This is a genomic window from Kitasatospora sp. NPDC008115 (genome assembly GCF_042957205.1).
Taxonomy (GTDB): Bacteria; Actinomycetota; Actinomycetes; order Streptomycetales; family Streptomycetaceae; genus Kitasatospora.
Genome location: NZ_JBIBHU010000001.1, coordinates 471,165 through 527,058 on the forward strand (window position 1 = coordinate 471,165; position 55,894 = coordinate 527,058).

Consider the following 55,894-nt stretch of genomic DNA (forward strand, 5'->3'; position numbering starts at 1 on the left):
GGTGGTGACCTGCGGGCGCTCGGCCGACAGCAGCTCGTCGAGCGGCCGGGGCGCGCCGCCGTCGGCAGCCGTCCGGCTGATCTCCTGGTGCGAGGAGACCCTGTCCTCGAAGCGGCCGAGCTGCCAGGAGCCGAGCCAGACGCACACCGCGACGGCCGCCACGGCCAGTGCGGTGCCGCTCAGCCAGCGCGGGGTGAGGAGGAACCGGTACACACCCCCCACGGTAACCACTCCTCACACCTCGCCCATCCCCAGGGCCCCCGTGCACCCCTCCGCGCCCTGCTCCCGGCCACGGGAAATATGCAGACCGGTCTACATGCCAAGCTCACCGGCGGGGCAGGAAGTCGGACCCGCCGACTTTCCACTCCCGTGCACCAGCCCACGCCCCGCCTAACCAGCGAATATGCAGACCGGTCTACATACCCAGCCCACCCGCGGAGCAGGAAGTCGGACCCGCCGACCTCCCACTCCCGTGCACCAGCCCACGCCCCGCCTAACCAGCGAATATGCAGACCGGTCTACATACCCAGCCCACCCCCGGAGCAGGAAGTCGGACCCGCCGACTTCCCACTCCCCGCGCAGGGCTGCCGCCGACCCACCGGCGGCCCAAATATGCTGACCGGTCTACATACTCCGCCCACCCTGGAGCAGGAAGTCGGACCCGCCGACTTCCCATTCCCCGCGCAGGGCTGCCGCCTCTGCGGCGGGTCAGCCGGCCGAGGGGGAGGTGCCAGGGGCGGGGGTGAGGAGCTGCGGGGATGTCCGGTAGACCGTGCCGGCGCAGGCGCCGGGCAGGACGGCGGTCGCGGCGGCCGGGTTGCCCGGGGCCGGGGTGTACGCCAGGGTGACGTTCGCCGCGGGCTTGCTCGGGCCGGACGTGGTCGTGGCCGACGGGCTCGGCGCACCTGTGGGCGCGCCCGTCGTCGTGGTCGGCCGGGGCGGTGTGGTCGGCTCCACGGTGGGGTCGGACGCCGGGACCACCCCGGGCACCCCACTGGTACCGCCCGCCGACGTCCCCGGCCCGCCGCTCACGGCGCCCGGACCGGCCGCGCCACCGCCCGTGCCCGCCGAGCCCCCGCCGGAGGCCCCGCCCGTCCCCGAGCCGGCCACCTCACCGCCGGACGCGGGCCCGGTGCCCGCCCCGGACACGGAACCCGATCCGGACCCGGCGCCGCCCTCGCCCTCGCCGGCGCCCGGCAGCGAGCCCGAGCCCCCCGTACCTCCGCTCGCGCCGGAACCGGAGCCCGTCCCCGGCCCTGTCCCCGGCCCCGTCCCCGTCCCCGGGCCGCCGCTCGCCGTGCCGGTACCGCCCGCGCCGCCGCCCGTCGTACCGCCGCCCGTCGTACCGCCCCCCGTCGTTCCGCCGCCGGACGTGCCCGGCTGGCCGGTGCCGGTGGACGCGCTCGGCGAGGCCGACCCGCCGCCGGACACGTCGGGGCAGCCGGCCGGGTCCGGAATCCAGGCGAAGTCCACCCGGTACCCGGCCCGAGGCGCGAGGACGGGCCCGTCGCTCCCCGCGTCCTTCCCCGTCGCGGGGCCGGACGAGGGCCCGGGCGCGGGCAGTTCGGTCGCCGGGTCGCCGGCCGTGTGGAAGGCGACCCGGATCCGGCCGGTGTCCGCCGCCGCACCGGTGACGGTGACCGACCCGGGCCCGCCCAGCCGGCAACTGCGCCCGGAGACGTTGGTCACCGTGAACGAGCCGTAGATCCGGCCCTCGGCGTCCGCGGCCCCGAGGTTCGAGGTGCCCTGCCCGAGGTCGGAGCGCGTGCACAGTGCCGGCACCGCGGCGTTGGCCCCGCCGCTGCTGGTGGCCGTGGAGGGCGCGGAGGTGCCGGGCGCGGGGCGGCTGGTGCTCGGCCCGGCGCTCGGCGAGCCGCCGACGGTGCCGGACGGACTGCCCGGCACGGACGGCAGCCCGGCGCCGGGGGCCGACGGCAGGTCGGGCGTGCCGGTGGCACCGCCGGGGACGGTGCCCGCGACGGTCGCGGAGGCGCTCCCGCCCGCGGCGCCGGGCGAGCCGGGGCCGCCGGACAGGCCGAGGTGGTCCGCCGTGTGCAGGGCCGGCAGCAGCAGGGAGGCCGCGGCGGCCACGGCGGCGGCGCCCGTCCAGGCTCCGCGCCGAACCGCCCGCCGGCGCGGGATCGCCCGCCGGATGTGCTGGAGGCTGCCGGGCGCGGGCTGCACGTCGGCCACCGCCCGCTCCATCAACTCCCGGACGAACCGCTCCTCGTGCTCCGCGCCCGGCGGGGCATGGTCCCCGCCGGTGTCCGTGCGATCGTTCTCAGCCATGCCCGGCCTCCGCCTCCATCTGGACCCGCAGCGCGGCGAGACCTCGTGAGCCGTACGCCTTCACCGAACCGAGCGAGATGCCCAAGGTCTCCGCCACCTGCGCCTCCGTCATGTCCACGAAGTAGCGCAGCACCAGAACCTCCCGCTGACGGCGTTGCAGACCCCGCAGCGCGACCTTCAACTGGTCGCGTTCCAGCGCATCGTAGGCGCCTTCCTCTGCACTGGCCATGTCAGGCATCGGCTTCTGCAGCAACCGCAGCCCGAGGATCCTGCGCCGCAGTGTCGAGCGGGACAGGTTGACCACGGTCTGCCGCAGATAGGCCAGCGTCTTCTCGGGTTCGCGCACCCGCCGCCGGGCCGCGTGCACCCGGATGAAGGCCTCCTGGACGACGTCCTCACAGCTCGACAGGTCGTCGAGCAGCAGCGCCGCCAGTCTCAGGAGGGATCGGTAGTGTGCCTGATAGGTCTCGGTGAGCAGATCTTCGCTGGTCCCGGCGGCGGTACCGGCGGTACCGGCACCGGAATCCGCGGCGCCGGGTGCGACTGCCGTCATCTGGTCGTCTTCCGGCCTATCCGCAGGCCGCTGGGCACGCGACGGGAACGACACCGCGGCTGTCGCCGAGATCCCCGTTCCTGCCCCCACCATCACGTTCGCCACGCCCGTTGGACACTCGATCCCCTGTCATGGTTGCCCCGCCCGGCGGACATTCTTCCGCATGGACGGAACGCCCCTCCAGGGGATTCGGCGAGGATTCCTCGCGCAGTCGGCGAACATACCGCGCAGAGCCGGGCCGGCGCCCTCACACCTCGTCCGAAACGGGGCCGCGCGCATCGTCGGCCTCAACGTCGTCGCCCTGAACGCCGTCGGGCTGAACACCGTCGCTCTGAAACGCCGTCGGCCTAAACCTCGTCGGCAGCGCCCGCAGCGCCTTCGGCGGCCACCAGCTCGGCGATCTGAAGCGCGTTCAGTGCCGCGCCCCGCCGCAGGTTGTCCCCGCAGAGGAAGAGGTCCAGCGCGTTCGGGTCGTCCAGCGCCCGCCGCAGCCGGCCCACCCACACCGGGTCCGTCCCCACCACGTCGTTCGGCGTGGGGAACTCGCCCGCCGCCGGGTCGTCGTACAGCACCACCCCGGGGGCCTCCGCCAGGAGCTCGCGGGCGTGCTCCTGGGTGACCTCGCGCTCGAACACGGCGTGCACGGCCAGCGCGTGGGTGCGCACCACCGGGATCCGCACGCAGGTGGCGGAGACCTTCAGCCGCGGCAGGCCGAGGATCTTGCGGGACTCGTCGCGCACCGTGCGCTCCTCGGACGACCAGCCGCCGTCCGTCAGCACGCCGGCCCAGGGCACCGCGTTGAGTGCGAGCGGGGCGGCGAAGGGTCCGTGGTCGGCGATCACCGCACGCAGGTCGCCGGTCTGTTCGCCGACGTCGGTGCCGGCCACCTGGGCGAGCTGCGCGCGCAGCGTGTCCGTGCCGGCCCGGCCGAGCCCGGAGGCGGCCTGGTAGGAGGCGACGACCAGCGATTCGAGGCCGTACTCGGCGTGCAGCGCGCCGATCGCCGCGATCATGGTCAGCGTGGTGGAGTCGGGGCTCGCCACGATGCCGCGCGAGCGCATCCGGACGGCCGCCGCGTTCACCTCGGGCACCACGAGCGGAACGGCGTCGTCCAGACGGAACGCGCCGGAATTGTCGACCACCACGACACCCTTGGCGGCCGCGATCGGCGCCCAGCGGGCGGCGATCTCCTCGGGGACGTCGAACAGCGCGACGTCGATCCCCTCGAAGGCCTCCTCGGTGAGCGGGACCACCTCGACGGGCTCCCCGCGCACGACCGCCTTGCGGCCGGCCGAGCGCGGGGAGGCGACGAGTCGGATCTCGCCCCAGATGTCCTGGCGGAGGGAGAGCAGGCCGAGGAGCACCTCGCCGACCGCGCCGGTGGCGCCGACGACGGCGAGGTTCGGCCGCCGGGTCATCGCCCGGTGCCTCCGTAGACGACGGCCTCGTCCGACTCGCTGTCCAGCCCGAAGGCGGAGTGGACGGCCTGGACGGCCGCGTTGACGTCCTCGGCGCGGGTGACCACCGAGATGCGGATCTCCGAGGTGGAGATCAGCTCGATGTTGACGCCGGCCGCCGAGAGCGCCTCGAAGAACGTCGCCGTGACGCCCGGGTTGGAGCGCATGCCCGCGCCGACCAGCGAGATCTTGCCGATCGCGTCGTCGTAGCGGAGCGACTCGTAGCCGATGCCCTCCTTGACCCGGTCGAGCGCCTCGATGGCCCGCTGGCCCTCGGTCTTCGGCAGGGTGAAGGAGATGTCCGTCAGGCCGGTCGAGGCCGCCGAGACGTTCTGCACGACCATGTCGATGTTGATCTCGGCGTCGGCGATCGCACGGAAGATGCGGGCCGCCTCGCCCGGCTTGTCGGGGACGCCGACGACCGTGACCTTCGCCTCGGACGTGTCGTGGGCGACTCCGGAGATGATGGCCTGCTCCATCTCGCCCCCTTCGGGCTTGTTCGGGTTGTCGTTGCTGACGATCGTCCCGGGAAGGCCCGAGAACGACGAGCGTACGTGAATCGGGATGTTGTAGCGGCGCGCGTACTCCACGCAGCGGTCGAGCAGCACCTTGGACCCGGACGAGGCCAGCTCCAGCATGTCCTCGTAGGCGATCCAGTCGATCTTGCGGGCCTTCTTCACCACGCGCGGGTCGGCGGTGAACACGCCGTCCACGTCGGTGTAGATCTCGCAGACCTCCGCCTTGAGGGCGGCGGCGAGGGCGACGGCGGTGGTGTCCGAGCCGCCCCGGCCGAGCGTGGTGATGTCCTTGCTCGTCTGCGAGACGCCCTGGAAACCGGCCACGATCGCGATGTTGCCCTCGTCCAGGGCGGTGCGGATGCGGCCCGGCGTCACGTCGATGATGCGCGCCTTGTTGTGGACGGAGTCGGTGATGACGCCGGCCTGGCTGCCTGTGAAGGACTGCGCCTCGTGGCCCAGGGATTTGATCGCCATGGCCAGCAGCGCCATGGAGATGCGCTCTCCAGCGGTCAGCAGCATGTCGAACTCGCGGCCGGCGGGGAGAGGTGACACCTGCTCCGCGAGTTCGATGAGCTCGTCCGTCGTGTCGCCCATCGCGGACACCACGACGACGACCTCATGGCCGGCCTTCTTGGCGTCAACGATTCGACGGGCCACGCGCTTGATGCCCTCGGCATCCGCAACGGATGAGCCGCCGTACTTCTGCACGACAAGGCCCACGTGCGCTCCTCGACTTGTGTCGTCTTCGGGGGCGATCGGCCCCCGCACCCCCGGGTGGCGGGGGTAGTGCGGTCGGCGCCAGTCTACCGAGCGGGGGTGCCCCGACCTCCGCTTTCCATATGATGAGACACACGTTTCGGCAGGTGAGCGGGGGTGCGGGCGGCCCGACCGGCAGGTCTGCTGGCGGGCCCCCGCCGCTCCGAAGAATCGGCGGACGAACGGACGGACGCCCCGGGGTTTTCCTCCCGGCGGGGGAGAGTGAGGCTTCCGTCACAGTCCACGCGGCGCAACTCCGCGGCGCACGCCGTGGCCGCACCTCGTGGCCGCATCCCGCAGCCGAATCCCGCAGCCGAATCCCGCGGCCTACCGTCCCAGGCCGAGCTCCGCCGCCATCAGGTCACCGGCCTGCTGCTCCAGCTGCTCGTCGGTGAGCCCGTCGTTGTCGGTGTCCGCCCCGTCCGGCGCCGCCCCGATCGGACTGTCCAGCCGGACGTGCGCGATCAGCGACTGCAGCGCCCGCAGGACGGCCGTGCAGGTGGTGCCCCAGTTGGACAGGTACGAGAACTGCCACCACCAGAGCGCCTCGCTGACCCGGCCCTCGCGGTAGTGGGTGAGCCCGTGCTGGAGCTCGCCCACCACCCCGGCCAGGTCGTCCGAGATCCGGAAGGCGTTCGGCTTCTCCGGCGGCCCGTACGGGTCGAAGACCTCGTGGTAGACGTCGATCGGCGCGAGCAGCTCGGCCAGCCGCTCGCGCAGCTGCTCGCCGTCCGGCTCAGGACCGGTGTCGGGCTCGAAACGGTCGTCCGGGACGACGTCCTCGATGGCACCCAGCCGGCCGCCGGCCAGCAGCAGCTGCGAGACCTCCAGCAGGAGGAGCGAGACGGCGCTGCCGGGCTCGTCGCCCTTGGCGACCTCGGTCACCGAGAGCACGAAGCTCTCCACCGAGTCCGCGATCTGCACCGCGAAGTCGTCCGGCTCGGAGCCGTGCCCGTGCGTGTGCGGGGTGTGCGGGGCGTCCTGGGTGGTGCGCCGGTCCTGCTCCGGTCCGGCCTGGTGGGGCGTGTGGGGCTGCTGGTTGATCGTCCGGTCAGACATCGAGCAGTCGTCTCCCTTCGAAGGCGCGGCCGAGCGTGACCTCGTCCGCGTACTCCAGATCCCCGCCGACGGGCAGGCCGCTCGCCAGGCGGGTCACCTTCAGGCCCATCGGCTTGCAGAGCCGGGCCAGGTAGGTGGCGGTCGCCTCCCCCTCCAGATTGGGGTCGGTGGCCAGGATCAGCTCGGTGACCGTGCCGTCGGCGAGCCGTGCCAGCAGCTCGCGGATCCGCAGATCGTCCGGGCCGACGCCCTCGATCGGGCTGATCGCGCCGCCCAGCACGTGGTAGCGGCCGCGGAACTCCCGGGTGCGCTCGATGGCGACGACGTCCTTGGGCTCCTCGACGACGCAGATGACAGCGAGGTCACGGCGCGGGTCGAGGCAGACCCGGCACTGCTCGGCCTCCGCGACATTGCCGCAGACGGCGCAGAACCGGACCTTGTCCTTGACCTCCAGCAGCGCGTGCGCCAGCCGGCGGACGTCGACGGGGTCGGCCTGAAGGACGTGGAAGGCGATCCGCTGCGCGCTCTTGGGCCCGACGCCGGGCAGCCTGCCCAGCTCGTCGATCAGGTCCTGAACCACGCCCTCGTACAACGTCGTGCCTTCCCTCGGGTCGGACCGGGTGGCACCCGCACGGGGGTGCTCCGGTGCCATCATCCAACGAATCGGACGCCGGGCACACCGCCCGACGCCCGACTCCCGCATAAATCACACAGGTCCACCGTCTGAACTCCGGACCGTTACGGCCCGGCGTCCCCCGGTCCGGTGTCCACCGGTCCGGCGTTCTTCGGCCCGGCGTCCCCCGGGCCGTCCCGCCCGGCTCAGAACGGCAGGCCGGGGATCCCGCCGCCGAGGCCCTGGGTCAGCGGGCCCATCCGCTCGGCCTGCATCTTCTGCGCGGCCTGGTTGGCGTCCCGGACGGCCGCCAGCACCAGGTCCGCCAGCGTCTCGGTGTCCTCCGGGTCCACGGCGGCCGGGGCGATGGTCAGCGCCACCAGCTCCCCGGAACCGGACACCGTCGCCTCGACGAGGCCGCCGCCCGCCGAGCCGGTCACCTTCGCCTCGGCCAGCTCCTGCTGCGCCTGGGCGAGGTCCTGCTGCATCTTCTGCGCCTGCTTGAGCAGCGCCTGCATGTTGGGCTGGCCACCACCGGGAAACACGGCTCACTCCTTGCGTTCGGTCTGTACCTGGGGCGTCGTCCTCGACGAGCCTACGTGCTGGTCAGTTCCCACCGTGCCGGATCTCCTCCAGCACCGTGGCGCCCAGCTCGCGGATGATCAGCTCCTGGCCGGAGAACGCCTCCTCGTTGAGATCGGGGTCGTCCTCCTCCGGGATGTCGTCCTCCGGGGCCACCGCCCGCGCCGGGTGCGCCGGACGAGCCGGGGCCGCCGGGGGCGGAGCCTGGACGGGCGGGGGCACCGGCGCGGCCGGCGCCGCCTGCGGCTGCGGCACGGGCGCGGCCACGGGTGCGGGCGCCGGAGCGACGGGCTGCACCGGGGGCGCGGACGCCACCGGACGCGCCGGCGGGGCACCCCAACCGCCCCCGCCGCCCGTGGTCGCGGTCGCGGTGCTGGCGGCGGCGCCGCCCGCCCCGCCCGACGGGTCCACGATGCACTCGATCCGCCAGTCCACGCCCAGCGCGTCCGCCAGCGCGGACCGCAGCACGTCGTCGCTGTTACTGCTGACGAAGCTGTCGCGGGCGCCCGCGTTGATGAACGAGACCTGGAGCACGCTGCCGTCGAAACCGGCCACCTGGCCGTTCTGGCTGAGCAGGATCCAGGTGAACCGGCGGCGGTTCTTCACCGCCTCCAGGATCTGCGGCCACAGCTGGCGCACCTGCGCCGCGCCCTGCTGCGCCGCCGCCGACGGCTGCCCGCCGGGCACGGCGGCCGGGGCCGGGGCGGGGGCCGGGGCAGCGGCGGGTGGCGCGGGCGGCTGCACGGCCGCGGGGGCCGCCGCCGGAGCGGGTGCGGCTGCGGGCGCGGGTGCGTCCCCGGCCGGCGGGAAGCTGCGCTTGATCGGCCACGCCCCGGGCGCCGGCCCGGCCGGCTGCGCGGGCGGCGCGGGGGCCTGCTGCACCGAAGCCGCCTGCGGGGCCGGCTGCGGCATCGCCTGCGGAACCGGCTGCTGCACCACCTCCGGCATCACCACCGGAGCGACCGCCGCCATGGCCCCGGCCATTCCGCCGGCCGTTCCCCCAGGCATTCCGCCGGCCAGCCCCCCGGCCGCGGCCCTGCGCTCCAGCTTGTCCAACCGCGCCTGCAACGACAGCTCGTCGCTGTACGCGCCCGGCAGCATCACCCGGGCACAGATCAGCTCCAGTTGCAGCCTGGGCGCCGCGTTGCCGCGCATCTCGGTCAGCCCGGTGTTGACGATGTCCGCCGCCCGGCTCAGCTCGGCCGCCCCGAACGCGTCCGCCTGCGCCTGCATCACCGCGACCCGGTCCGCCGGGGCGTCGATCAGACCCTTCTCCCCCGCGTCCGGCACTGTGGCGAGGATCACCAGGTCGCGCAGCCGCTCCAGCAGGTCCGTGACGAACCGCCGCGGGTCGTGCCCGCCCTCGACCACCCGGTCGATCACCTGGAACACCGTCGCCCCGTCGTGCGCGGCGAACGCATCCACCACCTCGTCCAGCAGTGCCGAGTCCGTGTACCCGAGCAGCGCGGTGGCCATCTGGTACGTGACCCCGCCCTCGGTCGCGCCGGCCAGCAGCTGGTCCATCACCGACATCGAGTCACGCACCGACCCGGCACCCGCCCGCACCACCAGCGGGAACACCGAGTCCTCGACCTGGATCCCCTCCCGGCCGCACACCTCCGCCAGGTAGTCGCGCAGCGTGCCGGGCGGCACCAGCCGGAACGGGTAGTGGTGCGTCCGGGACCGGATCGTCCCGATCACCTTCTCCGGCTCGGTGGTCGCGAAGATGAACTTGAGGTGCTCCGGCGGCTCCTCCACCACCTTCAGCAGCGCGTTGAAGCCGGCCGAGGTCACCATGTGCGCCTCGTCCAGGATGAAGATCTTGTACCGGCTGTGCACCGGCGCGAAGAACGCCCGCTCACGCAGCTCACGCGCGTCGTCCACACCACCGTGCGAGGCGGCGTCGATCTCGATCACGTCGATCGACCCGGGCCCGCCCGTGGCGAGGTCCTGGCAGGACTGGCACTCACCGCACGGCGTGGGCGTCGGCCCCTGCTCGCAGTTCAGGCAGCGGGCCAGGATGCGCGCACTCGTCGTCTTGCCGCAGCCGCGCGGGCCGCTGAACAGGTACGCGTGGTTGACCCTGTTGTTGCGCAGGGCCTGCTGGAGCGGAGCGGTCACGTGCTCCTGCCCGATGACCTCCGCGAAGGTCTCGGGGCGGTAGCGGCGGTACAGGGCTAGGGACACACCACCGACGATATCGGGACGGACCGACAAACGCGTCGTCCCCCGACCGCCCCCGCGCTCCCGGGAACGCAAAGACCCCCCGCGCACCCGCCAGAGCTCTCCTACCCTTGCTGCCTTCCGGCCCTGGGGGGATTCAGAAAGATGACGCCACACGAGGGGCTGCCCCCAACAGTACCGGATCCGGGCCCCTCCCCTCCACCACCACCCCCACCCCCGCATCCGCAGGCCGCCCCGACCCCTCACCTGCGACATACGTGGTCGCGACCACCCCGAAACATGTACTAAGCTCTCCCTCGGAGGATTCGCCTAGAGGCCTAGGGCGCACGCTTGGAAAGCGTGTTGGGGGCAACCCCTCACGAGTTCGAATCTCGTATCCTCCGCCTCTGCCCGCCAGGGCAGCCGAAGGCCCCGACCGCTCAGCGGCCGGGGCCTTCGTCGTTCCCGTCTCTCGGCCGCCGGGCCGTTTCAGCCGCCGTTTCAGCCGCCGGTCCCGCCGCCGGGGGCGGCGCCGGTGATGGCCTGTGTCTCCCTGCCGGTGATCTCCTGCAGTGGCAGGCCGTCGCAGTTGCCGAGGACCACGCCGACCCAGCCGGTGTGGGGGTAGACGTTCCAGTTGGCGCTGACGCCGGGGTTGCCGCCGGCGCGGCCGAACACCCACTGGCCGTCGACGATGCGGACCGGCATGTCGTAGGCCCCGAACGAGGAACCGCTGTGGGGGATCTTGGCCCCGGTGAGCAGCTCGGCCCAGGGACGGTGCAGCACGGTGCCGTCGCACAGCGCGCGGGCGAAGCGGACCAGGTCCGGTGCGGTGGCGAAGCCGCCGTCCCCGGGGGTGTCGATGAAGGTGCGGCCCGGGTTCTTGCCGAGTACCTCCGGGGACGGGCTGCCCTTGTCGAGGTTGCGGACCGCGTCCACCTGGCTTCCGTCGGCCAGCGTCATGTACGGGTGCGCGATGTGCTCGTCGGTGAGCCACTGCGGCCTGGTGCAGAACGCCGATCCGGTCATGCCGCAGCGCCCGAAGACGTTCTCCTGCACGTAGTCCCAGTACGACGTGCCGCTCACGGCCTCCACGATCAACGCGGGGATGCCGACATCGGCGCCGGAATGGCTGGTGCGAGTACCGGGGGCGGCCACCGGCGCGGACTGCCGGACCCACCGCTCGTGGTACTCGTGCACCTCCTCCCGGCTCCGGAAGACGCGCTGGACGTCCTCGTCCGGGGTGTTCAGTCCGGAGGTGCCGGTGAGCAGGTGGTGGATGGTCACCCGCTCGGCGATGTCCTCGGCGAAGCCCTCCAGGTGGGTGCCGACCGTGTCCGACAGGCTCAGCCTGCCCTGCTGCGCCAGTTGCAGGACGGCCACCGCGCCGAACGGCTTGCCCGCCGAGCCGAGGCTGAACGCGGTGCCTTCGTGGTTGCGGATCCCCCTCTCCCTGTCGGCCATGCCGTAGCTGCGGGACAGCACCGTCCGGCCCCGGTACGACAGCAGCACCACGCCGGAGAACCTCCCCTCGGCGGCCAGTTTCGCCACGTACTGGTCGTAGGCTCCGCCGGGACGGGTGGCCGGCGGGATGTCGGAGTCGGCCGGGGCCGGGTCGCCCTGACGGGGCCGGGCTCCCGCCGGCGACGCGGCGGCCGTCACCACGCCGGCGGCCGCCGACCCGCCCCACCCGAGCAGCCGCCGCCGATTGATGCCACGTGCGGAATCCGAATCCATGGTCATGGTCCTTTGCTGATCGCCGAATCGACCGGTGCAGGACTCCACTGAAGACGGCGGACTGTTGCGGTGGCGTACGCGATTCCCGATACGCCGGCGACACGGGTCCGCCGCCAAAAGCTCTAGGAGCCGCTCGGAAGCCGGATCGTGACGAGGAGACCGCCGGTGGGGCCGGGTGCGAGGTCGATGGTCCCGTCGTGTGCCCGGACGATGCTGTGCACGATGGCCAGCCCGAGGCCGACCCCGGCGTGCTCGTCGGTGCGGGTGCGTTCCGTCCCGCGCCGGAAGGGTTCAGTGAGGGTCGGCAGGACCTCCGCCGGGACGACCCGGGGGCCGGTGTTCTCCACCCGCAGCACGCTCGCGCCGTGCTGCGATCCGGTGCGGACCGTCACGGTGCCGCCGGCGGGGAGGTTGTGGACGATGGCGTTCTGGACGAGGTTGGTCGCCATCCGCAGGATGAGTTCCGCGGAACCGAGGGCCTGTGCCTGCTCGCCGGTGACGTCGAGCGTGATCCGACGCCGCTCGGCGAGGGGGAGCAGCGTTTCGACGGCTTCCTCCGCGACGAGGGACAGGTCGACGGGCTCGCGGGAGAAGCCCTTGCGGTCGGCGCGGCCGAGCAGCAGGAGGGCCTCGGTGAGGTCGATCGCCCGCGCGTTGACGGCGTGGAGGCGTTCGATCAGTTCCTCCCGGTCCCGCGTGGGGTCGGTGCGGGCGAGGTCGAGGAGCGTCTTCGAGATCGCCAGCGGGGTGCGCAGTTCGTGGGAGGCGTTCGCGGCGAACCGTTGCTGCTCGGTGACGTGGGCTTCGAGTTGTTCGAGCATGATGTCGAACGCGTCGGCGAGTTCGCGGAACTCGTCCCGGGGGCCCGGCATGCGGACCCGGTGGGACAGTGACCCGTTCGCGGCCGTCCGTGCCGCGTCCGCGATCCGGGTGAGCGGTGCGAGCATCCGGCCGGCGAGGATCCATCCGCCCAACAGGCCGAACAGCAGCAGGAAGGCCAGTGCCACGGCCGCGGCGGGGGCGAACGTGCGCACGAGGAGGTAGCGGTTGGGTGCGACCCCGAGCAGGCCCTGGGAGCTGTCGGGTACGTAGCGCAGCAGGAAGACCCACACCACGGCCAGCAGGAGAGTGCCGGCGACGAGGAGGAATCCGGCGTAGCTGGCGGTGAGCTTCACGCGGGCGCTGAGCCCTGGGCGCCTGTTCACCGGGCGCCTGTTCACCGGGGCCTGCTCGCCGGGTGCCTGCTCACCGGGTGCCTAGGCATGAGTGCCGCCGGTGTCGATCCGGTAGCCGACGCCGGGCACCGTGGCGATGAGCCATGGTTCTCCGAGTCGTTTGCGCAGGCCGGAGACGGTGATGCGGACGGCGTTGGTGAGGGGGTCGGCGTTCGCGTCCCAGGCCCGTTCCAGGAGTTCCTCGGCGCTGACGACACCGCCCTCGGCGGCGACCAGGACTTCGAGCACGGCGAACTGCTTCCGGGTGAGCGCGACGTGGCGTCCGTCGCGGAAGACCTCCCGGCGGAAGGGGTCCAGCCGCAGGCCCGCGATCTCGCGGACCGGGGGCCGGGCGTACCCGCGTCTGCGGTCCAGCGCCCGCAGCCGCATGACGAGTTCCCGGAGCTCGAACGGCTTGGTGAGGTAGTCGTCGGCGCCGAGTTCGAACCCGGACGCCTTGTCGTCGATCCGGTCGGCGGCGGTGAGCATGAGGATCGGGATGCCGCTGCCGGAGGCGACGATCCGTCGGGCGATCTCGTCGCCGGAGGGGCCGGGGACGTCACGGTCGAGGACCGCGAGGTCGTAGGAGTTGACGTCGAGCAGTTCCAGGGCGCAGTCGCCGTCGCCGGCGATGTCGGCGGCGATCGCTTCCAGCCGGAGACCGTCCCGGACGGCTTCGGCCAGATAGGGCTCGTCCTCGACGATCAGCACGCGCATGCACAGGAGCCTAGGCAGCACGGCATATCGCCGGCATATGTTTCCTCGACGACGCCCCGTCGGCCGGTCGCGCGGGGGTTTCGCACCGGTCGCGCGGCGGCCGCGGCCGGCACTCCCGCCCGGAAAGGGTGGAGGCCCGGCCCCTTCGGGGTGGGGCCGGGCCTCCGGAGCGCCCTGGGCAGGCGGGCGCCGATCAGGGGGTGGGGGCGTAGTGGGTGGGAGCGGGGGTGGGGGCCGGGGCGGGGTGGGCCGGGGCGGGGCGGAGGGGCCACCAGAGGGAGCGGCCGAGGAGGGTCGCGAGGGCGGGGACCAGGGCGAGGGAGAGGACGATGGCGGAGAGCAGGATGCCGAGCGTCAGGGCGAAGGCGATCTGCTCGCTGCCGGGCGTGGTGGCCAGGGTGGCGAAGGAGCCGGCGAGGACCAGGCCGGCGGTGGCGATGGCCGGCGTGGTGTGGCGGACGGCGCGGGCGACGGCGGCGCGGGCCGGGCCGGGGTGGTGCATCTCCTCGCGGATCCGGTCGGTGATGAGGATGTTGTAGTCGGTGCCCAGGGCGACGACGAACAGGAACAGCACCAGGGGGAGGGTGAAGCTGACGCCGGGGTCGTCCAGCACGTGCTGGAACAGCAGGGTGGCGGCGCCGAGGGTGGCGGCGAAGCCGAGGCCGACGGAGAGCATCAGCACCAACGGGGCGAGCAGGCTGCGCAGCAGGAGCAGCAGGATCAGGCCGATGAGGGCGGCGGCGACCGGGAAGACGATCGTCAGGTCGTGGTCGACGGCGGCGGAGACGTCGGCGAAGACCGCCGCCGTGCCGCCGACGTGGGCGCTCGTCCCGGCCGGCTTGTGGGCGGCGACGGCGTCGCGGACCGGGCCGGAGGCCAGGTCGCGGGCCCGCTGGCTCTGCGGGTCGGCGGTCAGGTAGAGGTCGATCCGGGCGGCGCGGTGGTCCGCGTTGAGGACGGTGGCGCCCACCTGGCCGACGCCGTCGACACCGGCGAGGCCGCGGGAGAGGCCGTCGAGCCGGCCGGGGGTGAGGGTGCCGCCGTCGTCCGCGGTGACGTAGACGGTCGTCGGGTCGGACACGCCGGCCGGCAGGGCACGGGAGATCTCCGCGGCGGTGGCCGCCGCCGCGGTCGTGGAGCCGGCGCCCATGCCGTAGTCCATCCGGATCCCGGTCATCCCGGCGGCGAGCGCGCCGAGCAGTGCGACGGAGGCGAGCAGCAGGGCCAGCGGCCGGCGGGCGACCAGCGCCCCGTAGCGGGCGGCGAAGCCCCCGCGCGGTTCCCGGCTCAGGCTGCGGGAGGGCCAGAACATCCCGCGGCCGCAGACGGCGAGCAGGGCCGGCATCAGGGTGAGGCTGCCCAGCAGCATGACCAGGACGGCGACGGCGATGGCCGGGCCGAGCGAGCGGAACTGGCCGAAGGTCGCCACGCCCAGGGTGGCGAAGGCGGCCACGATGGTCAGCGCGGCCGAGGTGATCGCGGTGCCCACCCGGCCGGACACCTCGGCGGCCGCCTCGCGGGCGGGCTGGTCGGGCCGGGCCCGCAGGTGCTCGCGGAACCGGAAGAGCAGGAACAGCAGGTAGTCGATCCCGATGCCGAGCAGCACCACGGTGATCAGGCCGGGGGTGGAGGCGTCCAGCTTGAGGCCGGTGAGCATCGCGGCGCCCGCCACGGCTCCGCCGGCCACTCCGCTGATCATGGTGACGGCGAGCAGCGGCAGCACGGCGGCGAGCACGCTGCGGAACACCAGCACGTTGAGCAGCACGATCAGGGCGAAGACGAGGGCGCCGCCGATGATGGTGGCGGTGCGGTTGTCGTCCGCGCTGTCGGCCGCCTCGGCCAGGCCGCCGGTGAACCCGGTGCGCATCCCGGCGTCGGCGAACTGCGCGCGGGCCGAGTCGCGGAAGGTGCGGTAGACGTCCTGGACGCCCGGGTCCACCGCGTTGCCGGTCAGCTCGACGGAGAGCAGTTCGAAGCTCCGGTCGGGGGCCGTCATCGCCGGGGCCACCCGGGGGGTCTGGGAGCGGTCGGGGACGAGGAACTCCGGCTCGTCGTCCTTCCTGGGCATGACGACCCGGCGCTCGCCGAGCTTCGCCGCCTCGGCCTCGATCCGCCGCTGGTCGGCGTCGGTGAGCGCCTTGCCGTCGGTCCGGGCGACCAGCACGGTGACCGTGGTGGCGTCTGGCTTCACCCCGAAGCGCTCCTCGGCGATCCGCAGGGCGGCGGCCGAGTCGTAGCTGCGCGGCAGGAAGTCGCCCGTCTGGGACTGGGTGACGCGCCCGAGCAGCATCGGCCCCAGCACGCCGAGGCCGACTCCCAGGACCGCCCACAGGGCGATCACCTTCCAGGCGTTTCTGGTGGAGAATCCGGTCAGTGCGCGGATCACGGTGCCCTCCGGCTGATGGACGCGAACGTCGCTCGTCGCCGGGGGTTCCCGGCCTGTTCCAAGACCATCAGGCGAGGGGGCCCCGGGCGTCCGAGCAGCGGACGATCCGGGCCGGGGCCCCCGGTCCCCCGCCGGCCCGCAACCGGGACCGTGCTCCTGGTCCGCCCGCCCGTCCTCGGCCGTGGGGACCATCCGGGGTCCGCCGGGGCAGTGCCAGAATGGGGCATCAGCGCTGGTCGGCCGGAAGGGACGAGGATGGACGGGCGTCAGCGCGGCGGCGCGGCCGTGGACGAGGAACGGCCGAGCCGTGCGAACGGTACGGCGTGGACTCCGCCGTGGACCCAGGCCGACGCCCTGGTGGCGGTCGGCGCCAGTCTCCTCGACCTGGTCGCCTACCTGCTCGTCAGCCAGGTGGACGGCACCACCAGCGTCAGTGTGCCGGGCTTCGTCTCCCTGCTGCTGGCGGGCGTGCCGCTGCTCGCCCGGCGCCACCGCCCGGCGCAGGCGCTGGCCGCCGTCCTGGTGCTCGAAACCGTGGTCAACCTGCTGGCCCCGATGGGCATCCGCTTCGGTGCCGTCCTGACGGTGGCGCTGTTCTCGGTCGCCCGGCAGCGGCCCTGGCCGGTCGCCGTGGGCGCCACCGTGGCGACGGGCACGACGATGATGCTGGGCCAGAGCATGTTCACCGTCCCCTCCGCGGAGGGGATCTTCGCCCCCTTCCTCTCCAGCGCGCTGGTGGCCGGCGCCGGCCTCGCCGTCGCCCGCTGGCAGCGCGAGGTGGCGGCCAACCGCAAGCTGCTGGCCGACCGCGCGGTGGCCGAGGAACGCCGCCGCATCGCACGGGAGTTGCACGACATCGTGGCCCACCACATCACCACCATGCAGCTGATGGCCGGCGGCGCCCGCGCCAACCTCGGCAACCAGGAGGTGGTCCGGGACGCGCTGGTCACCCTGGAGTCCTCCGGGCGGCTGGCCCTGCGCGAGATGCGCCAGCTGCTGAACGTCCTGCGGGCCGGTGACGAACCGGACGCCGCCCCGCCGTCGCCCCAGCCCGGGGCGGAGGACCTCGGCCGGCTGGTGGACGAGTCCCGCGCGGCCGGGCTGCCGACCGACCTCGACGTCCGCGGGCCCCGGCGTCCGCTGCCGCCGACCGTCGGGCTGACCGTGTTCCGGATCGTCCAGGAGGCCCTCACCAACGCCCGCAAGTACGCGGGGCCGGCCCGGGCGACCGTCCTGCTGACGTACCGACCGGACGGGGTCGCCGTCGAGGTCCGGGACGACGGCCGGGGCGTGCCGCCCCAGGACGCCGAGCACGACCCGGGCCGGGGCGGCGGCGGGTTCGGGCTGCTCGGGATGCGCGAGCGCGTCGCGCTGCACGGCGGGACCCTGGAGACCGGGCCCCGGCCGGAGGGCGGCTTCGCGGTGCTGGCCGAGCTGCCGCTGGCGCCGGAGGAGGCGGCCGAGGCGGCCGTCCAACAGGGAGAGCGCGAAGAGCACGAAGGGGTGGTGTACCGGTGACGGCCGAGACGCCCGGGATCCGGGTCCTCATCGTGGACGACCAGCCGCTGGTCCGGCGCGGTCTGTCGCTGATCCTCTCGCCGGACCCCGCCTTCGAGGTGGTGGGCGAGGCCGGGGACGGCGAGCAGGCGGTCGCGCTCGCCCACCGGCTGCGCCCCGACGTCGTGGTGATGGACATCCGGATGCCGGTCCTGGACGGGGTCGCCGCGACCGAGGAGCTGGCCCGCACCCTGCCCGAGTGCCGGGTCCTCGCGCTCAGCACCTTCGACATGGACGAGTACGTGGTGGCCGCGCTGCGCGCCGGCGCGCACGGGTTCCTGCCCAAGGACGTCTCGCCGGAGGACCTCGCCGCGGCGATCCGCACCGTCCGCACCGGGGAGGCGGTGGTCGCCCCGCGCCTGCTCACCCGGCTGATCTCCGCCTACGTCCGGGCGCCGCTCGGCGCCCAGCCGCCGCCCGCCGTCGCCACGGGGGAGCTCACGCCCCGCGAGGTGGAGGTGTGGCGGCTGATGGCCACCGGGCTCGACAACGCCGGGATCGCCCGGGTCATGGACATCAGCCACTCCACCGTGAAGAACCACATCACCAGCCTGTTCGGCAAGCTCGACGTGCGCGACCGCGCGCAGGCGGTCATCGCGGCCTACGAGTCCGGCCTGGTCACCGCCCGTACGGGGGGCGGCGACCAGGCCGGCGGGGGGAGTTAGCCCGGCGGGCCCCGCCCGGCATCGCCCGGCGGCAGGTGGGCCCGGCTCCCGCCGCGGCCCGGATCCGGCTTCCCGAGCCCTGACCCCTCCCCCTCCGCGCGCGGGGGCCCCGGCGGCTACATGCCGAGCAGCGTGCGCCGGGCGTAGGCCCGCGCGTCCCGCAGCGGCTTGAGCGCGAGCCTGAGCAGCGGCAGCGGATTGTCGTCGCCGGCGATCCGGTTGGTGCTCAACTCACCGCAGGACAGGCACTGGTGGACGATCATCCACTCGCCGTCGGCGCGGACGGACATGCCCAGCGGCTCCATCCGGCCCCGGCAGTCGGCGGCCCGGTCGCCCGGGACCCGGCGGTCGACGTGCAGGCTGGCCAGGCAGTTCGGGCAGTGGTTGCGGTGCGCGGTGCCGGGGGCGTCCAACGGGACGTCCAACCGGCAGCCGACGCACCGGAAATCGTTCGCCCGGTGCCCGCCCCGGGCGTGCAGCACGTCCTTGGGTCGCTGCCGGCGGCGGTGGCCGCGGTCGTTCCCCTGTCGTGGCATGGTCGTGCCCCCTCTCGTGTACGGCGGTTCAGAGGGACCCGAACGCTTCCAGCGGGAACGGCGGTTGGGCCAGCGGCCGGACGGCGACGCGCATCAGGATGAGCTGGTTGTCGTCCGGGCAGACCGGATTGGACGTCAACTCGTCGCAGCGCACGCAGCGGTGGACGATCATCCAGTCGCCGGTGCGCAGCACCGCGATGGCGATCGGCGACATCCGCCCGTGGCACTCGCTCGGGCCGCCCTCGACATGGTCGACGACATGCCGCGAGTGCAGGCAGGACGGGCAGTGGTTGCGCCGCGCGCCGTCGCCGGCGAACGTGGACACGGTCAGGCCGCACCACGCGCAGGCGAAGGTGGCGGTCTTCTGGGCACTACTGGTGGTGCTGGAGGTGCTGGACACCCGGGGTGCTCCTTGCTGGAGGTCAACGATGACAGCAAGAGCAGGCCGAGCGGCCTCGACGACGATCCGTCAGGCAGTGTGGCGAGGCGCACTCGGCGCGGTCCGGGACATCAAGACACCCTCTCGAAGGGCACGGCGGCCCACAGCTGAAGCGAAACGGAGCGGCGAGCGTAACAACCCCGCCGCCACCGCTGCCACCGGTTTATCCGGCCCCCGTCAGGCGGGTGCGCCGAGGATGAGCGGGTCGCGGGCGAGGTCGGACAGGAGGGCGTCCAGCTTGGCGCGGTCGACGGAGGGCATCAGGAAGACGTGCACGTAGCCGCGCAGGGTGGCCGGGTCGCCGGGGGTGGTCAGGACGTTCTCGCAGGACAGCGACCACTTGGCGACCAGGTCGGCGCTGGGCTTGCGGAAGCGTACGGTGATCGCGCCGGGGGTGCGGGCCGGCCACAGTTCGGCGCCGGTCTCCTGCTCCAGTTCGCGCAGACGGCGTTCCAGGTGGGCGGCCAGGTCCTGGGAGCGGCGGATCCGGTCGACCTGGTCGCGGTAGGAGTGCCGGGACAGGTGGTCCCAGAGCACCAGCGGGGAGAAGCCGTTGCGGGAGCCGGCGAAGGTGCTGTCCGGCGCGCCGATGTACTCGGGCTGGGTGGGCGGTTCGAGCTGGTACTTGGCCTTCGTCATGAAGACGCCGCACGGCCACGGCACGCCGGCCCACTTGTGGCCGCTCATCGCGATCGAGGCGACCAGGTCGACCTCCCCGCCGGAGCGGCTCGGCAGGGTGAGGCCGAAGTCGAACTCGGGTGCGCCGGCGCCGGGTTCCGGCGCCCAGCCGTACGCCGCCGGGTCCTCGGCGGCCAGCCGCAGGAACGGCGCGTACCCGGCGCCGAGCGCGCCGTCGACGTGGATCCAGAAGCCCCGGCGCCCGTTGCCGCCGGCGTCCGGGAGCAGGCCGTGCCGTTCGAAGACCGGCAGCAGCCGTTCGCACGCGCCGCGGACGTCGTCGTGGGCGCCCTTGAACGTGCTCCCGAGGTTGAAGTTGACGAAGACCGGGTGGCCCTTCGCCGCGAAGAACTCCACCAGCACCGCCAGTTTCTCCGCGTCGACGGCGCCGGGGCCGTCCCAGGAGTGGCCGGACGGGCCGGGCAGCGAGGGCACCTCGGCGGGCCAGTCGCCGCCGAGCGGGCACTGGCCCGGGTAGTCCGCGGTGCCGACCGCGTGGAAGGTGTCGACGCCCAGCACCCGGACGGCCTTGGCGAAGGAGTAGTGGGTGTCCTCCGAGTAGAACGCCACCGGGCGGGGCGCGCCGGGCCGGGTCAGGTAGTCGCGGGCGTTCCAGAGGGCGTACATGTTGCCCTCGGTCGAGCCCATGGAGAGCATGTAGCCCCAGTACGACTCGGGGTCGGCCGGGTCGTACGGGCGCCCGGCGTGCCAGAGGCGCGCGTAGTAGTCGAGCACGGCGCGTTCGACGACCTTGGTGTTCGGCTTGTAGCCGCCGCTCTGGAACGGGTCGCCGAGGTTGTTGATGTTGCTCAGCATGAAGCGGGCGAGGTCGAGGGCGCTGCCCGCGAGTTCCTGGGTGGCCTGGTAGCCGACCAGGTGCCGGCGCTTGCGCGTCAGGTAGCCGTCCATCCGGTCGAGGGCGCGCAGCCGCTCGCCGTCGGTGAGCCCCTCGGCGGGTATCGCGAAGTCCCCGCTCTCCGGCGCCGCGTCGATGTGGACCGGGGCGGCGGGGCGGACGGTCGTGGGGCTCATGGGTGCGGCGCTCCGGGGTCGCTGGGGGACGGGTGCGGCGCGGGTCCGCTCGACCGCCAGGATGGAACTTTCGACCGCCTCGGCGAAAGTCTTCCGCAGAACATTCGGAATCGTCCGCGTCGATGTTGCGGATCTGCGGCCCGGTCGGCGACCCTGAGCGGCGTGCCGAATTATCCGCAGGCCCCCCGGGCGCCCATCGACGACACCGACCGCGCGATCCTGCGCGTCCTCGCCGAGAACGCCCGGACGCCGAACAACGCGCTCGCCGAGGCCGTGAGCATCGCCCCCTCGACGTGCCTGGCGCGGGTGCGGGCACTGCGCGAGCGCGGCGTCATCCGCGCCTTCCGGGCGGAGATAGACCCCGCCGCCATCGGGCTGCCGTTGCAGGCGATGATCTCGGTCCGGCTCCGGGCCCACACCCGTGAGCAGAACGAGAGCTTCCGCGGCACCGCCCCCGACCTGCCGGGCGTCCTCGCGGTGTTCCACATGGCCGGGTCCGACGACTACCTGCTGCACGTCGGGGTGGCCGGCCCGGAGGAGCTGCGCGACTTCGTCGTGGACCACCTGACCACCCACCCCGCGGTGGCGCAGACCCGGACCAATCTGATCTTCGAGCAGCTCCCGGGCCGCCGGTACCTGACGGGCGGCTGAGGCCGGTCGCCGTCCCATGGGGCGACCGCGCCCCACGCCCCCGCCCACGCCCCGCCCGCACGCCCCGCCCGCACGTCCGCCCGCGCGTCCGCTCAGCCCATCGTCTTCGCCCCGTCCAGCGCCTCCCGGATGATGTCGGCGTGCCCGGCGTGCTGCGCCGTCTCGGCGATGACGTGCAGCAGCACCCGCCGGACCGACCAGGCGGCCCCGGGCTCGAACCACGGCGCCGCCGGCAGCGCATGGGCCTGGTCGAGGTCCGGCAGGCTCGCCACCAGCGCGTCCGTCTCGGCGGCCACCCGCTCGTAGGCGGCGAGCAGCCCGGCCAGGGTCTCGTCCCCGGCCATCCGGAACTGGCCCGTCCAGTCGACCGGCTCGGCCTCCATCGCCGCCGCGCCGCCGACGGCGAACCGCATCCAGCGCGCCTCCGTCCCGCTGACGTGCTTGATCAGCCCGCCCAGGCACAGCTCGCTGACCGTGGTGCGCCGGGCGGCCTGCTCGTCGGTGAGGCCGCGGGCGGTGTACCGCAGGAAGCCCCGGTGCTTGTCGAGCGTCTGCAGCAGGTCCGCCCGCTCCCCGTGGAGCGCGGTGGCGCCGGAGGTCACTCCGCCACCATGGACGGCACGTCCCCGGCCGTCCGGCCGAGGTCGATCACGCCGAAGGCCGCGCCCTGCGGGTCGCCGACGGCCGCGAACCGGCCGAACGGGCTGTCCATCGGGCCGAAGTACAGCTTCCCGCCGCGCTCGGTGATCCTGGAGATCGTGGCGTCGCAGTCGTCCACCGCGAAGTACACGCTGAGGTAGTTCGGCGCCTCGGGCGGCAGGTCCTTCGGGCCCGCCTTCATCCGGCCGAGCACCGGCTGCTCCCGGACGCTGTAGATCTTGTAGTCGACCTCCCCGGCCTCCATCCGCTTCACGGCGTAGGGGAAGACCGCGGGGAAGAAGCCGTCCGCGGCGGCCCCGTCGCGGGTGACCACCTCGGCCCAGGTGTAGGCGCCCGACGCGCCCTGCTTCTCGAAGCCCTCGTGGGTGCCGGACTGCCAGACGCCGAAGACGACGCCCGCCGGGTCCTTGGCGATCACCATCGAGCCGAACTCGCCGACGGTCATCGGGCCCATCAGCACCTCGCCGCCGTTGCCGCGGATCTTCTCGGCGGTGCCGGCGGCGTCGGGCGAGGCCAGGTAGAGGCACCAGGCGGAGGTCACCTCGCCCTGCTGGTTCGGCATCGGCGGGACGATCGCGGCGACCGCCTTGCCGTCGGAGTAGGCCTGGGTGTAGTTGCCGTACTCGGTCGAGGACTCGCCGAAGGTCCAGCCGAGCACATCGCCGTAGAACGCCTTGGCGCCCTCCAGGTCGGCGAACATCGCGTCGGCCCAGCAGGGCGTTCCCTCGGGTAGCGCAACCATGACGAAGCCCTCTCGTGTGACGTTTTGTCCCGATTTGCCACCCTAGTCAGTCCCCCACCCGTCCGCGCGCGCAGAAAGGCGGCGGCCCGCCGGGGGCCGGAACCCCCGGTGGACCGCCGCACACCTCCGTGCCGGACCGCTACCCGACCGCGCCGACCGCACCCGCCACCGAGGCCGCCGACGTCCCCAGCCCGGTCGGCCGCACCAACAGGGCACCCACCACCCCGCCGCCCGGCTCGGCGGCCTCCGCCGCGACGGCGACCGGCACCCCGGCCGCCCCCCGCCCGAAGTGCCGCAGCAGGTCCTCCTCCCGGTACCGCCGGCAGCCCTGGTGCCAGCCCAGGATCCCGGCGAGCCAGTTCTCCAGCTCCTTGACGTACCCGGCGAGCACCGCCCGCGCCGGCCCGTCCAGCCCGAAGTCGGCGAACAGCACCGGGAACTCCTCGGCCACCACGTGCCGGAACTGGTCGAGCCGCGCGTGCATGAGGTCGTCGACGATCCGCACCGCCGCCGGGTAGTCGCAGTTGAAGAAGTTCTGCACCACCAGGACGGCGTTGTGCACCTCGCCCTCGAACTCGATCTCCTTCTGGTACGAGAACAGGTCGTTCATCAGGCAGGCGTAGTCGGCGGCCGCGTTCTCCAGTGAACGCATCGGGCCGCTCGCGTAGACCTCGCCCGGCACGACGTTCCCGTGCGCCAGCCGCGAGAGGGCCATCGTGAGGTCCGAGCCGAAGGTGGAGCGGCGCATCTCCAGGTAGTCGACCGGGTCCGGGATCCGGTTCTGCACCTGGTTGTTGAGCTCCCAGATCCAGCTCAGCGTCATCTTCTCGACGGCCGCCCGCAGCCTGCCGCGCGCCTCGGCGGCCATCGGTCCGGCGGTCCGCTCCCAGAGGTCGGCCAGCCCACGCTCCAGTGCGGTGAGCGGCTCCGCGCCCGGCTCGCCGTCGACCGCCATGAGCAGCTGGAAGCGCGTGTGCAGGGCCTTGGCGCCGGCCAGGTCGCCGGTCCGGCCGAACGCCACCGGGAAGTAGTCGTCCGCGTAGGTGCCCCAGGCCAACCAGTCGGTGGTGCGGTCGAGTTGCTCGGCACTGGCGTCCGGGTGGATGCCGGCCGCACAGAGCGCGAGGTCGTAGTCGGCCATGCTCTCGGCGGTCCACAGGCCCGCGGTCGGGTCGTCCGGCCGGATCTCCAGCAGGCCCATCCGCCCGGCCCACTCGATCGTGTGCAGCCGCGAGGACTCCAGGTACGGACTCGGGTCGACGGTGAACGGCAGCCGGAACTCCGGTAGTTGAGAAGGCCCGACGGCCTGGAACGGCACATGGGCGTGCGACCGCGCCCGCCGCACCCCCGGGTCGACGTCCCCGCGCGAACCCCCGACCGGGCCCGTCCCGGGGGACTCCAGCGACGCGCCCGGACCCGCCGCCCCGCGCAGGGCACCCAGCAGCGCCGCCACCGGCGACTCCCCGACCGTCGGCGCCCAGGCCTTCGTCACCGGCCCGGACCGGCTCAACGAGCCCAGCTCGCCCGCCAGATCGTCCAGCGCCCCGCCCGGCTTCAGCACGTCCAGCGCGGACGTCCCCACCCCGCCGATCGCGAACGGGTCCCACCAGGTGGCCTCACCCGCCGCCGCCCCGCCGCCGTTCATGTACCGGCTGGAGCGCAGGTGCCACTCGTGCCCGCCGGCCTGCCAGTCCTGCAGTCCCTTGACGTAGGACAGCACCCGGGCGCAGCCGTCCGGGTCCAGCCCGGTGTCCGCGAAGAGCTGCGGCAGCTCGGTGAACACGGTGTTCTCGAACTGCTGGAGGCGCGCGGTGAGCAGGTCGTTGACGGCGTCCGCCGCCTGCTGCGTGGTGCACTCCAGGAACTTCTCCAACACCAGGACGCCGTTGCTGAGTTCGCCCTCGTCCTCGACCTCGCGCTGGTAGGAGAACAGGTCGTTGCGCAGGTGGACGGCGTCCGCGAAGGCGTCCATCAGCACCCGCAGCGGCCGCGAGCCGGACACCGCCGCCGGCACCTCCGCCCCGGCCGCGTACTCGATCAGCCCGGCCGACCAGGGCGCGCCGCCCACCTTGCGGCGCATCTCGATGTACTCGACGGGGTTGGCGAGCCGGCCGGCGTTGATGTTGGCGAGTTCCCAGAGCGACTCGTTGAGCAGGTTGCGGGTGCTCTCCGCGAACCGCACCCGCCAGTCCTCGCCCATCGACGGCACGGTGCGCCGCCAGAGGTCCGCCAGTCCGGCCTCGACCGGGTTGGCGGGCTCGGGCACGGCGGCGTCCGGGTCGGCCGGCATGAACAGCGGCAGCCGGTCCAGGTACGCCTTGCCGCCCTCCCGGTCGTTGGTGCGCTTGAAGACCTCCAGGAAGTGGTCGTCGAAGAAGAACACCCAGACGTACCAGTCGGTGACCAGTGACAGCGCCTCCGCCGACGCGTCCGGATGGGTGTACGCGCAGAGCAGCCCGTAGTCGTGCGCGTCCAGGTCCCGCTGGGTCCAGATCCCCGATCCCTCCAGCATGCCCATCTCCCGGGCCCATCCGGAGGAATGGGCCCGGGCCTCGTCGAGATGCGGGTTGAGCCGCGCCGGGTGCGGCACGTAGAAGGACGGCAGTTCGAACGGCTGGGACACCGGGCGAGCCTTTCTGGACGCGTCGACGAGGCCGACTCAGCTTTACCCGAGTTCAACGATCTCAGCCGGAGAACCGGAACAGTCATATGAGTTAGGTCAGTTCACTCGAACATTTGCCCAATCCGCCGCCCCGACTAGCTCATTCGTGCGACTGATCGGCCCCACCCCACCCTTCCTCGGCCCCGCTCCCCGGCCCCCGCGGGTCTCCGTTGACGGAACCGCGCAGCACCTCCCACGCCGAGGTGACCGGTCCGGCATCCGCGGTGCCGGCGGGCCGCACCGGACCCACCGTGAACACCCGCTGCCCCGGCACTCCGCCGGGGCCGTCCGGCGCCGCCGCCTCCTGCGGGGGCGCCGCCGCGCCCCCGCCGTCGTCCCCGAGGCTCTCCCGGATCCGCGCCGCCTCCTCGGGCCGGCCCGCCACCTCGGTGATCTGGGCCACCCGGAGGGCGTAGACCGTTCGGTCGTCGCCCTCCGCCAGCCTGATGTCGCGCATCAGGCTGTTCAGCGGGCCGACCACCGAGGGCCCCCGGTCCTGCGACCCCACGGGCCCTGGCACCGGCCCCGGCGCCGCGGCCGGACCGCCCCCGGCGGCCGCCGCCACCGGAGTGACGCCGTTCAGGAACGGCACCTCGCTCCCCCGGCCCGCCCCCGACGCCAGCAGGTGCTCGTACAGCGCGTCCACCGCCTCGTCGTTGGCCGCCGCCGCGAGCTGCGCCAGCGGCCCGATCATGTCGACCGCGCCCCGCACCTCCGCGTCGTTCCGCGCCAGCCACCACACCACCGCGCTGCCCGGCGACTTGAGCACGTCCTCACCGAGGTACGTGCGCTTGCTCCGCTCGTAGCGCCGCTCGTGCTCCCACACCTCCTCCGCCTTGCGGACCTCCGCGAGCTTGTCCAACCGATCGCGGTCCGCCGTCGGCAGCGTCAGGGTGACCTGCCCGGCCATCGCCACCACGATCCCGGAGGGGTCCGGGCTCGGGGTGCCCAGCACACCGTCCAGCCGGTGCTGGACCAGTTCCGGCCGCCCGGGGTGCTCGCGCTCGGTCACCGACCTGGCGCGGGCCAGCACCGCGTCGACCGCCAGGCTGTCCGGCGCGGCGTGGGAGAGGCCGCCCGGGCCGCCCGGCGCCCGCCACCACACCGTCGCCGAGAAGAGGAAGTCGTAGTCCGGCACGGCGCTCGGCAGCGCCACCCCCGTCACCGAGGTCGTCCGGTAGGGCTGCTCGACCGGCGGTTCCGGGGCCGGGACGCGCAGCGGCTCCGGCTCGGGGGCCGGCGGCGGCGGGAGCACCGGCGGAGGCCCGGGCCGCCCCCCGGTGGCCGCGGTCAGCAGCACCAGCAGCACCACCGCGGCGGCCGCCGCCGCCCAGAGCCAGGCCGGCCATCCCAGCCCCAGCCCCAGCGCGGCGGGCACCGCTCCGGCGGCGACGGCCAGCGCCGCCGTGCGCGTGTTCTCCATGGAGCTCACCTGGTCCTCTCCTCGGACCGCAGCACGCCGGCCGGGTCCCCCGACTCGATGCCCTGCGCGATGTCGATCTTCTGCCAGAACCGCGCCGCCACCCCGGCCCGCGCGGACCGCTCGTCCCGGGGCCCGCCGGCGACCCACTCGTGGCCGGTCAGGTAGAGGCGGGTGAGCCTCTCCGGCCGCGCCTCGGCGGCCTCGACCAGCACGTCCATCAGCCGCTCGCCGGCCGGCGGTTCCGCCCGGGCCGCCGACAGCCACCGGTGTACCGCCTCCGCCCACTGCTCCCGGCGGGCCACCGCCAGGACCTTGGCCCAGGTCACGGCCAGCGCGTCGGCCGGCACCCAGCGCGGCGGCGGTGGCTCGCCCACCAGGTCCAGGAAGAGCCGGACGTCCGCCGTGGCCGCCCCCTGCGCCGCCAGCCCGTCCCAGAACCTGGCCAACAGCTTCAGGTACAACCGCCGGTCCTGCCGGACGAGTTCGTACAGCGTCTCGCGCACCTCGGCCGGGCCGTTGCGGCCGGTCCGGCGCGCCAGGTGGTGCAGCCGGACGAGGGCCTGGTCCGGGTGCGTGCGGGCCATCACCTCTCCGCAGGCCCTGGCCAGCACCCGGGCCGCGGCCGGCGAGACCTGGCCGGTCGCCCACTCGTAGATCTTGGAGCGGAAACCGGCGCCGTACCGCTCGTGTTCGAGTCCGAGCCGGAGCACGGCCAGCGCCTCCTCCGAACGCCGGGGCTCGGCGGCCCACTCGCCCGCGAGCCGGTGCAGCGTCCGCCAGTCGGCCGCCCGCAGGCTCTGCTCGGTGAAGCGCTCGACCAGCCGCCGCCGGTCCTGCGTCCCCAGCGCGGGGTGCGGCGAGCGGACGGCGTCCTCCACCCACCGGCCGAGCCCCTCCCGCAGGCCGGGGAGGTACGTCCAGAAGTGCGTGCGGACGGCCGCGTCGTACGCCAGCGCGACGAAGCGGATCCGGCCGCGCGCGTCGACCTCCAAGGACGGCAGGGCCTTCAGCCGTTCGGCCAGGTCGGCCCGCTCCAGCAGCGGCTTCTCGTCCGGGGTGTGCGGGACGAGGCCGAGCAGCCGGTCGGCGTGGTGGAAGACGGCGTCCGCGGAGGCGCCGGCCAGCATCGCCGCCGACAGCAGCAGCGCGCGCTGCGGGCCCGATTCGAGCGCGGCGATCCGCTGGGCCACCTCCCCGGCGCGGTCGCTGAGCGCGCCCAGCGCCTGGCCGAGCCACTCGGCGGCCGGTGCGGCCGGATCCGCCGACCTCGCCTGGGCCACCAGGGCGGCGAACCGCTGCACATCGCGCATCGCGAAGTCGCGCAGATGGGCCGTGAGTTCGGCCCCGAGCAGGTCGTCCGGGGCCAGCCGGACCTGATCGCTCTCCAAGTGCCGGCGCAGGACCGCCAGTTCACGCGGCCGCCCGATCGCGGCCACCAGTTGCCGCAGCGCGGGCAGCAGCAACTCCTGGTCCGCCGACGGCAGGACGGCGACCATCCGGGCGCCCGCCTGCTCCACCCGGCCCCAGTAGCCGTACAGCAGCGCCTGGGCCGCCTCGTAGTCCTCCTCGGCGATGCTGGAGAGGTCCAGCAGCAGCCGGTCGCCGGCCTCCGGGACCGTGCTGTCCTCGTTCTCCCGGGAGAACGACAGCTCGACGAACGAGGCGGCCGGGTCCTGCGGCTCGTGCAGCAGCATCACCGCCGCCGTCCGCCGTCCGCTGCCGGGCGGCCCGGCCAGCAGGACGGTGGTACCGGGCCGCTCCAGCCGGGTCCGCGCCTCGCCGAAGCCCTGCGGCGGGACGAACCGCTCCCGCAGCCAGAGCCGGTGGTCGAGGGCCACCCGGGACGGGGCCACCCTGGGGCGGGGCGGGCGGAAGTCGCCCCCGAACACGTTGTACTGCGGGCCGGGCCCGGTGTGGGTCGGCCCACGTGCCTCGTCGATCCGGATACCGCCGTCGGTCACCGGTCCCGGTCCTCGCGTTCGGTCCGCCGGCCGCCGAACCACTGCTGGGCCGTCCCGCGCTCGACGTAGTTGCCGCCGTCGCCGTTGAACTGCACGCCGCCGCTGCGCAGGTCGTTGTGCTGCGTGCCGTTGCCGCTGTTCACCGGACCGCTCGCGTTGTTGATGAAGGTCCCCACGTCCCCTCCGACGTTGCCGATGCCGCCGCTCTGGCGGTGGGTGTAGTCCCCGGCCTGGACGACGCTGCCGTCCACCCGGCCGACCCGGTTGCGGACGTCGCCGGACGCCTCCGCGCTGCGGGCGATCTCCCGCTCCGCCTCGGCGAGCCGGGGCACCGCCTCCGCGAGGTCGTCGCCGATCCGGGCCAGGTCGCCGTCCGCGTTGCGGGTGTCCAGCCGGCGGTACTGGCAGTCGGCCAACTCGGCCAGCTCGGGCGGCAGATCGTGCCGGCTGAGCCGGGTCGCCCGGCCGATCAGGACCGGGACGACGAGGGCGCCGCTCTCGAAGGCCTCGACGATCTCCCGCCGGGTCCAGTCCTCCGGGTCGTCCAGCGCCCGGGAGCCGTCCGCGGTGCGGGCGTCGGCCCAGCGCTCGCCGATCACGGCGACCAGCACGCTGCTGCGGCGCACGGCGGTCAGGAGTTCCTGCGGGAAGCGGCGGCCGACCTTGATCGACTTGCTGGCGCGGAACACCCGCTCGCTGCCGAACCGCCGGGAGAGCTCGCGTTCGATCAGGGCGGCGCCGGTGTCCTCGTCGCTGCTGCGGTAGTTCACGAAGATGTCGGGCATGGCGGAATCACCTCTCCGGTGAATGGGTGCCGTGGACGGCCGGACGGGTCGGCGCCGGGGAAGCGCGACCGCGGGGTCCTCAGGACCTGGGGTGCAGTGCGGCGGCGAGCGCGGGCTGGAGGTCGCGCACCGCCCGGTTGGCCCGGAACCGGGACAGCTCGCGGTCCAGCCGGGCGACGTCGGTCGCGATCGTGGCGGAGCGCAGCCCGGGGACCAGCGGGAGCAGTCCGGCGGCGAGCTCGCAGGCGTGCTCGACCTCGCCGGCCGCCGCGTGGGCGAGGGCGCGCCGCAGGCCGTACCGGGCGCGGGTGCGCACCGCGTGCGCGGGGATCCCGGCGCACTCGCGGTCGAGCACCTCGGCGGCCCGGGCGGGGCGGCCGAGGTCGTACAGGCACCAGCCGGTGACCACGGCCGCGGGGTCGGTGAGGTTGCCGGTGCCGAGCACCGGTCCGCCGCCACCCCCGTCGGCGGCGGACCGGGCCAGCAGCTCGCGCGCCCGGTCGAGGCTGCGCAGGCTGGCGGTGTGGTCGCCGGCCAGGGCGTGCCCCTGGGCCTCCCGCTGGGCGGCGAGCCCGCGGATGCGCGGCGGCAGCCGGCCGTCCCGGACGACCGGGCCGACCAGGCCGACGGTGGCGGCGGCGTCGCCCGCGTAGAAGGTGATCAGGGCGCGGCGGACCAGGGTGTACGAGCCGAGGTCCCGGTCCTCGCCGCCCTCCGCCAGCTCGACGGCGCGGGCGGTCCACCAGAGCGCGGACGGGTCGTCCCCGGACTCCTGGGCCATCCAGCCGGCGAACTCGGCGTACCGCGCGGCCAGGCCGAGCAGTTGGACGCGGGCCACCGCGTCGGCCTGGAGGGCGAGTTCGCGCAGGGTGTGGGTCTGCACGGTGAGCATCGGCAGCAGCAGGGCGGGGTCGGTGCTCTGGCCGAGCAGGCGCATGTGGTCGAACTGGCTGCGGAAGATCTCCGCCGGCGAGGCGCCCGCCCCGAGCGCCTCCCGGAACGCCTCCCGGGGCCCCTCCCCGGCCTCGGCGCGGCCCGCCCCGACCATGCCCGCGACGCCCGCCCCCAGCACGGACGTCGCACCGGCGGCGAGCAGTTGGCGCCGCCCGAGCCCGCCCGGCCAGCGGACGGCGTCGCGGTCGACCCGCAGGAGCACGGGGTCCTCGTCGGCCGCGGCCACGCCCACCCCCCTTCCGCGCCCGGCGGTTCCCTCGGGCGGCGCCAGTCTCTCCAGCTCGCCGCCGGCGCCGAGTTGGGCGTCGCAGCGGCGGGCCAGGTCGGGCGGCGGGGCCTTCTGGCCGCGCTCGATCTTGCTGAGGTGGCCCTTGCTGTAGTTGAGCAGCTCCGCGAGCCGGGTGAGCGTCAGCCCGGCCGCGAGCCGCCGCCTGCGCAGCTCGGGACCGAACCCACCCGCGGGCGAACTGGACGTGCGCATGCCAACCCCCTCTTCGGAAACTCCGGCCCGCTTTCGTCATCCGGGGACCGGAAGCGGACTCTCCCCTGCCTCCGCCAAGAATGGTGACACGCACACCGCCAGGCCGAACGGGGATTGCGGGCGTTTCCCGTTTCCTCTTTTCCGGCGTGCCGACAAATTGGCTACTCGCCTTGCGGACAAACCGAGTTGCCCCCCGACCGGTGAATTCGCGACCCGGCCGCCCGCGGTCGAATGGCCTCGAACACCGAACCGCCCGCGCGACGGCACGCGCCCCCGCGCCGACCGGCGGGCCCGGCGGCCGGATCCGCCCAGGCCGGCCCTACTTGACCTCGGGTCAGGAGCGGGCCACGCCGCGGCACCACACGCTCCGGCAACGAACCACCCCTTGGTTCCAAGGAATCACCGGGTCATGGCGTGTTGACGCCGTCCCCTCCTCGCCCGTCCAGCAGACTGGGCGCGACCCGAGTCCACGCTCCGAGGAGGTCATCCCATGAACGTCACCGTGCGGCTCGCACAGCAGCCCGAGGCCGACGAACTGCTCGGACGGAGCCCGCTCGCCGCGCTCGTCGGGATGCTGCTGGACCAACAGGTGCCCATGGAATGGGCGTTCACCGGGCCGCTCACGATCGCGCAGCGGCTGGGCCACAAGGATCTCGACGCGCACGAGATCGCCACCTACAACCCGGAGGAGTTCGTCGCGCTGTTGTGCGAGAAGCCCGCCGTGCACCGGTATCCGGCGGCGATGGCGAAGCGCGTGCAGCAGCTCTGCCAGTTCCTGGTGGCGCAGTACGACGGGGACGCGGGCGCGCTGTGGAAGGACGTCGCGACCGGGCGCGAGCTGCTCAGCCGGCTCAACGCCCTTCCGGGGTTCGGGAAGCAGAAGTCGCAGATCTTCCTCGCGCTGCTCGGCAAGCAGTACGGCGTACGGCCGGAGGGCTGGCGGGAGGCGGCCGGGCTGTACGGCGAGGAGGGGTCGTTCCGCTCGGTCGCGGACATCACCGGCCCGGAGTCGCTGGAGCAGGTGCGCGCCACCAAGCAGGAGGTGAAGCGCGCCGCCAAGGAGGAGAAGGCCGCGAAGGAGGCCCAGGCGAAGGCCAAGGTCCGCGCCTGAGCCCCCGGGCGCGTGCCTCGGCCGCTCCGCCGCCGGCCGAAAACCCGTTGCCCGCGCGGCGTACCGCACGCGACGCTCGTCCCATGACCGACGCCGCCGCCCCCGCCGTGTCCGCGCTCTTCGCCCGCGACGGCCGCCTGATCGCCGTGCCGCGGCGGGCCGCCCGCCGTGCCCAGCTGCTCGACCACCTCGCCCGTACGCTCTTCGAGCCGGACCGCTCCTACACCGAGCCCGAGGTCAACGACGCGCTGCGGACGGTCCACGACGACTTCCCGGCCCTGCGCCGCCACCTCGTCGAGGGGCGGCGCCTCACCCGCGCCAAGGACGGCAGCAGCTACCGGCGCGCCGCGGCGTAGCGTCCGCCGCGCCCGGGCCCGCCCTCAGCGCAGCCGCCGCCAGTCGTAGCGGTCGCGGATCTCCCGGACGAAGTAGCGCCCGCGGCTCCCGGCCGCCATCAGTTCGCGGTGCACCCGCCCCGGCACGGCCAGGTACGCGTAGACGCCGCCGGCCGTGAACTCCAGCTCCAGCACGCGCCGCGCGGCGTCGTACCCGACCGAGCGCAGCGCCGAGGAGTCCACCGGCGTACGGTTCATCGCCCTCCCAGTGTGCGCACGTCGGCCCCGGCCGCGCATGCCGCGCGACCGGGGCCGACGTGGTCCGCAGGACTCGGCGCCCTACGCCAGGACCGGCTCCCGCTCGGCCTCCTCGACGGCGGCCGGGACGGCGTGGCCGGCGTCCTTGCGCCGCCCGGGCAGCGCGAACATCAGCAGGAACACCACCCCGAGCACCCCCAGCACCCACCACATCGCGTGCTGGAACGCCCCGACGAACGGCTCACCGGCCACCGTCCCGTCCGGCACCGCGCCGAAGAACGCCACCGACACCAGGCCCAGGCCGAGCGCCAGGCCCACCTGGTTGACCGTGTTGATCAGCCCGGACGCCGACCCGGCGTGCTCCCGCGGGACCTCCGCCAGCACCGCGTCCGTGATCGGCGCGACGATCAGGCCCATCCCGACGCCCATCACCACCAGCGGCAGCGCCATCTGCCAGGGCGAGATGCCGGTGCCGTACCGGTGCGCCTCCCCGATGTAGACGAGCACGCCGAGCGCCATCACCAGCGCGCCCGCCTGGAGCACCTTGCGCCCGAACCGGGGGACGAGCCGCTGCACGGAGACGCCGGCCGCCGTCGAGACCGCGATCGAGAACGGGATGCCGGTCGCCCCGGCCTTCAGCGGGCTCCAGCCGAGGCCCAGCTGCATGTAGAGGGTCCAGACCAGGAAGAAGATCCCGGAGACCACGCCGAAGGTCAGCTGGACGCCGATGCCCGCCGCGAAGGACTTCACCCGGAACAGCGACAGCTCCACCAGCGGCGAGCCGTCCCGCCGGGTCTTCACCCGCTCGTAGGCGACGAACAGCGCGAACACGGGCAGGCTGCCGGCCATCGTCAGGTGGCCCCAGAGCGGCCAGCCGGCCTCCCGGCCGTGGGTCAGCGGGTAGATCAGCATCAGCAGTCCGGCGCTGGCCAGCAGCACGCCCGGCAGGTCGAGCCGCAGGGCCCGCTCGGCCTTGGACTCGCCGATGAAGACCCGGCCGAGCAGCAGGCCAGCGATGCCGACCGGCAGGTTGATCAGGAAGATCGGACGCCAGCCGAGGCCGAAGAGGTCCCACTCGGTCAGCAGCGCGCCGATCAGCGGGCCGCTGACCGCGCCGAGCCCGACCACCGCGCCGAACAGGCCGAACACCTTGCCGCGCTCCTCCGCCGGGAAGGTCGCGTGCACGATCGACAGCACCTGCGGCACCATCAGGGCCGCCGTCCCGCCCTGGAGGATCCGCATCGCGACCAGCATCTCGGGGCCGCTCGCGAGCCCGCACAGCGCCGAAGCGATCGTGAAACCGGCTATGCCGACCAGGAACAGCCGCTTGCGGCCGTGGATGTCACCCAGCCGGCCACCGGTGATCAAGCCGATCGCGAAGGCCAGCGCATACCCGCCGGTCACCCACTGGACGGCGGAGAACGACGCGCCCGTGGACTCCTGGATGCTCGGGATCGCGATGTTCACGATCGTGACGTCCACCAGGTCCATGAACGAGGCCGTCATCACGATCGCCAGCGCGATCCACCTCCGCCGGTCCGCCACCCGGTCCGCCACCGGGTCCGCCACATCGGCCCTGTCCTTGCCCACCACACGCTCCTCGTCGCCGTTCCTCGTCAGCACGCCGGCGAAACTACGGGGCATCTAGGTCAGGTCCTGACCGCTACTTCCGGCACCCTGGTTCCCATGACGGACACTCCGGCACGACTCCTCAGCCTGCTCTCCCTCCTCCAGACCCCGCGCGAGTGGCCCGGCAGCGAGCTCGCCGACCGGCTCCAGGTCAGTCCCCGCACCATCCGCCGCGACATCGACCGGCTGCGCGAGCTCGGCTACCCGGTCGAGGCCACCATGGGACCGGTCGGCGGCTACCGGCTGGTCGCGGGCACCGCGATGCCGCCGCTGCTGCTCGACGACGAGGAGGCCGTGGCCATCGCGGTCGGCCTGCGCGCGGCGGCCGGACACACCGTGGTCGGCATCGAGGAGGCCTCGGTGCGCGCCCTCGGCAAGCTGCTCCAGGTGCTGCCCGCCCGGCTCCGCCACCGGGTCGCCACCCTCGACCGGGCCACCCTCCCGCTGCTCGGCGGCGACGGCCCGACCGTCGACCCTGAAGACCTCACCGTGCTCGCGGGCACCGTCACCAACCGCGAACGCCTGCGCTTCGGCTACCGGGCCGGCGACGGCGCCCAGACCCGGCGCCAGGTCGAACCGGAGCGGCTGGTCTCGGCCGGCCGCCGCTGGTACCTGGTCGGCTTCGACCTCGACCGGGACGACTGGCGGCTGTTCCGGGTGGACCGGATCAGCGAGCCGTTCGCCACCGGCGCCCGCTTCACCCCGCGCCCGCTCCCCGCCGAGGACGCCGCCGCGTACGTCGCGGGCAAGCTCCGCCGCCAGTCCCCCACCCCGACCCTGGACGCCACCCTCCACCTGCCCGCCGACGAGGTCCGTCACCGCCTCGGCGGCTACGGCGACGCCGACGAGATCGTGCCGGTCGACGAACGGAGCTGCCGCTTCCGCTCGCACACCGACGCCCTCGACTGGCTGGCCGTGCGCCTGCTCATGCTCGGCTGCGAGTTCGAGGTCCACTCACCGCCGGAGATGCACACCCGTCTCCGCGACCTCGCCGGCCGCGCGGCCCGCGCCGCCGGCTGACGATCGGCTCAGGCCTCCACCCGGTACCAGGCGTCGCCGGCCCGGAACCACAGCACGCCGTCCCGCCCGTACGCGCGCTCCTGGTCGAGCGCCCCGGGGAGCCGGAGCACACCGCGGCGCCGCTCCGCCCACCGGTCGCCGGCCGTCCGCCCGTACCAGGCCAACTCGCCGCCCAGGGTGAGGAAGACGCCCCGGTCGCCGGTGATCGCGAAGCCCAGCGGTTCCCGGAACGGGGACGGCACACTGCGCGAGATCCCGGCGGCCGGGTCGATCCGGGTGAGGAAGCCGACCAGTTCCTCCGAGTACCAGGCCAGCCAGGCCGCCTTGTTCTCGGTCGCCGCGGCCAGGCCCTCCAGCGGCCACTCGGGCAACTCGCCCTTGCCCGGGCGCCAGACCACCCGCCCGCCGGTGTCCGTCCCGATCAGTCCGGGGTGGGCCAGGGGGTGGTCGCCGTAGACGCCCTCGTCCCCGAAGGCCATCCAGATCCGGCCGTCGCGGTCGGTGGTGAGCGCCTGGAGGTCGTCACCGAGCGCGAGATCGCGGACCGGCCGTCCCTCGTCGTCGAGGACCACCGCGTTCGGCGACGTGTCGTCGTCCCCCCGACCGGCGCGGTGCGCGGCGACCAGCACCCGGTGGCCGGGCAGCAGCGCCAGATGCCCCGGCTCGACCGGCACCTGGACGAGCGACCGCCGCCGCTCGCCCCGGGCGGTCACCGTGACCAACTCCCCGTCGAACGGCGGCAGCACGGACCGGCCCTGCCCGTCCACCAGCAGCACCGCGAGAGCGCCGTCCGGACCGACCGTCCAGGCCACCGCCCGACGGCCGGCCCGGACGTCCTGCTCCGGCAGCCGCCACACCTCGGCGGCCGGGACGGTGGCCGGAGCCTTCGGCATCCGGGTCAGACCCCGTACTCGGCCGTGATGACGGCGCGCGCCAGGGTGTGGAAGGTGATGTTGAAGCCGACCTGGGCCGGCGGCGTGTCGGCCGAGACCTCCAGCGCGTCCACGTCGAGCGCGTGCACCGCGAAGGCGTAGCGGTGGGCCGGCCCGGGCGGCGGGGCGGCGCCGTCGTACTTGTTGCCCGGGAAGTCGTTGCGCCCGTGGAACGAGCGCTCCCCCGGCAGATCGGCGTCCGAGGCCCCGGCACCGCGCGCCAGCCCGGCGGTGTCGGCCGGCAGGTTGAGCGCCAGCCAGTGCCACCACCCGGACCCGGTCGGGGCGTCCGGGTCGTAGCAGGTCACGGCGATCGAGCGGGTCCCCTCCGGCAGCCCGGCCCAGGCCAGCTGCGGCGAGGCGTTGGCCCCGCCGTAGCTGAACTCCTCGGCCAGCGTCCCGCCCTCGGTGATGTCCTCGCTGGTCAGCGAGAAGGACGGCACCTGCGGCAGGAACTCGTACGGCAGCGGCGGACGCACGCTCATGGAGGGTCACCTCTCGGCACGGCGGGAAGGGGGCTGTCCGGGCCCGGATTCGGGCCGGCGGACAGGATGCACAGGATTCACCTTAGTGGGGTGACCAACCACCTTTCCCGGCCCTACAGTCGGGTTATGTCCCCGCGATTCGCCCGTCTGCTCCGCGACTCCCGCGCCGCGCTGTTCACGATGCTCGGTGCCCTGGCCGCCATCTGGGCGGTGCAGGTGGCGAACTGGCTCGACGACTACCGGCTCTCCTACGAGTACGGGGTGAGCTCCGGGCGGCTGGACGAGCTGCCGGACGTGCTCACCATGCCGTTGCTGCACTTCGGTTGGGACCACATCGAGGCCAACTCCTGGCCGCTGTTCGCGTTCGGGTTCCTGGCCGCGTACCGGGGGATGAAGCGGTTCCTGCTGGCGACGGTGCTGATCGTGGTGTCCAGCGGGCTCACGGTGTGGTTCTTCGAGCGGCCCGACGTGGTGACGGCGGGGGCCAGCGGGGTGGTGTACGGGTACTTCGGCTACGTGGTGCTGCGCGGGGTGTTCGACCGCAATCTGGTGGACACCGCGATCGGTGTGGTCGTGGCCGCGGTGTACTCGTACCTGCTGCTGGGCGTGCTGCCGAGCGCGCAGGGCGTCAGCTGGCTGGGCCACCTGGGCGGTCTGGTCGGCGGACTGGCCGGTGCCTGGCTGCTGCGCAACCGGGGAGACCGGGGCAACCGGGAAGACCGGGACGGACGGACGCCGAAGGGCGCCCCGACGTCGGCCGCCGCCCCGGCGAGCCCGGGTTCCGCGCTGCTCAAGGAGCTCGACGACCTGGGCATCTGAGACCGGCGCCGCCGATGCCAGGTATAGACCATTCCCGCACCCGCGGTTAGCGTGAGCGGGCACCCGCCCCCTGCTCCGGAGCCGCACCGTGGAGTCGTCCGTCCTCGCCTTCGCCACCGACCTCCTCGACGAGGGCGCCGACACCTTCTTCGGCAACCTCACCGACCGGGCCGGGGTCGGCGGCGTCACCCTCGCCTCGGTCTACCACGAGGCCCGCGACGTCTTCCCGCACAACCCCCGCCGGGTGATCCGCTACCTGGAGCCGGGCGCCGCCTACTTCCGGCCCGACCCGGCCCGCTGGTCCGGGCGGCGGCTGCGGCCCGCGCCGTCCACCGCGATCGGTGAGCGCGACCCGTTCGCCGAGGCCGCCGAGGAGGCCCGCCGGCGCGGTCTGAAGCTGCACGCCTGGACGGTGTTCTGCCACAACGACCGGCTCGGCTTCGAGCACCCGGACTGCGCACCCGCCAACGCCTTCGGCGACCGCCACCTCACCGAGCTGTGCCCGGCCCACCCCGAGGTGCGCGAGTACGCCCGCACCCTGGTGACGGAGCTGGCCCGGTACGGCGTGGACGCGATCCGGGCGGAGTCGCTGCACTTCCACGGCCTGCGCCACGGCTACCACCACGAGCGCTACTTCGAGGAGCTGGGCGCGGCCGCCGAGGCGCTGCTCGGACTCTGCTTCTGCGCCCACTGCCGGGCGGCCGCCGTCCGCGCGGGCGTGCCCGCCGACGAGGTGGCCGAGGCCGTCCGCGCCGAGCTGCGCCGCCGGCTGGCCGACGACGCGGCCGCCGCCGAGCCGGCCGCGCTGGACGGACTCGCGGACGGCGCCGTCGCCGCCTACGTGGACGCCTCGGCGGCGACGGTGACCTCGCTGGCCGCCGAGCTGGCCGAGGAGGCGGCACGCCACGGCATGCGGCTGACCTTCATGGACGGCGGCGGCCCCGGCACCGGATGGCTGTCCGGGATCGACCTGCCGGGGCTGGCGAAGGCCGCCCACCAGATCGAGACGCTCGGCTACGCGCGCACCCCGGCGGAGGTCCGGGAGAAGGTCGCCGCCTTCGCCCTGCACGGGGTGCGCCCGCAGGACATGGCGGTGATCCTGCGTCCGATGGCGTCGGACTGCGACGGTCCGGCGAACCTCGCGGCGAAGATCGACGTGCTGCGCGGGCTGGGCGTGCCGGAGGTCGAGTTCTACCACTACGGCCTGATGCGGCTCTCCTCCCTCGACCGGATCGGCGCCGCGCTCGGCTGATCTCTGTCCGGATTCGATCGATCAGTTGCGCGAAATGATCCTGACCATGCCAATATCCGGACCCTAAGCTCCCCCTCAGTCGTGATCATCCGACGAGGGGGAGCACCCATGTCCACACCACGGATCACCCGCCGCGGCCTGCTCACCGGAGCCGCCGGCACCGCCGGGGCCGCCGCGCTGGCCACCGTCACCGGAGCCGGCGAGGCCGCCGCCGCCACCGTCCCGCCGCCCAGCCCGTACACCCTCAGGCTGCCGCACCAGATCGAGGCCGAGGCGCTGGTCGACAATCTGCGCCTGCGCCCCTGGGAGCACCTCGCCAACCGCTACAAGAAGGCCGGCGAGTTCGAGGACGTCCCCACCAGCGTCCGCTGGGGCACCGCCGGCCACCCGGAGGACTTCTCCAACCTCTCCCAGTGCTCCTCGTTCCTCACCCTGGTGCTCCAGCGCGCCTACGGCACCGCGCCCACCGCACCGGCCGGCACCCCGATGCCCTGGGGCGACTACAGCTACGGCTGGGCCACCCGGGAGTACTTCCAGCAGCACTTCATCAAGGACCCCGCCAACCCCAACCCCTACCCGACCGCGGAGAAGTACCAGCAGGCCTTCCTGGACACGGCCTCGCTCCCGCACTTCACCCGCGTCACCAAGCCGGTGAACCTGCGCCCCGGCGACCTGGTGGCCCTCGACTACCACCCGGACGAGGACAACACCAAGCCCTACACCGGGCACATCGTCATGATCCGCGAGCGCAAGGGCACCTGGTCCGACCCGGTGGTGGACGCGAAGATCGGCCGCCCGGTCGTCCCGTACGTCTTCGAGGTCATCGACTGCACCAGCGACCCGCACGGAAACCCGGCCCTCGGCGGCACCGCCACCGACCTCTTCCGGGCCTTCCCGGACAGCCGGATCGAGGAGGTCCCGGCCACCACCGGCTCCTCCACCTGGAAGGAGCACGACGGCGTCGGCTACGGCCACATGGTGTTCTACGCGGACGCCGACACCAAGCTGTTCGCCGGCTACCGCTGGAGCCTGAACACCACGGTGCCGCGCCCGGTCTCCGAGCGTCCGATCTCGGCCGGACGGGTCTGGCTCGTCGACGGCATCTGAGCGGCGTCCGAACCGGGCGGGAGCACGTCACCTGCGCCGCCGGGACGTCCCGAACAGGCTCCGGGAGATCTCCCTCCCGAGCTGCGTCCCCGCGGAGCGGGCGAAGGACTTCAGCGCCGGGTTGCCCAGCAGCGCACCGAGCAGCCCGGCGCCCTCCTTCTCCCGCCGCTCCTCCCGCTCCCCGGCCTCGCGGCGCGCCTCCGGCACCGGCTCCCCCGCAGGCACCGGCACCGGCTCCGCCGGCGGCCGGGCCGCCCGCGCCGCCAGCTTCTCGTACGCCGACTCCCGGTCCACCGCCTCCCGGTACGCCGCCGTCAGCGCCGATCCGTCCACCGCCGCCCGCAGCGCCGCCGGGTCGAGCGGCCCCATCAGCGACTGCGGCGCCCGCAGCCTGGTCGCCGCGACCGGCGTCGGCGCGCCCTTCTCGGACAGCACCGTGACCACCGCCTCACCGGTCCCCAGCGAGGTCAGCACCTCCCCCAGGTCGTACGCGGGCGACTTCGGGAAGGTCGACACGGTCGCCTTGAGCGCCTTGGCGTCGTCCGGGGTGAACGCCCGCAGCGCGTGCTGCACCCGGTTGCCCAGCTGCGCCAGCACGTCCCCCGGCACGTCCTTCGGCGTCTGGGTGACGAAGAAGATCCCCACCCCCTTGGAGCGGATCAGCCGCACGGTCTGGGTGATCGCCTCCAGGAAGGCCTTGGAGGCGCCCTTGAACAGCAGGTGCGCCTCGTCGAAGAAGAAGACCAGCTTCGGACGGTCGAGGTCCCCGACCTCGGGCAGCTCCTGGTAGAGGTCGGCGAGCAGCCACATCAGGAAGGTCGAGAACAGCCGCGGCCGGTCCTGCACCGCGGGCAGCTCCAGCACCGAGACCACGCCCCGGCCGTCCGCGGAGAGCCGCAGCAGCTCGGCGGTGTCGAACTCCGGCTCGCCGAAGAACGCCCCGGCGCCCTCGTTCTCCAGCAGGGTGAGCGAGCGCAGGATCACCCCGGCGGTGGCGGCGGAGAGCCCGCCGACGCCCTTCAGCTCCTCCTTGCCCTCGGGCGAGGTGAGGAAGGTGATGACCGCCGTGAGGTCCTTGAGGTCGTACAGTTCCAGGCCGCGGCGGTCGGCGTAGTGGAAGACCAGGCCGAGCGAGGCCTCCTGGGTCTCGTTCAGCTCCAGCACCTTGGCCAGCAGCAGCGGCCCGAAGCTGGTCACGGTCGCCCGCAGCGGGATGCCGGTGCCCTGGCCGCCGAGCGCGTAGAACTCGGCGGGGCAGCCGCGCGCCTGCCAGTCCTGGCCGACCTCGGCGGCCCTGGCGGCGGTCCGCCCGCCCGGCTCGCCGGGCGCGGCCACCCCGGAGACGTCGCCCTTGATGTCGGCGAGGAACACCGGCACGCCCTGGGCGGAGAGCTGTTCGGCGATCAGCTGGAGGGTCTTGGTCTTGCCGGTGCCGGTGGCCCCGGCCACCAGCCCGTGCCGGTTGAGCACCCCGAGCGGCACCCGCACCGGGGCGCCGGGGTACGCGGTGCCGTCCAGCAGCACCGCGCCGAGATCCAGCGCGGGCCCGGTGAAGGCGTACCCGTCGGCGATCTCCCGGACGGCGGACGGAACAGCAGCGGACATCGGACGACCCTCCAGCCGCACGGGACCTACACGACATTTCCCATGAAACAGCCGCAATCCCCCGCCCGCAGCCCGTACCCGTGCGCGTGGCGGCGTCGCGGCTGCTGCGCCATCCGCCGTCCGAACGGTAGGCTTTCCGTGTGATCTTCAAGCGCATCGGCAATGGGCGGCCGTACCCGGATCACGGCCGTACCAGCACCCGCCAGTGGGCGGACGTCGCCCCGCGCCCGGTGCGACTGGACCAACTGGTGACCACCAAGGGACAACTGGATCTGGAAACCCTCCTGGCGGAGGACTCCACCTTCTACGGGGACCTCTTCGCGCACGTCGTGAAGTGGCACGGTGACCTGTACCTGGAGGACGGACTGCACCGCGCGGTCCGCGCCGCGCTCCAGCAGCGCCAGGTGCTGCACGCCCGTGTCCTCGAAATGGAGTGACCGGGGGCCGGACGGCCGGCCCGTACGCGTCCGGACCGCCCCGCGGCTGCTTTCCGCGGGGCGGTCCGTTCGTACCCGGGTGCGGTCGCGGTGCCGCCATTCGGGTACCGGCGTACTCCCGATGATGATCGTTTAGTACCTTCACCGCTGTACGGCACTAATCTGCTGACTACGGCCGCGACCGCGACCGCGTGACACCGCGTTCGTGTGGCACCGCGCCCGGCCCACCGTCACCCGATCCCCGCCCTGGCACGAGGGGGAGACAAACCGTGAGCATGTTGACTCCCCAAGGCCTGAAGGGGAAGCAGTACCGGATCACCGGCAACTCGTACCCGCGCCTGGGCCGCCCGCCGAAGAAGAGCCGCAAGGTGTTCGCACTGATCGCCGCGGTGCTGGCGCTGGCCCTGATCGGGCTCGGCGGCGTCCAGCTCTGGGACATCTTCAGCGGCAAGGGCAAGAACGCCTCCGCCGAGGCCTGTGCCACCCCGTCCGGCAAGCCGCTGGCCGCCCCGGCCCCCGAGCCGGCGCCGACCGTGCCGGGCTCGGCCGCCGCCCCGATCGACCCCAAGGCCGTCCCGCAGCCGGCGGCGGTCACCGTGAACGTCTACAACGCCACCGCCAAGGCCGGCCTGGCCGCCCGCACCGCCGAGGAGCTGCAGAAGCGCGGCTTCGTCATCGGCAAGGTCGGCAACGCCCCCGCGGAGCTGGACAAGAAGGTGCCCGGCACCGCCCAGGTGATCGCCGGCCCGGCCGGCGCCGGGGCGTCCACCCTGGTCGGCTCGGTGATCGCGGGCGCGACCAGCACCGCCGACGCCCGGACCGACGGCACCGTGGACTTCGTCATCGGCGACAGCTACAACGCGCTGCTGGACGAGGCCCAGGCCGCCGCCGCGCTGGCCCTGGCCACCAAGCCGGTCCCCGCCCCGAGCGGCACCGGCAGCTGCTGAGCGGCTCCCCGCGCACGGACGACGAAGCCCCCCGGCGGCGCGCCGGGGGGCTTCGCGACGTTCGCGGGGAACGGCGGGGGCTCAGCCCGCGGTGCCGTACAGCCGGTCGCCGGCGTCGCCGAGGCCCGGGACGATGTAGCCGTTCTCGTTCAGCCGCTCGTCGACGGCCGCGGTGACCACGGTGACCGGCAGGCCGGCCAGCTCGCGCTCCATCACCGCGACGCCCTCGGGGGAGGCCAGCAGCACCACGGCGGTAACGTCGGTGGCGCCTCGCTCGATCAGCATCCGGATCGCCGCGACCAGCGTGCCGCCGGTGGCCAGCATCGGGTCGAGCACGTACACCTGGCGGCCGGAGAGGTCGTCCGGCATCCGGGTGGCGTAGGTGGAGGCCTCCAGGGTCTCCTCGTTGCGCACCATGCCCAGGAAGCCGACCTCGGCGGTCGGCAGCAGCCGGGTCATGCCGTCCAGCATGCCGAGGCCGGCCCGCAGGATCGGCACCACCAGCGGGCGCGGGTAGGACAGCCGGGTGCCGGTGGTCACGGCCACCGGGGTGGTGATCTCCACCTCGTCGGTGCGGACGTCCCGGGTGGCCTCGTACGCGAGGAGGGTCACCAGCTCGTCGGTCAGGCGACGGAAGGTCGGCGAGTCGGTGCGCTCGTCGCGCAGGGTGGAGAGCTTGTGGGCGACCAGGGGGTGGTCGACGACGTGGATCCGCATGCATCGAGGTTAGCCCGGCTCCGGACGCCCGTACGACACGCCGTGCCAGGCCGGGCCGCGGGCCGACCCGCACGGGTGCCGCCTCCGCCGTGACGCGCCGTGACGGGACGAGAATGTCCGGACGGATCGGCCTCCTGTGGTATCAACCCGGCCGATCTGGGAAAGTCAGGTCCTATGACGAGCAACCCGAACCCCGGGGACGGCTCGGCGGACGGGGCCGCGGCCTCGTCGGGCGACCGCTCGGGTCCGCCCCCGGACCGCCCGGAGACCGAGGCGGAGCGCCGCAGGCGCCGCGCCGTCTTCCTGCGCGAGCTCACCGAGGCCCGGGAACTGCGTGAGCGGGTGCAGCCCCGCCGGACCAAGGAACGGCGGATGCGCGAAGCGATGCGGATGCGAACCTTCCGGTTCTGACGGGCCCTCCACGGCTTCTCCACACGCCCGCTGCCGGCCGGCCCCTGTACACCGTCCGGCGGCCAACCCTTCCGACACGACCTGCAAAGACGCGCTGCAGAACACCCCCCGCAAAGCCGTGCTTTCTGTCACGATTCCGATGGGACGGTCCGAACAGCGGACCGCCTCTGGCGCGGGGGCGGCCAGTTCCGCGCCGCCCGCGAGCGCCGACAGCCGAGACCGAGATCTTGGGAGTGTCCCTGGTGGCGTACTTCGCTGCAGTGCTTGCTCGCACCGAGGACGGGTGGGATGTGAGCGAGACGGAGCTCGACGACGTCGAAACCCTCGCCGACCTGGCCGATCTGGCCCGTGAGGCGACCCAGGACGACGACAGCGTCCTGGTCTTCATCGAACAGGAGGACGCCTGGTTCGCCATCGTCCGGGTGGACGGCGAGGAGGACCCGCGGATCTTCGTGTCGGACGGCGCCGCCGCCGCCCGCAGCTCCTACGGCTCCGTCCTCACCGACGAGCTGGTGGACCAGGCCGGCGAGAGCGAGTTCGGCGACCTCGACAACCTGGTCGCCGAGCTGGAGGACGGCGCGCAGGCCGAGGAGCAGGAGGACGACGAGGACGGCGACGGCCGCGGCGGCGTCCCGGTCGGCCCGCTCGGCGACGCCCACCTGCTGACCGAGTTCGGCCTCGCCGCCGACGCGCTGATCGCCCTCAGCGGCGAGGGCGCGGTGCCCGGCGACGCCCTGGAGGAGATCGCCGAGGCGCTCGGCTGCGGCGAGGTCCTGGAGGCCGTCCGGTAACGCGCCGTGTCCGCCGCCCGGAGGGCCGGACCGCCGGACCGCCGCCATGCCCGACACTGGATGCCATGCAGTCCGTCCGCCCGATCCCGCCGCTGCCCGCTCCCGTCCGCCCCGACCCGGTCCGTGACCGCTGGGCGGCGCCGATGCGCCTCGCCGTCGCCGAGGCCGCCCTGGCGCCGGCCACCGGTGACGTGCCGGTCGGGGCGCTCGTCCTCGGCCCGGACGGCGAGGTCCTCGGCCGGGGCCACAACGAGCGCGAGGCCGTCGGCGACCCGACCGCCCACGCCGAGGTGGTCGCCGTCCGCGAGGCGGCGGCGAAGCTCGGAGCGTGGCGGCTGAGCGGGTGCACGCTGGTCGTCACCCTGGAGCCGTGCACGATGTGCGCGGGCGCGATCGTGCTCTCCCGGATCGACCGCGTGGTCTACGGCGCCCTCGACGAGAAGGCCGGCGCGGCCGGCTCGCTCTTCGACGTGATGCGCGACCGGCGGCTGAACCACCGCCCCGAGGTGATCGGGGGCGTCCTCGCCGACGAGTGCGGCGAGCAGCTGCGCGCCTTCTTCGACACCCACCGCTGAGCCCGCCGCGGGAACGGATTTCGTTCCCGCGCCACCCGTCCGGTAGAGTTCCCCTCGGTAGCGTGTCCGAGCGGCCAAAGGAGCACGCCTCGAAAGCGTGTGTGGGGGCAACTCCACCGTGGGTTCGAATCCCACCGCTACCGCCAGCAAGCCCGAAGGGCCCGTCCGGTGAACCGGACGGGCCCTTCGGCGTTCCCGCGCACCCTCGGACGCGGAAAGGGCTCCGTACCCGTCGGCCGATGACCACCAACGCCTGTCGAGTACGGAGCCTGGAAGAGGGGGAGCGGTTCGGGGGGACTGACCGCTCCCCCGGCGGAGTCCCACAACCGGGGCCGCGTCGGGGGGAAGCCGCGGCGCCCGGTCCCACAGCGGGGATCTCCGGATCCACGTACCTGAGATTCCTGCCAGATCCTCGGTACATCAACCATCCTGCCGCGCCCCGCCGGGCCGGGCACCCGGAGAAAGGCCCCACCCGCGGGGACCTTCGTCCCGGCAGGTGAACGCGTCGCACACTTGATAGGCCGTCCGGGTGGATAAGCTGCCCGTTGCACGGGCCGCTCGGGGACCGAGCGACGGCGGCCCACAGCGGGGAGGAAGGTCAACCGGATGGCACAGGCGAAGAAGATCGGAATGGTCCTCCTGCTCATCTTCGTGCTCTACACGATCATCACCTCGCCCGCCCGCGCGGCCGAGCTGGTCCAGTTGGGGTTCGAAGGCATCTCGAACGCCGCCAAGGCGGTCGGCACCTTCATGACCGGCCTGGTGAAATAGCCAGGACCCCACCGGCTACGGTGGGCCCGACACCCGACCCCGTCCGCGAGGAGCGGCACCGTGATCCGCCATCTGGTCCTGTTCAAGCTCAACGAAGGCGTCAGCAAGGACGACGAGCGCGCGCTCGCCGGCGCCAAGGCCTTCGCCGAGCTCGGCCCGGTCGTTCCCGAGCTGCGCGAGTGGGAGTGCGGCTGGAACACCACCGACCGCGACATCGCCCACGACTACGCCATCAACAGCCTGGTCGAGGACCGCGAGGCGCTCCAGGCGTACCTCACCCACCCGGCCCACCAGGCCGCGGCCGCCCAGTGGCGCGAGTTCGCCACCTGGGTGATCGCCGACATCGAGGTCTGAGTCCGGCGGCCCGTCCGCGACGCCCCCGGCCCGGCCGGCGCGTCCCCCGGACGGCCCGCGGCGCCCCGCCCGGTATTCGGGCGGGGCGCCTTGCTCTGTCCGGGAACGACCCGCCCGCCGCACCGCCGCCGCGGCCGGCGGGGTCCGGACGGCGTACCAACACACCTCCACGTGGTACTTGCCCGACGTACGCCCGCCTTGTGATGCTATGACCGGTTTTGCCGGACATGGCGAGGGCGGTGAACGAGACGCGACACCCGGTCCGCAGTTCCCACCGTTGTCGACTTTGGGAGGGGTGACGTGTCCGTGCGGACACCAGGGAGCGCACCGGACGACGAGGTGCTGGCCGCCGTGATCAGCCCGGCCGGCGAGCTCCGCCCGGACGGCCTGCGCGGTCCCGGCGGCCGCCCCGCCGTCGACGTCCGCACCCTCACCCGGGTGCTCTTCGAGCGGCTCGCCGAGCTGCCCCCCGGCACCCCCGAGCGCGAGCGGGTCCGGGCCGCGCTGATCGAGGTCAACATCCCGCTGGTCCGCTACGCCGCCACCCGGTTCCGCAGCCGCAGCGAGCCGATGGAGGACGTCGTCCAGGTCGGCACCATCGGCCTGATCAACGCCATCGACCGGTTCGACCCCGAGCGCGGCGTCCAGTTCCCCACCTACGCGCTGCCCACCATCCTCGGCGAGATCAAGCGCTACTTCCGGGACAACGTCCGCACCATGCACGTCCCGCGCCGGCTCCAGGAGCTGTGGGTGCAGGTCAGCGGCGCGATGGAGGAGCTGACCGTGCTGCACGGCCGGGCCCCCAAGGTGCCGGAGATCGCCGCCAGCCTGCGCATCCCCGAGGAGGACGTCCGGGCCTGCCTGGACGCCGGGCGGGCCTACAACGCGGCCTCGCTGGAGGCCGCCCAGGAGCACGAGGGCGGACTGGCGCTGCTCGACCGGCTCGGCTACGAGGACTCCGCGCTGGCCGAGGTCGAGCACCGGGACATGGTCCGCCACCTGCTGGTGCAGCTGCCCGAGCGGGAGCGCCGGATCGTCATGCTGCGGTTCTTCGCCAATCTGACCCAGTCCCAGATCAGCACCGAGCTGGGGATGTCCCAGATGCACGTCTCACGGCTGCTGTCGCGGATCCTCACCAGGCTGCGGACCGGCAACTCCTGGGAGGACTGACCCCGCGGGCGGCCCCGTTACGGACTGATAGCGGCGCGTCACCGCCGTGTGACATCTTGCGACCCTCGGGTTTGCCGGGGACCGTGAGCCGGTATGCAGGGTGGGAGGGGCCGGACACGGGCGCGGGAACGTTCCGAGGACGGCACCCGTTGGACCGTCAGTCACAAGGGGGTGGGTGCATGTCCTCGGATGTGGACACTGCGGAGATCCACGCTGCACCGGCCGGCGCGGCGGAGATCCCGCTCCAGCGCGCCGAGACCGCGCCGGACGCCGGGCTCGACACCCGGACGCTCTCCCGCTCCCTCTTCGGGCGGCTGGCCGCCCTCGACCCGGGCAGCGCCGAGCACACCTATGTGCGCGACACCCTCATCGAGCTCAACCTGCCGCTGGTCCGCTACGCCTCGGCGCGCTTCCGCAGCCGCAACGAGCCGATGGAGGACATCGTCCAGGTCGGCACGATCGGCCTGATCAAGGCGATCGACCGGTTCGACCCGGAGCGCGGGGTCGAGTTCCCGACCTTCGCGATGCCGACGGTGGTCGGTGAGATCAAGCGCTTCTTCCGGGACACCAGCTGGTCGGTGCGGGTGCCCCGGCGGCTCCAGGAACTGCGGCTGGCGCTCACCAAGGCCGGCGACGAGCTCTCCCAGCGGCTCGACCGCTCCCCCACCGTGGCCGAGCTGGCCACCTGCCTCGGCGTCAGCGAGGAGGACGTGGTGGAGGGCCTGGCGGTCGGCAACGCCTACACCGCCAGCTCGCTGGACTCCAGCCCGAGCGAGGAGGACGGCGAGGGCCCGCTGGCCGAGCGGCTCGGCTACGAGGACCTCGCGCTGGAGGGCGTGGAGTACCGGGAGTCGCTCAAGCCGCTGCTGGCCAAGCTGCCGCCGCGCGAGCGCCGGATCATCATGCTGCGGTTCTTCGGCAATCTGACCCAGTCGCAGATCGGCGAGGAGATCGGCATCTCGCAGATGCACGTCTCCCGGCTGCTGACCAAGACCCTCACCCAGCTGCGCGAGGGCCTGACCGCCGAGGGGTGAGCCGGACGGGCCCCCGGGAGCCACGGCTCCGCGGCGGGGTTCGCCTCAGGGTGCCAGCAGATTGGCCCGCAGGCCCGCCAGGACGGCCTCGTCCAGACCCAGGCCGTCGGCCCAGAACGCGCCGAAGTCCGGCCAGCCGGCCTCGACCTCCTCGAACGCCGCTTCCAGGTAGCGGCGTTCGGCCCGGAGCACCGGCAGCAGCAGCTCCGGTTCGAGCATCAGACCGCCGGTGCGGAAGCCTTCGAGGACCGCCTCGACGACGACGGCGGAACGCTCGTTGGTGAGCAGATAGTCCGTCACCACCGTCTCCCGGTCGACGCCGAGCGCGGTCAGCAGCACGGCCGCCGTCCAGCCGGTGCGGTCCTTTCCGGCCGAGCAGTGGAACAGCAGCGGCGCGCCGCCCGGATCGGCCAGCAGGCGCAGCACGGCGGCGAACCGTTCGCGAGCGATCCGATCGGTGACGAACCACCGGTAGAGACCGGTCATCATGGCATCCGCGCGGCCGGCGCCGAGCAGGGTCCGCTGTTTGTCCGGATCACGGTCGGCGAGCGCCTCGCGCAGCGTCGCGTAGATGTCGAAGTCGGCCGCGAACACCGGCAACTGATGCAGCGACATACCGTCGGCGATCCGGTCCGGACCGGCCTCGCGGACCTCGTCCGGACTGCGCAGGTCGACGATCCGCCGCAGGCCCAGCCCGGTCAGCCGGCCCAGGTCCTCGTCGGTGAGCCGGTTGAGGCCGTCGCTGCGCAGGACGACGCCGGCCCGGAGCACCAGCCCCTCGGCGGTGCGGTAACCGCCCAGGTCGCGGGCGTTGACGGCACCGAGCAGGCCCAGGCTGCGGGCGGTCTGAATCGCGGTGGTTTCGATCTGCTGCTCGGTCACTCGACGGCCTCCATTGGATATTCGGACGGTGACGTTGCACAACCCTGAGCGATATTGCATGAACCTGCCCACCAAAACGGCAGGATGTGCAAGAGTGTCACGGGCAACGCCGCCAGTGTAGGGTCCGGTTCGTCCGTCGGATCGCACGATGGGTGAGCAGCGGTAACGCTAGGTTCCGGGTTTTAATTCTTAATTCATTATTTGCGCAGCCGGTACGGTTTCGGCCACAATCGGCGCCCTCATGGCCTGACCATGAACGTTGGTAACAGATTCGCTGCACTCCTGCCCATTCGGTCCGCCCTGCCGTGGAAGTTCAAGCAGGATGGGCGCCGGGGCAGCCTGCTGCCCGCGAACAGCTACAGGGCAGGTTGACGCCGGCAGCGGAGCGCCCTGCCCAGGGGAGGAAAGTCAACATGGGTCGAGCGACCCGGAGAGTTGCCGCCTGCGCGGCGGCCGTTCTGCTGGCCGGGGGCCTGCAGTCGTCCCTCGCGCACGCCACCACCACCACGCCCCGTATCGACCTCACGGTCCTGGTGATCAGCGACGGCGGGCCGGCGACGGCCGCGATCGCCGCCGAGCTCAAGAGCCAGGGCACGCCGTACCGGCTCGTCGACCTCAACGACGGCAACCGGCCGGTGATCGACGCGGCCTTCCTCAGCGACACGCTGAACGGCCAGCCGCGCGGCAAGTACCAGGGCATCGTGCTGCCCAACGACAACCCGTTCGCGGCCGGCTCCGCCGAGATGACCGCGATCGCGGCGTACGAGGCGGCGTTCGGCGTCCGCCAGGTCGACGCGTACACCTACGCCCGTCCCGACGTCGGCCTGAACTGGGCGGTCAACCCGGGTTACATGGGCACCCTGGACGGCTTCCAGGGCCAGGTCACCACGGCCGGCCTGAGCGGCCCGTTCAACTACCTCAAGGGCAGCGTCCCGTTCGAGGACAACGACCCGGCGGTCTCGGAGAGCTACGGCTACCTGGCCACCCCGCTGGCCACGCTGCCGGCCGGTTCCAGCTTCACCCCGCTGGTCGAGGTGCCGATCCCGAACAGCACCGCCAAGGGCTCGCTGGTCGGCGAGTACCAGCACGCCGGCCGCAAGGAACTGGTCGTCACCTTCGTCTACAACCAGTACCAGCAGCAGTACCGCCTGCTGGCCCGCGGCATAGTCGACTGGATAACCCAGGGCGTCCACCTGGGCTACGACCGCAACTACTTCGCGGCCCACGTCGACGACGTCTTCCTCGCCGACGACCGCTGGGACACCGTGCTCAAGTGCACCCCCGGCGACGTCACCTGCCCGCCCGGGACCCCGGAGACCGCCAACCCGATCCGGATGACGGTCGCCGACGCGCAGTACGCCAAGCAGTGGCAGCTGGACCACGACTTCACGCTGGACATGGTCTTCAACGGCGGTGGCAGCGAGGACTGGAAGTCCGACCACGAGACCACCAGCGACCCGGTGGTCGACCAGATGGTCGCCGACCAGACCAGCTACCGGTGGATCAACCACACCTTCACCCACCCGTACCTGGGCTGCCTCCAGAACGTCACGGTGGTCCCGTGGGTGTGCACCAAGACCACCTCGGGCAGCACCGTCTGGGTCGACCAGGCCACCATCAGCGCCCAGATCAAGGACAACCTGGATTGGGCGGCCGCCCGCGGCCTCCAGCTGGACAAGACCGAGCTGGTCACCGGCGAGCACTCCGGCCTGCTGACCGCCCCGCAGGAGACCAGCGACAACCCGTTCCTGGCGCCCGCGCTGGCCGCCAACGGGGTCAAGTGGACCGCCAGCGACGCCTCCCGCGAGTCCGCCCAGCGGGCCGTCGGCGCCGCGCTGACCGTGCCGCGGTACCCGATGAACATCTTCTACAACGCCGCCACGGCGAAGGAGGAGACGGACGAGTACAACTGGATCTACACCAGTGTGGCCAACGGCGGCAGCGGCGTCTGTGAGGTCAACGCCAACTCCACCTGCCTGTCGGCCCCGCTGGACGTCAACACCGGCTACCAGTCGTACATCGTGCCGCTGGAGGCCCGGATCGACCTCGGCCACGTGCTGAACAACGACCCGCGGCCGCACTTCATCCACCAGTCGAACCTGTCCGAGGACCGGATCGTCTACCCGGTGCTGGAGCGGATCCTCTCCACCTACCGCTCGCTGCACGCCGCCAACGCCCCGGTCGTGAACCTCGGGCAGAAGGAGACCGGCCAGGAGTTCCAGCGCCGGGCAGCCTGGAACGCCGCCATCGCCTCCGGCCAGGTCACGGCCTACCGCGTCGGTGACACCGTCAGGGTGGACGCCCCGGCCGGCGTCCAGATCCAGGCCACCATGCCGACCGGCACCGTCCAGCAGCTCGCCATCGGCACCACCGGCTTCGGCACCGCCTACGCGGGCTCGCTCTCCGGCTGGGTCAAGCCCGGCCAGCTGCAGAGCGGCGTCCAGCTGACGCTGCCCGCCGCGGGCACCCCGGCCGCCCCGTCCGGCACCGGCCCGGCCGCCGCGGCCAAGTCCGTCCCCGCCCCGGCCCCGGCCGACGCCCTGGTCGTCCCGCAGGGCACCGTGGACGCCGTCCCGGTCGGCCCGGGCGACACCGACCGCACCGACGCGCCGACCCTGGTCCCCGGCAGCGGGGCCCCGGTGGCAGGCAAGGACGTCGTTGCTGGTACGACTTCCGGTACGGCGAACGCCGACGGGAAGGCGGCCGGCCACGGCGGCGTCCCGCAGCAGCACGGCAAGGCCTCCGGGGGGAAGGCCGAGCCCGCCAGGAAGACCGCCGGTCAGGCCGGCACCCGCTAGACAGGTGAACCCGGTGGCGGACCGCAGTGCGGCGGCCGCCACCGGCACCACCCGACCCGGCCGGATCGGCCGGGGGCTTGAGGCAAGAACAGGAGGGGGGACACTGATGCGCGTCACCCTGCTCACCGAGGGGACGTACCCGCACCAGCACGGTGGTGTGAGTGTCTGGTGCGACCAGCTCGTGCAAGGCATGCCGGACGTCGACTTCGACATCATCGCCGTCACCGGCACCGGCCACGAACCGTTGGCCTGGGAACTGCCCGCCAATGTGCGGTCGGTGACCACCGCCCCGCTGTGGGGCCCGGCCTCGGAGGCGAAGGCGCCGCGCGGCAAGGAGATGCGCCGCTTCCTCAACGCCTACGAACGGTTCCTGCACTCCCTCCTGGACCCGGTGTACACCACCCACTTCGGCACCGAGCTGTACGGCTTCGCCGACCTCGCCCAACGCGGGCTGCTCAGCCCGGCGCTGCGCAGCGAGCGCGCCCTGCGCACCCTCCAGCACGTCTGGACCCGCGACTACCTGTCCACGGCGGTGTCCCGGCCCACCATGCACGACGCGCTGAACGCCACCGACCTGCTGGAGCACGCGCTGCGCCCGCTCTCGGTCGAGCCGCCGCGCGACGGCGTGGCGCACGCCGCGAGCGGCGGTCTGGCCACCCTTCCCGGGCTGATATCCGCTCAGCAGTTCGGCGTACCGTTTCTCCTCACCGAGCACGGCATCTACCTGCGCGAGCGCTACCTCGGCTACCGCACCGGCCCCTACCGCTGGCCGGTCAAGGCGCTGCTGCTCGGCTTCTACCGGATGCTCGCCGAGGAGAGCTACCGGCGGGCCGCGCTGGTCACCCCCGGCAACCGGTACAACCGGCGCTGGGAGGAGCGCGGCGGGACCCCCTCCACGCACATCCGCACCGTCTACAACGGCGTCGACCCGGCGGCCTTCCCGCCCGCCGGGCCGGAGCCCGAGACCCCGACGCTCAGCTGGGCCGGCCGGGTCGACCCGATCAAGGACCTGGAGACGCTGATCCGCGCCTTCGCGATCGTGCGGCGCGAGATACCCGACGCCCGGCTGCGGCTGTTCGGCGGCACCCCCAAGGGCGGCGAGGCCTACCGCGAGGCCTGCGAGGCGCTGGCCGCCGAACTCGGCACCGGCGACTCGGTGGTCTTCGAGGGCAGGGTCGCGGACATCACCGACGCCTACGCGGCCGGGAACGTGGTGATGCTCTCCTCGATCAGCGAGGGCTTCCCGTTCACCCTGATCGAGGCGATGTCCTGCGGCCGCTCCACCGTCTCGACCGACGTCGGCGGCGTGCGCGAGGCGGTCGGCGACACCGGCCTGGTCGTCCCGCCGCGTGAGCCCGAGCCGATGGCCGCGGCGGCGATCGAGCTGCTGCGCGACCCGGAGCGCCGGGCCCGGCTCGGCGAGCAGGCCCGGCTGCGGGTGATCGAGCAGTTCACGCTCCGCCAGAACATCGACGGCTTCCGCGGCATCTACACCGAACTGCTGGGCACCGCCCGCTGGTTGCCGGAGGGCGTGGTCGCCGTCACCGACGGACCGCCGGACCCGGACCGGCCGCAGCCGGCCGACCACGAGCGCAGCGAGGTGACGGCATGAGCGGGCCGCTGCGTCTCGTTCCGAACGAGGCCGACGAGACCGTCCAGCTGCGCGTCCTGCCGCTGAAGCGGCGCCGCCCGACGCTGCCCGCGCAGCGCCCCGGGCCGGGGACGGAGCAGCTCGACCTCTCCCCCGACCCGCTGGACGAACTCGCCGAGCGGCTGCAGGACATCTGCGCCGACGCCGTCCACCCCTACGAGATCGCGGCCTTCCTGGAGGCCGACGGCCTCTCCGACGAACAGGCCGGACTGCTGTACGGCCGCCCCGACGCGTTCACCGTCGCCGAGGAGCTGTTCGAACGGGTCGAGCGCCGCTACCCGGGACCGAGCGCCGAGTTCGCCAACCCCTGGCGGGCCGACCCCTGGCGGTGCGTCGTGCGCGGCCTGGTGTTCGCCCTGCCAGGCCTCGGCTACCTGCTCGGCGCCAACCTGTTCGCCGCCGACCGGATGCGCTTCGGACTGCCCTCGGGCATGCTCGCGCTGTCCGTCGCGACCCTGGCCAGCTGGTCGTGGAACCAGGCGCTGGCGCACCGCGCGTACGCCTGGCTCGGCCGCGGCCGGCGCCGGTCGTCCGCCGCCTGCCTGGCGATCGGGGCACCGGTCGGCGCGCTGGTGTCGGCCACCGCCGGATACGTGGTCGGCGGTCCGCTGGGGGCGCTCTGCTTCGCCGCCGGGCAGTCCGGCTACCTGGCGGCGGCGACCGTGCTGCTGGTGCTCGGCCGGGAGAAGTTCCTGCTGCTGGCGCTGGCGCCGTCGGCGGTCGGCGCGGGCGTGGTGCTCGCCGTCGACGTGCCGCAGACCGTCCGCACCGCGGTGCTGCTGGCCTCGCTCGGCCTGGCCGTCGGGCTCGCCGCCCGGGAACTGCTGCGCTTCCGGCGCGCCGAGGCGGAGCCCGTCCCGCTGCGGCTGCCGCTGCACAAGGAGATCCCGCACCTGCTGTTCGGGCTCGCGGTCGGCACCCTGACCATGATCGCCGGCCTCGGGGTGACGGTCCACCAGGCGGTGCGCACCGGCAGCGCCGAGGGCGCCTCGGCCAGCCCGACCGGGCCGGCCATGATCGCCCTGACGCTGAGCCTCGGCCTCGCCGAGTGGCTGCTCTTCCGCTACCGGGCGATGGCGGTGGCCGCGCTGCGCACCAGTCACACCCCGGTCGAGTTCGCCCGCCGCACCGGCGGCGTGCTGCTCGGCTGCCTCTTCATCTACCTCACCACCGTGGCCGCCCTCGACGCCGCCGCCACCGTGCTCTGGCCCGGCGCGCCCGCGCTGGGCGTCCCGGAGCTCGGCGCGCTGCTGCTGCTCGGCGGCTCGCTCTGGCTGGCGCTGCTGCTGAACGCCTTCGGGCTCAGCTGGAGCACCGCCCTCATCTGTCTGGCAGCCGCGGGCGCCGAGTGCGCCGGACTGCTGACCGGTACGGACCCGACCGTCCTGCAGCTGATCGGCTGCGGGGCCGCGGCCGCCGTCCTCACCGCCACCGCCGGGCCCGTGCTCGGCCGCACCACCAAGCACCGCTGACACCGGCACCGCTGACACCGGTACCGCTGACCAGCTGAACAGCGCACCACGGAACCAGCAC

51 protein-coding genes, 2 tRNA genes and 1 other RNA gene (1 of these 54 running past the window's edge) are annotated in these 55,894 nt (G+C 73.5%); 23 read left to right on the top strand and 31 right to left on the bottom strand.

The window, feature by feature from the left end:
• The 10 genes from ACFZBX_RS02055 to ffs all read right to left on the bottom strand — a co-directional run.
• Positions 1-222, bottom strand: the 5' end (the start) of a protein-coding gene (locus tag ACFZBX_RS02055; protein ID WP_391530882.1) for an SURF1 family protein. The gene continues 585 nt to the left of window position 1, outside the view; only the first 222 of its 807 coding nucleotides appear in the window; it begins with the start codon at positions 220-222; the stop codon falls past the left edge of the window.
• A 486-nt stretch (positions 223-708) separates the two neighbouring features.
• Positions 709-2,289, bottom strand: a complete 1,581-nt coding sequence (locus tag ACFZBX_RS02060; RefSeq protein WP_391530883.1) for a hypothetical protein — start codon at positions 2,287-2,289, stop codon at positions 709-711.
• Complete coding sequence (locus tag ACFZBX_RS02065; protein WP_380761104.1) at positions 2,282-2,842, bottom strand: SigE family RNA polymerase sigma factor; 561 nt, start codon at positions 2,840-2,842, stop codon at positions 2,282-2,284. The genes ACFZBX_RS02060 and ACFZBX_RS02065 overlap by 8 nt, the downstream gene beginning before the upstream one ends.
• Positions 2,843-3,189: 347 nt before the next feature.
• Positions 3,190-4,260 carry an aspartate-semialdehyde dehydrogenase gene (locus ACFZBX_RS02070; RefSeq protein ID WP_391530885.1) on the bottom strand — a complete coding sequence of 357 codons (1,071 nt, stop codon included), beginning with the start codon at positions 4,258-4,260 and terminating at the stop codon, positions 3,190-3,192.
• A complete protein-coding gene (locus ACFZBX_RS02075; protein ID WP_380761108.1) occupies positions 4,257-5,537 on the bottom strand; it encodes an aspartate kinase in 1,281 nt (426 codons plus the stop codon). Before ACFZBX_RS02075 ends, ACFZBX_RS02070 begins: the two co-directional genes overlap by 4 nt.
• A 363-nt stretch (positions 5,538-5,900) precedes the next feature.
• Positions 5,901-6,632 carry a DUF5063 domain-containing protein gene (locus tag ACFZBX_RS02080; RefSeq protein ID WP_391530886.1) on the bottom strand — a complete coding sequence of 244 codons (732 nt, stop codon included), beginning with the start codon at positions 6,630-6,632 and terminating at the stop codon, positions 5,901-5,903.
• Entirely contained in the window at positions 6,625-7,224 is a 600-nt protein-coding gene (gene recR, locus ACFZBX_RS02085; RefSeq protein WP_030392621.1) for a recombination mediator RecR, read from the bottom strand. The genes ACFZBX_RS02080 and recR overlap by 8 nt, the downstream gene beginning before the upstream one ends.
• Before the next feature lie 227 nt (positions 7,225-7,451).
• On the bottom strand, positions 7,452-7,790 hold the full coding sequence (locus tag ACFZBX_RS02090) for a YbaB/EbfC family nucleoid-associated protein (protein WP_380679590.1): 339 nt from the start codon (positions 7,788-7,790) through the stop codon (positions 7,452-7,454).
• A gap of 61 nt (positions 7,791-7,851) precedes the next feature.
• The gene (locus ACFZBX_RS02095; protein ID WP_391530888.1) at positions 7,852-10,014 is read right to left on the bottom strand and encodes a DNA polymerase III subunit gamma and tau; all 2,163 of its coding nucleotides are present in this window, start codon (positions 10,012-10,014) and stop codon (positions 7,852-7,854) included.
• A 70-nt stretch (positions 10,015-10,084) separates the two neighbouring features.
• An RNA gene (ffs, locus tag ACFZBX_RS02100) (signal recognition particle sRNA small type) lies at positions 10,085-10,175 on the bottom strand.
• 134 nt (positions 10,176-10,309) lie between these two features.
• On the opposite strand from ffs, the gene ACFZBX_RS02105 reads away from it, so the two are divergent.
• Positions 10,310-10,394, top strand: a tRNA-Ser gene (locus tag ACFZBX_RS02105).
• Positions 10,395-10,491: 97 nt separating this feature from the next.
• On the opposite strand, the gene ACFZBX_RS02110 is transcribed toward ACFZBX_RS02105, so the two are convergent.
• The 4 genes from ACFZBX_RS02110 to ACFZBX_RS02125 all read right to left on the bottom strand — a co-directional run bounded on the left by ACFZBX_RS02110 (position 10,492) and on the right by ACFZBX_RS02125 (position 16,044).
• Positions 10,492-11,727, bottom strand: coding sequence for a serine hydrolase domain-containing protein (locus ACFZBX_RS02110; protein WP_391530890.1), 1,236 nt, complete (start codon positions 11,725-11,727; stop codon positions 10,492-10,494).
• Between the two features lie 122 nt (positions 11,728-11,849).
• A complete protein-coding gene (locus ACFZBX_RS02115; protein ID WP_391530891.1) occupies positions 11,850-12,932 on the bottom strand; it encodes a sensor histidine kinase in 1,083 nt (360 codons plus the stop codon).
• 51 nt (positions 12,933-12,983) lie between these two features.
• Entirely contained in the window at positions 12,984-13,658 is a 675-nt protein-coding gene (locus ACFZBX_RS02120) for a response regulator transcription factor (RefSeq protein ID WP_391530892.1), read from the bottom strand.
• A gap of 193 nt (positions 13,659-13,851) precedes the next feature.
• Positions 13,852-16,044, bottom strand: a complete 2,193-nt coding sequence (locus ACFZBX_RS02125; protein WP_391530894.1) for an MMPL family transporter — start codon at positions 16,042-16,044, stop codon at positions 13,852-13,854.
• 255 nt (positions 16,045-16,299) lie between these two features.
• Here ACFZBX_RS02125 and ACFZBX_RS02130 point away from each other — a divergent pair, with 255 nt between their 5' ends.
• Both ACFZBX_RS02130 and ACFZBX_RS02135 read left to right on the top strand, forming a co-directional pair.
• A complete protein-coding gene (locus tag ACFZBX_RS02130; protein WP_391530896.1) occupies positions 16,300-17,562 on the top strand; it encodes a sensor histidine kinase in 1,263 nt (420 codons plus the stop codon).
• A complete protein-coding gene (locus tag ACFZBX_RS02135; protein WP_391530897.1) occupies positions 17,559-18,266 on the top strand; it encodes a response regulator in 708 nt (235 codons plus the stop codon). Before ACFZBX_RS02130 ends, ACFZBX_RS02135 begins: the two co-directional genes overlap by 4 nt.
• A gap of 116 nt (positions 18,267-18,382) precedes the next feature.
• On the opposite strand, the gene ACFZBX_RS02140 is transcribed toward ACFZBX_RS02135, so the two are convergent.
• The 3 genes from ACFZBX_RS02140 to ACFZBX_RS02150 all read right to left on the bottom strand — a co-directional run bounded on the left by ACFZBX_RS02140 (position 18,383) and on the right by ACFZBX_RS02150 (position 20,951).
• Positions 18,383-18,802 carry an RNHCP domain-containing protein gene (locus tag ACFZBX_RS02140; RefSeq protein ID WP_391530899.1) on the bottom strand — a complete coding sequence of 140 codons (420 nt, stop codon included), beginning with the start codon at positions 18,800-18,802 and terminating at the stop codon, positions 18,383-18,385.
• Positions 18,803-18,830: 28 nt separating this feature from the next.
• Entirely contained in the window at positions 18,831-19,202 is a 372-nt protein-coding gene (locus ACFZBX_RS02145) for an RNHCP domain-containing protein (protein WP_391530900.1), read from the bottom strand.
• Between the two features lie 216 nt (positions 19,203-19,418).
• The gene (locus ACFZBX_RS02150) at positions 19,419-20,951 is read right to left on the bottom strand and encodes a histidine decarboxylase (RefSeq protein ID WP_391530902.1); all 1,533 of its coding nucleotides are present in this window, start codon (positions 20,949-20,951) and stop codon (positions 19,419-19,421) included.
• A gap of 162 nt (positions 20,952-21,113) precedes the next feature.
• On the opposite strand from ACFZBX_RS02150, the gene ACFZBX_RS02155 reads away from it, so the two are divergent.
• Positions 21,114-21,602, top strand: coding sequence for an Lrp/AsnC family transcriptional regulator (locus tag ACFZBX_RS02155; RefSeq protein WP_391530903.1), 489 nt, complete (start codon positions 21,114-21,116; stop codon positions 21,600-21,602).
• Positions 21,603-21,694: 92 nt separating this feature from the next.
• Here the strand turns inward: ACFZBX_RS02155 and ACFZBX_RS02160 are convergent, their stop codons facing one another.
• The 7 genes from ACFZBX_RS02160 to ACFZBX_RS02190 all read right to left on the bottom strand — a co-directional run bounded on the left by ACFZBX_RS02160 (position 21,695) and on the right by ACFZBX_RS02190 (position 31,270).
• The gene (locus ACFZBX_RS02160; RefSeq protein ID WP_391530905.1) at positions 21,695-22,204 is read right to left on the bottom strand and encodes a DinB family protein; all 510 of its coding nucleotides are present in this window, start codon (positions 22,202-22,204) and stop codon (positions 21,695-21,697) included.
• A complete protein-coding gene (locus tag ACFZBX_RS02165) occupies positions 22,201-23,004 on the bottom strand; it encodes a VOC family protein (protein ID WP_391530907.1) in 804 nt (267 codons plus the stop codon). Before ACFZBX_RS02165 ends, ACFZBX_RS02160 begins: the two co-directional genes overlap by 4 nt.
• A 139-nt stretch (positions 23,005-23,143) precedes the next feature.
• Positions 23,144-25,627, bottom strand: coding sequence for a germacradienol/geosmin synthase (locus ACFZBX_RS02170; protein WP_391530908.1), 2,484 nt, complete (start codon positions 25,625-25,627; stop codon positions 23,144-23,146).
• A 139-nt stretch (positions 25,628-25,766) separates the two neighbouring features.
• Entirely contained in the window at positions 25,767-27,089 is a 1,323-nt protein-coding gene (locus ACFZBX_RS02175; protein WP_391530909.1) for a hypothetical protein, read from the bottom strand.
• Positions 27,090-27,094: 5 nt separating this feature from the next.
• On the bottom strand, positions 27,095-29,050 hold the full coding sequence (locus tag ACFZBX_RS02180) for a hypothetical protein (RefSeq protein ID WP_391530910.1): 1,956 nt from the start codon (positions 29,048-29,050) through the stop codon (positions 27,095-27,097).
• Entirely contained in the window at positions 29,047-29,835 is a 789-nt protein-coding gene (locus ACFZBX_RS02185) for a toll/interleukin-1 receptor domain-containing protein (protein WP_391530912.1), read from the bottom strand. The genes ACFZBX_RS02180 and ACFZBX_RS02185 overlap by 4 nt, the downstream gene beginning before the upstream one ends.
• Positions 29,836-29,914: 79 nt before the next feature.
• The gene (locus ACFZBX_RS02190) at positions 29,915-31,270 is read right to left on the bottom strand and encodes a helix-turn-helix domain-containing protein (RefSeq protein ID WP_391530914.1); all 1,356 of its coding nucleotides are present in this window, start codon (positions 31,268-31,270) and stop codon (positions 29,915-29,917) included.
• 490 nt (positions 31,271-31,760) lie between these two features.
• Here ACFZBX_RS02190 and ACFZBX_RS02195 point away from each other — a divergent pair, with 490 nt between their 5' ends.
• On the top strand, positions 31,761-32,381 hold the full coding sequence (locus ACFZBX_RS02195; protein ID WP_380758809.1) for an HhH-GPD-type base excision DNA repair protein: 621 nt from the start codon (positions 31,761-31,763) through the stop codon (positions 32,379-32,381).
• Positions 32,382-32,464: 83 nt separating this feature from the next.
• A complete protein-coding gene (locus ACFZBX_RS02200) occupies positions 32,465-32,737 on the top strand; it encodes a DUF2087 domain-containing protein (protein ID WP_391530915.1) in 273 nt (90 codons plus the stop codon).
• Positions 32,738-32,761: 24 nt separating this feature from the next.
• Here the strand turns inward: ACFZBX_RS02200 and ACFZBX_RS02205 are convergent, their stop codons facing one another.
• Positions 32,762-32,974 (bottom strand): KTSC domain-containing protein, encoded by a 213-nt coding sequence (locus ACFZBX_RS02205; protein WP_391530917.1) that lies wholly within the window; start codon positions 32,972-32,974, stop codon positions 32,762-32,764.
• An 81-nt stretch (positions 32,975-33,055) separates the two neighbouring features.
• Positions 33,056-34,480 carry an MFS transporter gene (locus tag ACFZBX_RS02210; protein WP_391531046.1) on the bottom strand — a complete coding sequence of 475 codons (1,425 nt, stop codon included), beginning with the start codon at positions 34,478-34,480 and terminating at the stop codon, positions 33,056-33,058.
• A gap of 180 nt (positions 34,481-34,660) precedes the next feature.
• Between ACFZBX_RS02210 and ACFZBX_RS02215 the strand changes: the two genes are divergently transcribed.
• Entirely contained in the window at positions 34,661-35,623 is a 963-nt protein-coding gene (locus ACFZBX_RS02215; protein ID WP_391530918.1) for a helix-turn-helix transcriptional regulator, read from the top strand.
• 8 nt (positions 35,624-35,631) lie between these two features.
• Here the strand turns inward: ACFZBX_RS02215 and ACFZBX_RS02220 are convergent, their stop codons facing one another.
• Positions 35,632-36,516, bottom strand: coding sequence for a hypothetical protein (locus ACFZBX_RS02220; protein WP_391530920.1), 885 nt, complete (start codon positions 36,514-36,516; stop codon positions 35,632-35,634).
• A gap of 5 nt (positions 36,517-36,521) precedes the next feature.
• Positions 36,522-37,040, bottom strand: a complete 519-nt coding sequence (locus tag ACFZBX_RS02225; RefSeq protein ID WP_391530921.1) for a YbhB/YbcL family Raf kinase inhibitor-like protein — start codon at positions 37,038-37,040, stop codon at positions 36,522-36,524.
• 126 nt (positions 37,041-37,166) lie between these two features.
• On the opposite strand from ACFZBX_RS02225, the gene ACFZBX_RS02230 reads away from it, so the two are divergent.
• The 3 genes from ACFZBX_RS02230 (at position 37,167) to ACFZBX_RS02240 (ending at position 40,218) form a co-directional block, all read left to right on the top strand.
• On the top strand, positions 37,167-37,859 hold the full coding sequence (locus ACFZBX_RS02230; protein WP_391530922.1) for a rhomboid family intramembrane serine protease: 693 nt from the start codon (positions 37,167-37,169) through the stop codon (positions 37,857-37,859).
• Positions 37,860-37,947: 88 nt separating this feature from the next.
• Entirely contained in the window at positions 37,948-39,111 is a 1,164-nt protein-coding gene (locus ACFZBX_RS02235; RefSeq protein ID WP_391530924.1) for a hypothetical protein, read from the top strand.
• A 108-nt stretch (positions 39,112-39,219) separates the two neighbouring features.
• Entirely contained in the window at positions 39,220-40,218 is a 999-nt protein-coding gene (locus tag ACFZBX_RS02240) for a hypothetical protein (RefSeq protein WP_391530925.1), read from the top strand.
• Positions 40,219-40,245: 27 nt separating this feature from the next.
• Here ACFZBX_RS02240 and ACFZBX_RS02245 read toward each other — a convergent pair whose 3' ends face one another.
• Entirely contained in the window at positions 40,246-41,823 is a 1,578-nt protein-coding gene (locus tag ACFZBX_RS02245; RefSeq protein ID WP_391530927.1) for a helicase HerA-like domain-containing protein, read from the bottom strand.
• A 140-nt stretch (positions 41,824-41,963) separates the two neighbouring features.
• Here ACFZBX_RS02245 and ACFZBX_RS02250 point away from each other — a divergent pair, with 140 nt between their 5' ends.
• Positions 41,964-42,260: a type II toxin-antitoxin system VapB family antitoxin gene (locus ACFZBX_RS02250; protein ID WP_030061387.1), complete on the top strand. Its 297-nt coding sequence runs from the start codon at positions 41,964-41,966 to the stop codon at positions 42,258-42,260.
• 275 nt (positions 42,261-42,535) lie between these two features.
• On the top strand, positions 42,536-43,207 hold the full coding sequence (locus tag ACFZBX_RS02255; protein WP_391530929.1) for a LytR C-terminal domain-containing protein: 672 nt from the start codon (positions 42,536-42,538) through the stop codon (positions 43,205-43,207).
• Between the two features lie 81 nt (positions 43,208-43,288).
• Here the strand turns inward: ACFZBX_RS02255 and upp are convergent, their stop codons facing one another.
• Complete coding sequence (gene upp / locus ACFZBX_RS02260; RefSeq protein ID WP_355360658.1) at positions 43,289-43,924, bottom strand: uracil phosphoribosyltransferase; 636 nt, start codon at positions 43,922-43,924, stop codon at positions 43,289-43,291.
• A 174-nt stretch (positions 43,925-44,098) separates the two neighbouring features.
• Between upp and ACFZBX_RS02265 the strand changes: the two genes are divergently transcribed.
• From ACFZBX_RS02265 to ACFZBX_RS02300, 8 genes are all read left to right on the top strand, one after another.
• On the top strand, positions 44,099-44,335 hold the full coding sequence (locus tag ACFZBX_RS02265) for a hypothetical protein (RefSeq protein WP_380756775.1): 237 nt from the start codon (positions 44,099-44,101) through the stop codon (positions 44,333-44,335).
• Between the two features lie 242 nt (positions 44,336-44,577).
• On the top strand, positions 44,578-45,126 hold the full coding sequence (locus tag ACFZBX_RS02270) for a hypothetical protein (protein WP_391530931.1): 549 nt from the start codon (positions 44,578-44,580) through the stop codon (positions 45,124-45,126).
• Between the two features lie 65 nt (positions 45,127-45,191).
• A complete protein-coding gene (gene tadA, locus ACFZBX_RS02275) occupies positions 45,192-45,701 on the top strand; it encodes a tRNA adenosine(34) deaminase TadA (protein WP_391530932.1) in 510 nt (169 codons plus the stop codon).
• A 56-nt stretch (positions 45,702-45,757) separates the two neighbouring features.
• Positions 45,758-45,847: transfer RNA gene (locus ACFZBX_RS02280), tRNA-Ser, on the top strand.
• Positions 45,848-46,331: 484 nt separating this feature from the next.
• Complete coding sequence (locus ACFZBX_RS02285) at positions 46,332-46,472, top strand: hypothetical protein (RefSeq protein ID WP_320437731.1); 141 nt, start codon at positions 46,332-46,334, stop codon at positions 46,470-46,472.
• Between the two features lie 60 nt (positions 46,473-46,532).
• Positions 46,533-46,826: a Dabb family protein gene (locus ACFZBX_RS02290; protein ID WP_053645680.1), complete on the top strand. Its 294-nt coding sequence runs from the start codon at positions 46,533-46,535 to the stop codon at positions 46,824-46,826.
• 387 nt (positions 46,827-47,213) lie between these two features.
• Positions 47,214-47,996: an RNA polymerase sigma factor SigF gene (locus tag ACFZBX_RS02295; protein WP_391531048.1), complete on the top strand. Its 783-nt coding sequence runs from the start codon at positions 47,214-47,216 to the stop codon at positions 47,994-47,996.
• Positions 47,997-48,175: 179 nt separating this feature from the next.
• The gene (locus ACFZBX_RS02300; protein WP_391530934.1) at positions 48,176-49,030 is read left to right on the top strand and encodes an RNA polymerase sigma factor SigF; all 855 of its coding nucleotides are present in this window, start codon (positions 48,176-48,178) and stop codon (positions 49,028-49,030) included.
• A 45-nt stretch (positions 49,031-49,075) separates the two neighbouring features.
• Here ACFZBX_RS02300 and ACFZBX_RS02305 read toward each other — a convergent pair whose 3' ends face one another.
• The gene (locus ACFZBX_RS02305) at positions 49,076-49,912 is read right to left on the bottom strand and encodes a tyrosine-protein phosphatase (RefSeq protein ID WP_391530936.1); all 837 of its coding nucleotides are present in this window, start codon (positions 49,910-49,912) and stop codon (positions 49,076-49,078) included.
• A 413-nt stretch (positions 49,913-50,325) separates the two neighbouring features.
• Here ACFZBX_RS02305 and ACFZBX_RS02310 point away from each other — a divergent pair, with 413 nt between their 5' ends.
• The 3 genes from ACFZBX_RS02310 to ACFZBX_RS02320 all read left to right on the top strand — a co-directional run bounded on the left by ACFZBX_RS02310 (position 50,326) and on the right by ACFZBX_RS02320 (position 55,833).
• Complete coding sequence (locus ACFZBX_RS02310; RefSeq protein ID WP_391530938.1) at positions 50,326-52,710, top strand: hypothetical protein; 2,385 nt, start codon at positions 50,326-50,328, stop codon at positions 52,708-52,710.
• Between the two features lie 106 nt (positions 52,711-52,816).
• Complete coding sequence (gene pelF, locus ACFZBX_RS02315; RefSeq protein WP_391530939.1) at positions 52,817-54,322, top strand: GT4 family glycosyltransferase PelF; 1,506 nt, start codon at positions 52,817-52,819, stop codon at positions 54,320-54,322.
• Positions 54,319-55,833 carry a hypothetical protein gene (locus tag ACFZBX_RS02320; protein WP_391530941.1) on the top strand — a complete coding sequence of 505 codons (1,515 nt, stop codon included), beginning with the start codon at positions 54,319-54,321 and terminating at the stop codon, positions 55,831-55,833. Before pelF ends, ACFZBX_RS02320 begins: the two co-directional genes overlap by 4 nt.
• The last annotated feature ends 61 nt before the right edge of the window (positions 55,834-55,894 follow it).

What these genes read in the sequence shown, in the direction of transcription:
- ACFZBX_RS02255 (WP_391530929.1), top strand. Translation starts at nt 42,536, where the DNA reads ATGTTGACTCCCCAAGGCCTGAAGGGGAAGCAGTACCGGATCACCGGC.
- ACFZBX_RS02220 (WP_391530920.1), bottom strand. Translation starts at nt 36,516, where the DNA reads ATGCCGAAGGCTCCGGCCACCGTCCCGGCCGCCGAGGTGTGGCGGCTG.
- upp (WP_355360658.1), bottom strand. Translation starts at nt 43,924, where the DNA reads ATGCGGATCCACGTCGTCGACCACCCCCTGGTCGCCCACAAGCTCTCC.
- ACFZBX_RS02140 (WP_391530899.1), bottom strand. Translation starts at nt 18,802, where the DNA reads ATGCCACGACAGGGGAACGACCGCGGCCACCGCCGCCGGCAGCGACCC.
- ACFZBX_RS02225 (WP_391530921.1), bottom strand. Translation starts at nt 37,040, where the DNA reads ATGAGCGTGCGTCCGCCGCTGCCGTACGAGTTCCTGCCGCAGGTGCCG.
- ACFZBX_RS02320 (WP_391530941.1), top strand. Translation starts at nt 54,319, where the DNA reads ATGAGCGGGCCGCTGCGTCTCGTTCCGAACGAGGCCGACGAGACCGTC.
- ACFZBX_RS02310 (WP_391530938.1), top strand. Translation starts at nt 50,326, where the DNA reads ATGGGTCGAGCGACCCGGAGAGTTGCCGCCTGCGCGGCGGCCGTTCTG.
- ACFZBX_RS02175 (WP_391530909.1), bottom strand. Translation starts at nt 27,089, where the DNA reads ATGGAGAACACGCGCACGGCGGCGCTGGCCGTCGCCGCCGGAGCGGTG.
- ACFZBX_RS02110 (WP_391530890.1), bottom strand. Translation starts at nt 11,727, where the DNA reads ATGGATTCGGATTCCGCACGTGGCATCAATCGGCGGCGGCTGCTCGGG.
- ACFZBX_RS02245 (WP_391530927.1), bottom strand. Translation starts at nt 41,823, where the DNA reads ATGTCCGCTGCTGTTCCGTCCGCCGTCCGGGAGATCGCCGACGGGTAC.
- ACFZBX_RS02130 (WP_391530896.1), top strand. Translation starts at nt 16,300, where the DNA reads ATGGACGGGCGTCAGCGCGGCGGCGCGGCCGTGGACGAGGAACGGCCG.
- ACFZBX_RS02065 (WP_380761104.1), bottom strand. Translation starts at nt 2,842, where the DNA reads ATGACGGCAGTCGCACCCGGCGCCGCGGATTCCGGTGCCGGTACCGCC.
- pelF (WP_391530939.1), top strand. Translation starts at nt 52,817, where the DNA reads ATGCGCGTCACCCTGCTCACCGAGGGGACGTACCCGCACCAGCACGGT.
- ACFZBX_RS02240 (WP_391530925.1), top strand. Translation starts at nt 39,220, where the DNA reads ATGTCCACACCACGGATCACCCGCCGCGGCCTGCTCACCGGAGCCGCC.
- ACFZBX_RS02080 (WP_391530886.1), bottom strand. Translation starts at nt 6,632, where the DNA reads ATGTCTGACCGGACGATCAACCAGCAGCCCCACACGCCCCACCAGGCC.
- ACFZBX_RS02285 (WP_320437731.1), top strand. Translation starts at nt 46,332, where the DNA reads ATGGTCCTCCTGCTCATCTTCGTGCTCTACACGATCATCACCTCGCCC.
- ACFZBX_RS02210 (WP_391531046.1), bottom strand. Translation starts at nt 34,480, where the DNA reads ATGACGGCCTCGTTCATGGACCTGGTGGACGTCACGATCGTGAACATC.
- ACFZBX_RS02195 (WP_380758809.1), top strand. Translation starts at nt 31,761, where the DNA reads ATGAACGTCACCGTGCGGCTCGCACAGCAGCCCGAGGCCGACGAACTG.
- ACFZBX_RS02060 (WP_391530883.1), bottom strand. Translation starts at nt 2,289, where the DNA reads ATGGCTGAGAACGATCGCACGGACACCGGCGGGGACCATGCCCCGCCG.
- ACFZBX_RS02300 (WP_391530934.1), top strand. Translation starts at nt 48,176, where the DNA reads ATGTCCTCGGATGTGGACACTGCGGAGATCCACGCTGCACCGGCCGGC.
- ACFZBX_RS02205 (WP_391530917.1), bottom strand. Translation starts at nt 32,974, where the DNA reads ATGAACCGTACGCCGGTGGACTCCTCGGCGCTGCGCTCGGTCGGGTAC.
- ACFZBX_RS02070 (WP_391530885.1), bottom strand. Translation starts at nt 4,260, where the DNA reads ATGACCCGGCGGCCGAACCTCGCCGTCGTCGGCGCCACCGGCGCGGTC.
- ACFZBX_RS02165 (WP_391530907.1), bottom strand. Translation starts at nt 23,004, where the DNA reads ATGGTTGCGCTACCCGAGGGAACGCCCTGCTGGGCCGACGCGATGTTC.
- tadA (WP_391530932.1), top strand. Translation starts at nt 45,192, where the DNA reads ATGCAGTCCGTCCGCCCGATCCCGCCGCTGCCCGCTCCCGTCCGCCCC.
- ACFZBX_RS02265 (WP_380756775.1), top strand. Translation starts at nt 44,099, where the DNA reads ATGACGAGCAACCCGAACCCCGGGGACGGCTCGGCGGACGGGGCCGCG.
- ACFZBX_RS02150 (WP_391530902.1), bottom strand. Translation starts at nt 20,951, where the DNA reads ATGAGCCCCACGACCGTCCGCCCCGCCGCCCCGGTCCACATCGACGCG.
- ACFZBX_RS02230 (WP_391530922.1), top strand. Translation starts at nt 37,167, where the DNA reads ATGTCCCCGCGATTCGCCCGTCTGCTCCGCGACTCCCGCGCCGCGCTG.
- ACFZBX_RS02185 (WP_391530912.1), bottom strand. Translation starts at nt 29,835, where the DNA reads ATGCCCGACATCTTCGTGAACTACCGCAGCAGCGACGAGGACACCGGC.
- ACFZBX_RS02200 (WP_391530915.1), top strand. Translation starts at nt 32,465, where the DNA reads ATGACCGACGCCGCCGCCCCCGCCGTGTCCGCGCTCTTCGCCCGCGAC.
- ACFZBX_RS02190 (WP_391530914.1), bottom strand. Translation starts at nt 31,270, where the DNA reads ATGCGCACGTCCAGTTCGCCCGCGGGTGGGTTCGGTCCCGAGCTGCGC.
- ACFZBX_RS02215 (WP_391530918.1), top strand. Translation starts at nt 34,661, where the DNA reads ATGACGGACACTCCGGCACGACTCCTCAGCCTGCTCTCCCTCCTCCAG.
- ACFZBX_RS02120 (WP_391530892.1), bottom strand. Translation starts at nt 13,658, where the DNA reads ATGCGCGTGCTGATCGTCGAGGACGAGCCCTATCTGGCCGAAGCCGTC.